Raw genomic sequence first — 56184 nt, forward strand, 5'->3', positions numbered from 1 at the left:
CGCCGCTCACCCGCGCCGCTCACCCGCGCCGCTCACCCGCGCCGCTCACCCGCGCGACTCAGCCGCGCGACTCACCCCGTGTGACTCAGCCGCGCGACTCACCCCGTGTGACTCACTCGTCCGGCTCGAAAATCTCCTCGATGCGGCGGTCGAACAGCCGGGCGATGCGGAACGCCAGCGGCAGCGAGGGGTCGTAGCGTCCCGTCTCCAGCGCGTTCACGGTCTGGCGGGACACGCCCAGGCGTTCGGCGAGCGCGCCCTGGGAGAGCGCGTGCTCCTGCCGGAGCTCCTTCAGCGCGTTCTTCATCGCAGGCGGATCGCCACGGTCGCGGCCAGCCAGGCGAGCATGCCGCCCGCGTACAGCCACCAGCCCAGGCCGGGGATGCTCAGCCCGGCGATGTCGAGGAACCCGGCGAGGACGGCGAGCAGCATGGTGACGACGAAGCCCACCGCGAGGCCCTTGAGCGCCTGCACGAACTCGAACTCGTCGGAGCCGAGGACGAAGCGGATGAGGATGACCGCGAGCCAGGCGATGGGGAGGACCGGCAGGACGGCCCAGGCGAAGCGGGACGGGTCCTCACCGTCGAGGCCGCCCCACACGACGGAGGCGATCACCGCGACGATGTAGGCGGCCATCGCGACGGAGAACTGGGCGGCGAAGCGGCGCGTCCTGCGCCTCTCGCTCGGACCGGCGGAGCGGGTGTCACTGTCGTTTGTCATGTGTAAAGAATGCTTGACACTCCGTCGGGTTGTCAAGGAAACATGACACATCGGTGTGCCGGGCGACGGGCCGCCGCGCGGAGGCGTCGTCCCCGGCGTCGGCCCGGCGCTCCGGCCTCAGTCTCCGGTGAGGCGGCCGATGAGCTCGCGGTACCGCTCCGCCGTGCGCTCCACGATCGCCGCGGGCAGCACGGGGGGCTCGCCCGTCCCGTCCCAGTGGGCCGACACCCAGTCGCGCACGATCTGCTTGTCGAAGCTGGCCATGCGCGCGGCCGATGTCGCCCCGTCCCTGTGCGCGGCGGCATCCCAGTACCGGGAGGAGTCGCTCGTCAGGACCTCGTCGCCGAGCGTGACCTCCCCCGTCGACCCGTGCCGGCCGAACTCGAACTTCGTGTCCGCGATGAGCAGCCCCCTCCCCTCGGCGATGGCGGCCGCGGCCGTGTAGATCCCCAGCGAGAGGCCCCGCAGAGCCTCGGCGTCCTCCGCCCCGACGAGCTCGACCATGCGATCGAAGTCGATGTTCTCGTCGTGCTGGCCGAGCGGTGCCTTGGAGGCGGGGGTGAAGATCGGCTCGGGAAGCCGGTCGCCGTTGGACAGCCCCGCGGGGAGGGCGACGCCGCACACCGTTCCGGTCTCCACATACTCGGCCCACCCCGAACCGGTCAGGTAGCCGCGCACGACGCACTCGATGGGGAACATCTCCAGCCGCGTCACGCGCATCGCCCTCGAGGCGACCGCCTCGGGCAGGCCCGCACCGGGGTCGGCGCCGTCGAGCAGGTGGTTGGGGACGTCGAGCCGGGTGAACCACCAGCGGCTGAGCCCGGTCAGCAGCGCGCCCTTGCCGGGGATGCCGGGCTCGAGCGCGTGGTCGAAGGCGCTGACGCGGTCGCTGGCGACGACGAGGACCTCGTCGGAGCGTTCGGGGTCGTCGCTGCGATAGAGGTCGCGGACCTTGCCCGAGTACTCGTGCGTCCAGCCGGGGATGTCGGTGGCAGTGCTCACCCGTCCATTATCGGGCATGTGGCGACCGCGTGGCGTCCGAGCCGTCGTGCCAGGGCTGTCGCGCGCGGATGTCGGAGGTGCGTGGAACAATGATCCAGCCGCGACTGCTCGCGGTCAGGGACCCGCGACGCCTCCAGGCCCCATCGTTTCCGTGAAAGGCACCGTGAGTACCTCCACCATCAAGCCATGGCCCGCGCTCTGGTCGCTCGTCATCGGCTTCTTCATGATCCTCATCGACACCACGATCGTCTCGGTCGCCAACCCCGCGATCATGCGGGGCCTCGACGCCGGCGTCGACCGCGTGCTCTGGGTGACGAGCGCCTACCTGCTCGCCTACGCGGTGCCGCTGCTGGTCACCGGGCGCCTCGGCGACCGGTTCGGGCCCAAGCGCGTGTACCTCATCGGCCTGGTCGTGTTCACCGTGGCCTCGGCGCTGTGCGGCTTCTCCGGAAGCATCGAGATGCTCATCGTCGCCCGCGTCCTCCAGGGGCTCGGTGCCTCGCTGATGACGCCGCAGACGATGGCCGTCATCACCAGGACCTTCCCGCCGGACCGCCGCGGTGCGGCCATGGGGCTGTGGGGGGCGACGGCCGGCGTGGCGACCCTGGTCGGACCGCTGCTCGGCGGCGTGCTCGTCGACGCCTTCGGCTGGGAGTGGATCTTCTTCGTCAACGTCCCCGTCGGGATCATCGGCTTCGTCCTCGCCGCCCGCTTCGTGCCCACCCTGCAGATCCAGAGCCACAGCTTCGACATCCTCGGCGTCGTGCTGAGCGCGGTCGGGCTGTTCCTGATCGTGTTCGGCATCCAGGAGGGCGCGAGCTACGACTGGGGTGTCATCGTCGGGCCGATCAGCGTGTGGGGTCTCATCATCGCCGGGGTCGTCGTGCTCGTCGGCTTCGTCGCGTGGCAGGCGATCAACCCCAAGGAGCCGCTCGTCCCGCTCAGCCTGTTCCGCGACCGCAACTTCAGCGTCGCCAACCTCGGCATCACGACGATGGGCTTCGCTGTGACGAGCATGAGCCTGCCGCTGATCTTCTTCTACCAGCAGGTGCTCGGCATGAGCCCGACCCAGTCGGCGCTGATGACGATGCCGATGGCGCTGGCCTCCGGGGGGCTCGCACCGCTCGTCGGACGGCTGACCGACCGGATGAACCCGCGCACCTTCGCCGCGACGGGGCTGGCCCTGTTCGCCACCGCGATGGTGCTGTTCTGGGTGCTCATCCACCCGGGGCAGAACATCGTGCTCCTGCTGCTGCCCAGCCTGCTGCTCGGCATCGCCAACTCGTGCATCTGGGGCCCGCTGTCCCAGAGCGCAACCCGCAACCTGCCGCCGGCGCAGGCCGGTGCCGGCTCGGGGGTCTACAACACGACCAGGCAGTTCGGCGCGGTGCTCGGCTCCGCCTCGATCGCGGCGCTCATGCAGTCCCGCATCACGGCGGAGCTGCCCGCGGGGGCGGGGGCGAGCGGTGCGGCGACGGAGCTGAGCGGTCAGGTGCTGCCCGCGTTCCTGCACGACGGCTTCGCCGCGGCGATGGGCCAGTCGATGCTGCTGCCGGGTGCGGTCGCGCTGCTCGGTGCGATCGTGGTCTCGTTCATGGAGCGCCCCACGCCGGTTGCCCGGCCGGCCGCGGCATCGACGCCGGCCGAGTAGCGTCCGCGGGGTCGCCAGGGTCGCTACCGGGGTCACCGGGGCCGCCGGGATCGCTCGGTCGCGGAGTCGCCCGGCCGCGCGGAGTCGCCCGGCCGCGCGGGGTCGCCCGGCCGCGCGGGGTCGCCCGGCCGCGCGGGGTCGCTCGGCCTAGCGGCCGCCGGCGACGCGGGCCGCGATGTCGGTGCGGTACTGCCCGCCCTCCAGCGTGATCGCGTCCAGCGCCTCGTAGGCGCGCGTCCGTGCAGCGGCGAAGTCATCGCCGACCGCCACCACGTTGAGCACCCGCCCGCCGGTGGCGATCAGCCTGGCGTCCTGCTCGGCCGTCGCCGCGTGGGCGAGGTGGACGCCCTCGACCGCCTCCGCGGCCGTCAACCCGAGCAGCTCCCTGCCGGTGACCGGCGCGTCAGGGTAGTTCTCGCTCGCCAGCACGACGGTCACCGCCGCCTGCTCGGAGAACACCGGCCGCGGCCTGCCGGCCAGTGCCCCCGTCGCGGCCGCGAAGAGCAGCTCGGACAGCGGCGTGACCAGACGCGGCAGGACGACCTGGGTCTCCGGGTCGCCGAAGCGGGCATTGAACTCGATCACCCTGATGCCGTTGTCCGCGTCGTGCTCGCGCGTGGAGGTGAGGATGAGGCCCGCGTAGAGCAGCCCGACGAAGGGCGTGCCCTCCGCGGCGAGCTGGGTGATCACCGGCTGGGCGATGGTCTCGACGACCTCGTCGACGAACGCGTCCTCGCTGCCGAAGCGGTCGGCCAGCCAGGGGAGGGGGGAGTAGGCGCCCATCCCCCCGGTGTTGGGGCCGGCGTCGCCGTCGAGCAGACGCTTGTAATCCTGCGCGGGGGAGAGCGGGGACACGGTGGTGCCGTCGCTGAGGAGGAACAGGGAGACCTCCTGGCCGTCCAAGAACTCCTCGACGAGAACCGCACCGTGGCCGAGCCAGTGCTCGGCGTGGTCGAGTGCCGCGCCCCTGTCCGCCGTCACGAGCACACCCTTGCCCGCCGCGAGCCCGTCCGCCTTGACGACGTAGGGGGCGCCGTACTCGTCGAGCGCGCTCCGGGCGTCGGCGAGGGTCTCCGCGCGGACGGCGCGACCGGTCGGAACAGCGGCGGCGTCCATGACGCGCTTGGCGAAGGTCTTGGAGCCCTCCAGCTCCGCGGCGGCCCTGTCCGGCCCGAACACGGCCACACCGGCGGCGCGCAGCGCGTCGGCGACACCGGCGACCAGCGGGGCCTCGGGGCCGATGACGACGAGGTCGAAGCCGTTCCCCGTCGCGTACTCGGTCACGAGGGCCGGGTCGCTGGCGTTGAGCGCGATGGTCTCGACGTCGCGGGCGATCCCGGCGTTCCCCGGGGCGGCGACGACGGTGTGACCGGCGTTCTCTGACACGAGGGCAAGGACGATGGCGTGCTCACGGGCGCCGGAGCCGAGGACGAGGATCTTCACGCCACTAGCCTAGAGGCATGGCTCGCGCGAAGATCCCCGACGACGACGGCCGTGCGGCGCTCGCCGCCGTGCGGGCGGGGGAGGGCGCCCGGCCGCAGCTGGCGACGGCCGTCCGCTACACCCTCCAGCGCCTCGCCGAGCAGGCGGAGGGCAACACCGTCGAGGTCCGTGTCCCGCCGTTCGGCGCCACCCAGTGCATCGCCGGTCCACGGCACACGCGCGGGACCCCGCCCAACGTGGTCGAGACGGACGCGGCGACCTGGCTCCAGCTCGTCGACGGCCGGTTGAGCTGGCGGCAGGCCGTGGCCGAGTCCCGGGTCTCCGCCTCGGGCCAGCGCGCCGACCTGGCCGCCGTCCTTCCGCTGGCCGGCCTCTGACCGACCGCAGCGGCGCGACCGGACGTCCCGCGTCGGCCGTGGCGGCCGGGCCGGCCGTCTCGTCGCGTCGACCGGCTCCGCTCGGAGCGTGGTCCGGCCCCGGGCGGCGATGGGGGACAATGGGGGCCATGAGCACTCCAGCCGAGCCCACCGGCGTCCACCGTGAGCAGGTCACCGTCCGTCGCGCTCCGCGACTGGTCAACTTCGGCCTGGTCGGAGTGATCCTCGGTATCGTCGCCGCCCTCGTGCTCACCTTCGCGTTCGAGCCGAACCAGGACTACACCCGGCTGCAGGTGTTCGGCTTCCTGCTGCTCATCTGCCTGACCGCGGGCATCGCGCTCATGATGGCCGTCGCCGTTCTGCTCGAGCGCCTGGTCGGCCGGCGGACGCTCACGGCGGTTGCGGATAGGATCGAGGTGAACGATGCCGCGCCGGCGAGCGCGCCCGAGGCGGGCGACGCAGACGACACGACCACGGCAGCCGATCCGACGCCCGAGGGGGAGCCGGCAGGCGACCGGGCCGCACGATCGCCGGGGGCGGCGGAACCCGACCGCTCCGTCGACAACTGAGGACCCTCCACGCATGAGTTCTTCGCCCAGTTCCTCCGCCAGCTACCGCGCCGCCGGCGTCGACACCGCCGCGGGGGACCGCGCCGTCGAGCTGATGAAGTCGGCCGTCTCAGCCACGCACGGCCCCGAGGTGGCCGGAGGGGTCGGCGGCTTCGCCGGACTGTTCGACGCCTCCGCGCTGCTCGGCTACCGTCGCCCGATGCTCGTCACCTCCACCGACGGCGTCGGGACGAAGGTGGCCATCGCGCAGGCCATCGACAAGCACGACACCATCGGCCAGGACCTGGTGGGCATGGTCGTCGACGACATCGTCGTGGTCGGAGCCCGGCCGCTGTTCATGACCGACTACATCGCCTGCGGCCGCGTCGTCCCGGAGCGCATCGCCGACATCGTCCGCGGCATCGCGCAGGCCTGCGCCGCGACCGGTACCGCCCTCGTGGGCGGGGAGACGGCCGAGCACCCCGGCCTGCTTGGCCCGGACGACTACGACGTCGCCGGGGCGGCGACCGGGGTGGTCGAGGCCGACCGCGTGCTCGGGGCCGAGCGGGTGCAGGACGGCGACGTCGTCCTCGCGCTGGCGTCGTCCGGGCTGCACTCGAACGGCTTCTCGCTGGTCAGGCACATCCTCGCCGAGCGCGGCATCGGCTTCACCGATCGCAGCGCTGAGCTCGGCGGCGTCGTCGGCGAGGTGCTGCTCGAGCCGACGAGGCTGTACACCCGCGAGCTCCTCGAACTGCTCGACGACGCGGAGCTCGGCGACGGGGTCCACGCGCTCAGCCACGTCACCGGCGGCGGCATCGCGGCGAACCTCGCCCGTGTCCTCCCCCGCGGCAGCCACGCCGAGGTCGACAGGGGCAGCTGGACGCCCCCGCAGGTGTTCCGCGCCCTCGCCGGGCTGAGCGGGGCGAGCCTGGAGTCGACCGAGGGCACCTGGAACCTCGGCATCGGCTTCGTCGCCGTCGTCGACGCGGCCCGCGCCGAGCAGATCGCCGGGTCGCTGACCGCGGCCGGTATCGACACGTGGCCCGTCGCGACCGTGAACACCGCGGCCGCCGACCTCGCCGGATTCGAGCAGGGCGCCAAGGGCGTCGACGGCGGCGCCGTGCGGCTCGTCGGCTCCTACCGCAGCTAACCTCCCACCCACCCATCGAACGGAGCCCGCGAAGCACATGTGCGGAATCGTCGGAATCGTCTCAACAGAGCCGGTCAATCAGCAGGTCTACGACTCGCTGCTGCTCCTGCAGCACCGCGGCCAGGACTCCACGGGCATCGCCACGGCAGATGGCAGTACCTTCCACATCTCGAAGGCGAAGGGGCAGGTGCGGGAGTCGTTCCGCACCCGCGACATGCGCACGCTGCTCGGCACGATGGGCCTCGGCCACGTCCGCTACGTGACCAGGGGCGACGCGGCCAACGAGCAGGAGGCGCAGCCGTTCTACGTGAACGCGCCCTACGGCATCATCCTCGTCCACAACGGCAACCTCACGAACACCCGCGAGCTCTCGGCCGCGCTGTTCAACATCGACCGCCGGCACGTCAACTCGACCAGCGACACCGAGATGCTGCTCAACGTGCTCGCCACCGAGCTGCAGGCCCAGATCCCCAGCCCCGAGCTCGACCCCGACCAGGTGTTCGCCGCCGTCTCGCAGGTGCACCGCCGGGTCGAGGGCTCCTACGCGGCCATCGCCATGATCGCCGGTCACGGCCTGCTCGCCTTCCGTGACCCCTTCGGCATCCGGCCGCTCATCCTCGGCCGCCGCACGGCGGACACCGGCAAGGACGAGTGGATCGTCGCCTCCGAGTCGCTCGTGCTCGAGGCCGGCGGCTACGAGGTCGTCCGCGACGTCGCCCCGGGCGAGGCCGTCTTCATCACGATGGGGGGCGAGCTGTTCTCCCGTCAGTGCGCCGTCGACCCGCGCCTGGTGCCGTGCTCCTTCGAGTACGTCTACCTGGCCAGGCCGGACTCGATCATGAACGGCATCTCCGTCTACGAGGCGCGGCTGCGGCTCGGCAACCGGCTGGCCGACACCGTGGCGCGGCACACGCCGCTCGGCGACATCGACGTGGTGATGCCGATCCCCGACTCCTCGCGTCCGGCGGCGATGCAGGTCGCCCAGAAGCTCGGCATCGAGTACCGCGAGGGCTTCTACAAGAACCGATACGTCGGCCGCACCTTCATCATGCCGGGGCAGGCGGAGCGCAAGAAGAGCGTCAGGCAGAAGCTCAACGCGATGTCGAGCGAGTTCCGCGGCAAGAACATCCTCATTGTCGACGACTCGATCGTGCGCGGCACCACCTCGAAGCAGATCGTCGAGATGGCGCGCGCCGCGGGGGCGAACAAGGTGACCTTCTCGTCGGCCGCGCCGCCGGTCCGCTACCCGCACGTCTACGGCATCAACATGCCGAGCCGGTCGGAGCTGATCGCCTCCGGCCGCAAGATCCCCGAGATCGGCAGGGAGCTCGGCGCGGACCACATGATCTACCAGGAGGTCGCCGACATGAAGGACGCCATCATCGAGGGCTCCTCCGTGACCGAGCTGGAGATGAGCTGCTTCACCGGCGAGTACGTGACCGGCACGGTGACGCCGGAGTACCTCGAGTGGGTAGAGCGTACTCAGCTGTCCTGACCGCGGTGCGGGCGTGCGGTGGTCACGCCCGCCGCACGACAACGAGTCAGGCGGCCGGACCCCTCGGGGCGGCCGCCTGACTCGTCAGCGCCGGTGTGTCGCGCGGTGCTCCGCGCTATCCGCGCGAGCCCTGCTCGGTTCCGGTGTCGTCGCCGGCGTACTCCGCCCATTTGGCGAGTTCGTCGTCGAGGTGCTCGTCGTGCGACGAACCCGCGAGCTCGCGCTCGAGAGCGTCGTAGTTGACGTCTGGACTGTAGGCCTTGAGCTCACGAGCGATCTTCGTGTGCTTCGCCTTCTGACGGCCGCGCCCCATGCGAGACCCCCTTACGATTCGGTGGCTGTACGAGCTGGACCTGACCGGCGTCTCGGTCAGGGCTGATCATAAAAGACTTGGGCAGTTTAGCAGACGGTCGCCCCGCCATCGCCGTGTCGCGCGTGCCCGACCGCGCGGTGTGCGACGGATGCGGATGGGGGCATCTAGCCTGGTCTCGAGGGGTCGAGGAGGCCGCATGGGAACACGGACGATCGCCATCGACGCGGCCACGGTCATGGCCGGGGGCATGGCCGGAACGCTGCTGCGCGAGGCCGTCGTGCTCGGCCTGCCCCGCTGGGAGGGGATCGGCCTGCCGCTGCTCGTGGTGAATGTGCTCGGCTCCGCCTGCCTCGGTCTGGTCGTGTCCGCGCTGCCCGCCGCGTGGCGACGGACGCGTCTGCTGCTGGGCACCGGGCTGATCGGCGGCTTCACCAGTTATAGCGCGTTCGCGCTCGACCTCGGCCATCTGCTGGCCGAGGGCCGCTGGCCGGCCATGATCGGCTACGCCGCGGTGAGCGTCCTCGGCGGGCTCGCCGCCGCGGCTGCCGGGATCGCGCTCGGCGCCCGGCCGAGCCGGGGCGACGGGGGCGCAGGCGACGGCCGACCGGCAGCAGGCTCAGACGGGGACCGCTCGTGACCCCGCTGCTCGCGCTCGTCATCGGGCTCGGCGGAGGGCTCGGCGCGGTCGCCCGGTGGGCGCTCGACCGGGCGATGGCGACGCTCGGCGGGTCCTTCCCCCTCGGCATCCTCGTCGTCAACCTCAGCGGCTCGCTGCTGATCGGTGTGCTGGACGGGGCGGCCCTCGCCGTGGGGGCGGCCGCCGACGCCGGCTGGGTGCTCGCGCTCGGAGGGGGAGTGATCGGCGGCTACACGACGTTCAGCACGGCCATGGTCGACACGGTCAGGCTCCTCGGGGAGCGTCGGGGCGGGGCGGCCCTGCTCAACGCGGCGGGAACGGTGGTCGGTGCCGTGCTTGCGGTGCTGCTCGGCGTCGTCGTCGGAGCGGCGATCGCGGGCTGAGCGGCGCCGTCCGGGTCAGGGTTCACGCATCGCCGTGTGCGAGAATCGTGCGCGGATGCCGCGAGTGGCGACGTCTCCCACAGCAAAGACCTCCGAAGGAGACGCGTGTTCAAGCTCGCCGTCCTCAGCATGAAGAACAGGGCGCTGATCGCCCTCGTCACCATCGTCGCCGCGGTGTTCGGCGGGCTCGCGATCACCGGTCTCAAGCAGGAGCTCATCCCGAGCGTCACCATCCCCCAGCTCGCGGTGATCAGCTCCTACCCCGGCGCGAGCCCCGACATCGTCAACGATGAGGTCTCCACGCCGATCGAGACCGCCGTGCAGGGCATCAGCGGGCTGTCCTCGACCAGCGCGACCTCGAGCAGCGGCCAGAGCGTGGTCAGCATCGGCTTCGACTACGGCACCGAGCTCACCTTCGCCGAACAGAAGGTCACCCAGGCGATCAACCGGATCTCCTCGACCCTGCCCGAGGACGTCGACCCGCAGGTGATCAGCGGGTCCCTCGACGACCTGCCGGTGATCCAGCTGGCCGTCTCCGGCGGGGACCAGGACCGCAACGCGCAGACGATCACCGACTCCGTCATCCCCGGCATCGAGGACCTCGACGGCGTCCGCGAGGCCTCCCTCAGCGGTGAGCGCGGCCAGCGCGTGACGATCACGCCGGACGAGGACGCGCTCGCGGAGCGCGGGCTCAGCGACGCCGACATCCGCACGGCGCTCGACAGCAACGGCACGCTCATCCCCGCGGGGGAGATCACCGAGGACGGCAAGACGCTCACCGTTCAGGCCGGGAGCCAGCTGGGTTCCGTCGACGACATCTCCGCGCTCCCGGTGCTCCCGTCCGCGGGACAGTCGGCCGCGTCCTCCGCTGCGGGGGCCGATGGCGCGACGTCCGAGGGCGCGACCGGGGCCGTGGACGGCGTGACCGACGGTGCCGTCCCCGGTGCGGCGGAGCAGCCGGCGGCCGAGCCGGAGGCCCCGGCGACGATCGGCGACGTGGCGGACGTCACGCGCGGGGACAACCCCGTCACGAGCATCTCCCGCGTCAACGGCGAACCGGCGCTGAGCATCGCCATCACCAAGCTGCCCGACGCGAACACGGTCGACGTCTCGACCGCCGTCAGCGGGCTCCTCGACGAGATCAGGACCACGCTCGGCGACGACAGCACCGTGTCGGTGGTCTTCGACCAGGCGCCCTACATCCAGCAGTCCATCGAGACGCTCGCGGTCGAGGGGCTGCTCGGGCTCGTCTTCGCCGTGCTCGTGATCCTCGTGTTCCTGCTCGACGTCAGGGCCACCATCGTCACGGCGATCTCCATCCCCACCTCGGTGCTGATCACGCTGATCGGGCTGCAGGCCGCCGACTACACGCTCAACATCCTCACCCTCGGCGCCCTGACGATCGCCATCGGACGCGTCGTCGACGACTCGATCGTCGTCATCGAGAACATCAAGGAGCACCTGGGCTCGCCCGACGCGGCCACGCCGCAGGGCCGTGCCCGCGCAGTCGTCCTCGGCGTACGCGAGGTGTCCGGCGCCATCACCGCCTCGACGATCACGACCGTGGCGGTGTTCCTGCCGCTCGCCTTCGTCGGCGACATGACCGGCGAGCTGTTCCGGCCGTTCGCCCTCACCGTGAGCATCGCGCTCCTGGCCTCGCTGCTGGTGTCGCTGACGATCGTCCCGGTGCTGGCCTACTGGTTCCTGCGCGCGAAGACGGACCGCGCGCCGCGACGGGCCGAGACGACGCGCGAGCACGCCGCGGGCAGGCCCGATCTGCTGCACCGGCTGTACCAGCCCGTCATCCACTGGACGCTGCGGCACTCGGCCGTGACCGTCCTCGCCGCCGTCGCGGTGCTCGTGGGCACGGTGATGCTCGCGCCGCTGATGAAGACCAACTTCCTCGGCGACTCCGGCCAGAACACCCTCACCGTCTCGCAGACCCTCGAGGAGGGCGCGAGCCTGGACGCCCAGGACGACGCCGTCTCGACGGTGGAGGACGCCCTCGCCGGCGTCGACGGGATCGAGACCGTCCAGGTGTCCTTCGGCAGCGGCGGCGGATCGTCGATGATGGCCGCCTTCGCCGGGGGAGGGGGCTCGGGCGCGATCAGCTACTCGATCACCACCGACGCGGACGCCGACCAGGTCGCCGTGCAGGACAGCGTGCGCAGCACCCTCGACGGGCTCGACGGCGTCGGCGACATCGAGATCAGCGCGGGAGACACCGGGGGCTTCGGCGGCAACGTGATCACGGTCGCGGTGACCGCCCCCACCGAGTCGACGCTGACGACGGCGACCGACGCGCTCGTCGACGCCTACGGCTCGGAGGACACCCTCGCCCAGGTCTCCAGCGACCTCAGCTCGACGCTGCCCTACGTCGCCGTGACCGTCGACAGGGAGGCCGCCGCCGAGGCCGGCTACAGCGAGGCGGCCCTCGGCGGGCTCGTCTCGCAGCGCATGCAGTCCAGCAGCGTCGGCACGGTCGACATCGACGAGGAACGGCTGAACGTCTACATCACCGGCGCCGACGTCCCGGCGACGCTCGATGAGATCGCCGACATCGAGGTCCCGACGGCGACGGGCACCGTTCCGCTCAGCGATCTGGCGACCGTCGAGGAGGCCACGGGCCCGGCGTCGATCAGCACGGAGAAGGGTGTGCGGACGGCGACGATCTCGATCACCCCCGCCGGCGACGACCTCACCTCGGCGACGGCGACCGTCACGCAGGTCCTCGACGACACCACGCTGCCGGACGGCGCGAGCGCGAGCGTCGGGGGCGTGTCCGCCGACCAGACCGAGGCCTTCGGCCAGCTGGGTCTCGCCCTGCTGGCGGCGATCCTCATCGTGTACGTCGTCATGGTCGCGGCGTTCCGCTCGCTGCTCCAGCCGCTCCTGCTGCTCGTGTCCGTGCCGTTCGCGGCGACCGGGGCGATCGTGCTGCAGGTGGTCACGGGTATCCCGCTCGGCATCGCCTCGCTCATCGGTGTGCTCATGCTCATCGGGATCGTGGTGACGAACGCCATCGTGCTGGTCGACCTGGTCAACCAGCACCGCCGCAAGGGCGAGGCCGTCGCCCAGGCCGTCGAGGCGGGGTCGCTGCGCCGCCTGCGGCCGATCCTCATGACGGCGCTCGCGACCATCTTCGCCCTCACGCCGATGGCGCTCGGCATCACCGGGCACGGCGGCTTCATCTCGCAGCCCCTGGCGATCGTGGTCATCGGCGGTCTCATCTCGTCGACCGTGCTCACGCTCGTGGTCCTGCCGACGCTGTACAACCTGGTCGAGGGCCCGCGCGAGCGCCGGGCCGCGGCCAGGGCGCAGAAGAAGGCGGCCAAGCGCGCGGACGCCGCCGGCGCGGCGCCCGCCCCCTCCGATGCGACGGCAGAGGCGGACGCGGGTCCCGAGGCCGGCGGCCGGGCCGAGGGCTAACCCGGCAGGCGTCGAGCCGACGGGCGCGGATGGGGCACGACGGTCGAGGCCCCATCCGCGTTCGCGTCTGAACGAGCCACCTCCCCGGCGGAAACCGGGGAGGTGGCTCGTGGCGTCGTGCGCGCCCGCACACCCCGGACCCGGTCGCGTTCTCCGCCGAGTGTTCCGGCTGGTTACGAAAGATCGCGTCGCTGAGGGACGTTGATCGTCACGCACCCACAGCGGCCTGAATCTCGTCCCTAAGCTCACGGACAACCCCCACGAGAGACAGCTCGTGCGGAACGAACACGGACGACGAGGGCGCCTCGTCGACCGTGCACCCGTGCGCACGGACCCGTGCACTCGGGGCCCTTTCGACGACACCCGCCCCCGCTTCAGGGACCTGCACAGAGGAAGCCACGATGTCTGATTTGCCCACATCTATCGAGAACGGAAAGCCGGTCAGGAAGAAGTGGCCGTGGTTCGTCGGCGGCGGCGTGCTCGCCGTCGCAGTGGCCGCGGCAGCGATCGTCGTGCCCACGCTCAGCGGCGACGGGGCACCCGCCGCCGAGGGCGGCGACGACGGCACTCCGGTCGCCGGGGGCACGCTCGAGTTCGCCCTCATCGACTATCAGCGCAGTCCCGACCCGCACTGGGGCACCAACTACGCCGAGTCGATCGTCGCGGACAACATCACCGACAAGCTGACCTGGCAGGACCCCGACACGGGGGAGATCACCCCGTGGCTGGCGACGTCGTGGGACGTCAACGACGAGCTGACCGAGTACACCTTCCACCTGCGCGACGACGTGACCTTCTCGGACGGCAGCCCGTTCAACGCGGAGGCGGTGAAGGCCAACTTTGACCAGTACGTCCACGGCGACGAGGCGCTCGGGATCAACCCCAACGGCGCCGTGCTGTTCCCCAACTACGAGGGGACGACGGTCGACGACGAGTACACCGCGACGGTGACGTTCTCCCAGCCCAGCGCCAGCTTCCTGCAGGCCTCCTCGTTCACCGCCAACGCCGGTCCGGGGTTCCTCTCCCTGGCGACGCTCGCGCTCAGCGCGGAGGAGCGCACCGACCCGACGGCGATCATCGGAACGGGACCGTTCGTCTACGAGGAGTGGACGGAGCAGGTGCGCACCGTCCTGGACAAGCGCGAGGGGTACGACTGGGCACCGCCCGCGCTCGAGCACGACGGCGAGGCGTACCTGGACAGGATCGTCTTCAACGTGATCCCCGAAGCAAGCGTGCGCACCGGCTCCCTGCAGTCCGGTGAGATCGATGCGACCCTCGACGTCGGAACGACCGACGAGGCGCCGCTGGAGGCCGCGGGGCTCACCGTGATCTCCCGCCAGGTGTCGGGGACGGCGATCTTCTTCAACTTCAACACCTCGCTCGCTCCGACGAACGACCTCGCCGTGCGGAAGGCGATCCAGCTCGGCTGGGACCGAGGGGCAGTCGAGAAGACGGTGCTCACGGACAACTACTCCGTCGCTGGCTCCATCCTGGCCGACACCGTGTCCGGCTATGCCGACTACAGCGACTCCGTGCTCCGTTACGATCCGGACGAGGCGGAGCGCCTGCTCGACGAGGCCGGCTGGACGCTCGGCTCGGACGGCATCAGGGAGAAGGACGGCGAGCGGCTGCAGGTGAAGCTGCTGGGAATCAGCAACCTCGTGGCCAACAAGCCGGCATACGAGTCCGTCCAACAGGACCTGGCCGCGATCGGGGTCGATCTGGAGCTCAACGTGCTCCCGCTGGCCGACTACGCGGCGGCCGTAGCGTCCGCCCCGACCGACTGGAACGTCGTCGCCGCCAACCGCTCGCGCAACGACCCCGCCGTGCTCAACCTGCAGTTCAGCCCGCTCATCGGGAACGGCTCGTACATCGCGGACGACTTCGAGGGCCGCGAGGACATCATCGAGCGCCTCGGCCGCCTGGAGCTCACCCTCGACCCGGAGGAGCGGGCCGGCTACGCGAAGGACGCGCAGGACCTGATCCTGGAGGACTACGCCCTGAGCAACCCCATCTACAACCCGTCCCAGGTGATCGCCCACCAGCCGTACGTGCACGGCATCATCTTCGACGCCCAGGCCCGCAACCACTTCGTCGACACCTGGAAGAGCGCCCAGTGACCGCCGCGCACCGGAGCGGGGTCGTGCAATGAGCCGGCGGCGCGAGCTGCACCTCAACGTCAACATCCTCAACGCGGGCATCTTCGGCGGCTCCTGGCGGGTGCCGGAGAACGACCCACTGTCCGCCTACACCCTGGAGCACTACGTCGGCGTGGCGAAGACGGCCGAGAAGGCCCGCCTCGACGCCGTCTTCCTCGCCGACGGGCCCGGGCTGGAGGCCGAGATCGCCCACCGGCCAGGCAACAGCTTCGAGCCGAGCGTCCTCCTGGCCCGGATCGCGGCGGAGACGGAGCGGATCGGGCTGATCGGCACCTTCTCCTCCAGCTACAACGATGCCGACGAGCTGGCCACCCGGCTGGCCGCGGTCGACGCGGTCTCCGATGGGCGTCTCGGGTGGAACGTGGTCACCACGGCCGGTGCCGCGGCGGCAGCGAACTTCGGCAGGGACGCGGAGCCGGAGCACACTGCGCGGTACGAGCGCGCCAGCGAGGTGACCGCCCGTGTGATCGCCACCTGGGCCGGGCAGGAGGGGACGCCCCTCGTGCCCGCCTCGCCGCAGGGTCGTCCGGTGCTGGTGCAGGCCGGTGCCTCCGCAGACGGCACCACGCTTGCGGGCGAGCACGCCGAGGTGATCTTCACCGCGGCGCAGACCGTGGAGGAGGCGCACGCGTTCCGCCGCGCCGTCGACGAGCACGCGATCGCCTTCGGTCGCCGCCCCGAGCACGTCGCGATCCTGCCCGGCCTCTCGACGGTGGTCGGCAGCACCGAGGCTGAGGCCGCCGAGCGCCGCAGGCTGCTCGACGAACTGGTGCCCGAACCGTACGCGCTGCGCCGGCTCAGCGGGCAGCTCGGTTTCGACCTCAGCGAGGTCGAGCTGGACGCGCCTGTCCCGCTCGACACACTGCCGGCGCCCGAACGGGCGGCCGGATCGCAGACCTTCTACCGGATGGTGCTTGGCATCATCGAACGCGACCGCCCCAGCTACCGTCAGCTGCTGCGCACACTCGGCGGCGGGGCCGGGCACCGCATCGTCGTCGGCACGCCGGAGCAGATCGCCGACCACATCGAGTCCTGGTTCCGTTCCGGCGCGGCAGACGGCTTCAACGTCATGCCCGATGCCTTGCCGAGCGGTTTCGACCACTTTGCCGAGCAGGTCGTCCCCGAGCTGCAGCGCCGCGGCCTGTTCCGGACCGAGTACTCCGGCCGCACGCTGCGCGACCACCTCGGCCTCCCCCTCCAGCCGCCGTTGCGGGCCGTCGCCCCCGTGCTCACCCCCAGCTGGTGAAGAAAGGCCACACCATGACCGATCGTCTTCCCGTCATCGTCCGGCTGCCGGCCGCCGTGCCCGGCAGCGCCCCCGACACGGTCGCCGTTGCCCGCGAGGCGCTGGCGATCTCCGCGCGACACCGCGTCGAGGCGGTGCTGATCCCGCACGAGGAGCCGCCGGCCCTCGACCCGAGCGTGCTCGGCGGGCTGCTCAGCTCCGCCGGTCTCGACGTGCCCGTGATCATCGAGGCGCACACCGGCAGGCACGCCCCGTTCAACCTGGCCCGCAGGGTGCAGACGCTGGCACGGATCACCGCAGGGCGCGCCGCGGTGTACCTGCGCGACAGCGGCGTTGACCCGGTCACCGCGGCAGGCCGTCCCGCGGCCGCCGCGGACGCCGAGGGCCTGATCGACGAGTACGCCCTGTTGCTGCGGCGGCTGTGGAACAGCTTCCCGGAGTCCGCGCTGCTCGGCGACCGCGAGGCGGCACGCTTCGTCGACGTCGCGCAGCTCGCCCCTGCCCAGCACGAGGGGCGGCGCTACGGCGTCGCCGGGGCGCTGAACGTCCCCATCGCGCCCGCGCAGCGTCCGGTTCTGCTGGCCGACGCCGGCTCGCTTGGCGAGGTCGGTGCCGTCGACGCGGTCGTCAGCGCCGCCCACGCCGTCCTCGGACCGCCCGCGTACCGGCCGATCACCTGGGCCGCCGACGCCGATGCGGAGTCCACGCGGCGCTCGCTCGCCGACGCCCTCGCCCAGCACGCCGGAGTGCTGCTGCGCATCGACGCGCCCGCGAGCGCCGCCGCCCGGCATCTCGAGGCCGCACTGAGCGCCATCACCGCGCTGGCCTCGGCCGAGTCCGAACCGCTCCGCCCCTCGCCGTGGCAGCGCCGCAGCCCCGGCCCGTCCGCCGCGTGAGCCTCACCACTGCATCGCACAGGAAGCACCGTCACGAATGAACCAGACCCCCGACGCGCCCCACGAACACCACTTCGGCTTTAGCACCGAGCAGGTCCATGCCGGGTACCTCGGCGAGGCCGGCCACGGCGCACGGATCACGCCGATCTACCTCAGCGCCGGCTTCGTCTTCGACGACTTCGAGCAGGCCAGGGCCCGCTTCGCCGGCACCGATCTCGGCTACGTCTACTCCCGCATCAACAACCCGAGCAACGCGGCCGTCGAGAAGGCACTGGCCGAGCTCGAGCACGGCGTCGGCGCCACCCTGACCGGCAGCGGCCAGGCCGCCGCGACCGTCGCACTGCTCAGCGTGCTGAAGGCGGGAGACCACATGCTCAGCGCCCCCAGCATCTATGAGGGCACCCGGGCGCTGTTCCGCGGCAACTTCGCCCGTTTCGGCATCGAGGTGGAGTTCGTCGAGCACCCCAACGACCCCGATGACTGGCACCGCCGGGTCCGCGAGAACACGCGGCTGTTCTTCGGCGAGGCGATCCCGAACCCCAAGAACGACCTCATCGACGTCGAGGCGATCGCCACCGCCGCGCACGAACACGGTCTGCCTTTCGCCATTGACGCGACCGTGGCCACGCCGTACCTGCTGCGGCCCATCGACTACGGCGCGGACATCGTCTTCCACTCCACGAGCAAGTTCCTGGCCGGGCACGGCAGTTCCATCGGCGGCGTCGTCATCGACGCGGGCCGCTTCGACTGGGCCGCCCACCCGGACAAGTTCCCTCACCTGCACCAGCCGATCGTCGACGACGCAGACGGCGACGGGGCCACCTGGATCGACAAGTTCGGCGCGAAAGCGAACTTCGCCTTCGCCCGCGCCGCCATCGCCGGCCGCTTCGGCACCAGCCTGTCGCCGTTCAATGCCTTCCTGCTGCAGCAGGGCATCGAGACGCTCTCGCTCCGCCTCGACCGGCACACCCGCAACGCCCTGGCGGTGGCGAGCTGGCTGGAGCAGCAGCCGGAGGTGTCGAACGTCGACTACGCCGGGTTGCCCTCGAATCCGTACCACGCCCTCGCGCAGAAGTACTACCCGACGGGCGCCGGATCCGTGTTCGCCTTCACCCTGAGCGGAGGCCAGGACGCAGCGAGAGTGTTCTACGACAGCGTCGAGGTCTTCACCCGGATGACCCACATCGGCGACGTGCGCTCGCTGATCCTGCACCCGCCGACGACCACGCACTCCAAGCTCTCCGCCGCCGAGCGCGACAGGGCCGGCATCCACCCCGGCCTGCTCCGGCTCTCCGTTGGCATCGAGGACGTCGACGACCTCATCGCCGACCTCGATCGCGCATTCCGCGTGCTCAGGGGCGAGAACCCGCCGCCGCTGCGCAGCACGGGCCCGGGCGGCGGCTTCACCCCGGCGGAGGGCCTGTGAGCGCGCCCGCGCCCGTCACGACGGGGGAGATCCGGGCCGCCGTCACGCCGATCCTTGACCGGCTCCGCCAGGAATCGGCCCGCAGGGATGCCGAGCGTGTGCACCCCTACGCGGAGATCCGTGCGCTCGCCGACGCCGGCATTCTGCGCTACCGGGTCCCCGCCGCCGACGGCGGTGCCGGGGCGAGCGTGCGCCAGCTGGCCGAGCTGATCGCCGACATCGCCGCCGCCGACTCCAACGTGGCCCAGGCGCTGCGGCCGGGCTTCCTCGTCGCCGAGTCGCTGGTCACCGGGACGGTCGCCGGTGTCGCACGGCAGCAGCTGCTCGACCGGGTGCTGCGCGGCGAGCTGTTCTCCGGCACCGCCAACGAGAACAGCGGTGCGGCCGGATCGGTGCGCACCACCCTGAGCCGCGATGCGGACGGGCTGCGCATCGACGGTGCGAAGTACTACAGCACCGGAGGGCTGCACGCCGATTGGTTCTCCGGGACCGCGCGCGACGAGCAGGGCCGGATCGTCGGCTTCACCGTCCCGACGGATCGCGACGGCGTGGAACGGCTCGACGACTTCGACGCGATCGGTCAGCGGCTCACCGCGAGCGGCAGCACCCTGCTGCATGGCGTCCGCGTGGAGCCCGCGGAGCTCAGCGAGCCCGACGCGCCCAAACAGCACCCGCACGTGGCCCTGGCGCACCTCATTCTGGCCGCCACCCTCAGCGGGATCGCCGCGGCGGCCAGAGACGACGCCGTGCGCGTCGTGCGCGAGGTCGCCAGGCCGATCAAGCACTCGACGGCGGTGCGCGCCGCGGACGACCCCTACGTGCGGCAGGTGGTCGGTCGGATCGGCACCGCGGCGTTCACCGCCAGGGCCCAGCTGATCGCCGCCGCCGAGGCGCTCGACCGCCACTGGGTCTCCGGGGACGAGCACAGCGCCGTCGAGGCCGTCGTCGCCGTCGCCGAAGCCTACATCGGCGCGGGGGAGCAGGCGCTGCGTGCCGCCGAGCTGCTGTTCGACGTGGGCGGCGGCACCCTGACCGGCCGGGACCTCGGGCTGGACCGGCACTGGCGCAACGCCCGCACCGTCGCCAATCACAACCCGCGCGGCTGGAAGGCCGCCGCGATCGGCGCCTGGCTGGTCAGCGGCGAGGCCCCGCCGGCGAACGGACTGTTCTGAGCATGACCCGCACGGTAAGGAGACACCCAGCAGTGAGCGACGAAACGACCACGATCCCGCATGACCGGCTTGGCCGCAGCGGTGTGCCGGTGAGCCGGCTCACCCTCGGCGCCATGAACGTCGGCGGGCCCACCAGCCGCGAGGACTCGATCGAGATCATCCACGCCGCCCTCGACGCGGGGATCACCGTGATCGATACCGCCGACGTGTACAACCAGGGCGCCAGCGAGGAGATCGTCGGGGAGGCGATCGTCGGCCGTCGTGACGAACTGATCCTCGCCACCAAGTTCCACGGCCAGATCGGGGACAACCCGCTGCACGGCGGCAACTCCCGGCGCTGGATCCAGCGCGCCGTCGAGGACAGCCTGCGTCGGCTCGGCACAGACCGCATCGACCTGTACCAGGCGCACCGCCCCGACCCGCACACCCCGCTGCTGGAGACCATCGAGGCGCTGAACGACCTGATCCACCAGGGCAAGATCCTCTACTACGGCACGAGTGTCTTCGGTGTGGACGAGGTTGTCGAGGCGCAGCTGGTGGCCAGGCAACACGGGCTCATCCCCCCGTTGACCGAGCAGGTGCCGTATTCGGCGCTCATCCGCCTGGCGGAGCGGACCATCCTCCCCGTGGCGCGACGCTACGGCCTGGGCGTGCTGACCTTCGGGCCGCTCGCCGCAGGCTGGCTCAACGGCTCGTACCGTGAGGGCGCCGCGCAGCCCGAGTCGGCGCGCGCGGCCCGCGTCTGGGCCGGACGCTTCGACGTGAACGACCCGAGCAACGCGGCCAAGCTGGCCGCCGCCGAGCGCATCGCGCGGCTGGCGGAGCAGCAGGGCCTGAGCGTGCCCGCCCTGGCCCTCGGCTTCGCGCTGAGCCACCCGGCCGTGTCATCGGTGATCATCGGCCCGCGCACCCGCGAGCACCTGGACTCCTACCTCGCGGCCGCGGCGACCGTGCTCGACGACACCGTGCTGGACGAGCTGGACCGGATCGTTCCGCCCGGCACCACCTTCCTCGAGCGCGACAACGGGCGCATCCCCGTGGAGCTGACCCCCGCCGGCCTGCGCCGTCCGCGCCCCATCGGCCGATAGCCGGCAGCAGACCCCCCACCCTCATCACGAAAGGCTTCACATGAACTACCTTCCCTCCGCCGACCGCTACGAGAAGCTGAACTGGCGCCGGGCCGGGACGACCGGCCTGGTCCTGCCCGAATTCGCCTTCGGGCTGTGGCAGAAGTTCGGCGACCGCACGCCGTACCAGACGCAGCGCGACATCGTCCTGGCCGCCGTCGACGCCGGGATCGTGCACTTCGACAACGCCAACCGGTACGGTCCTCCCCACCGTTCCGCGGAAAAGAACTTCGGCCGCATCCTGCGCGAAGACCTCGGGGCCTGGCGCGAGGAGCTCGTGCTGACCACCAAGGCGGGCAACCCGATCGGACCGAGCCCGTACCACCGCGGCGGCTCGCGCAAGAACCTGCTGCAGAGCCTCGACCACAGCCTGCGCGACCTGGGTACCGACTACGTCGACGTGTTCTACTTCCACCGCCCCGACCCGACCGTTCCGCTGGAGGAGACCGTCGGCGCCCTGGCCACCGCCGTGCAGTCGGGCAAGGCGCTCTACGTCGGCATCTCCAACTTCTACGATCGGGCCGAGGCACACCGCGCCGCCGTGCTGCTGAGGGAGACAGGGGTGCCGCTGGCGGTGCACCAGTCCCGCTACTCGATCTTTGACCGCCGGCTGGAGACCGACGAGCTGCTGGAGCAGTCCGCTGAGGACGGCGTCGGCCTGGTCACCTACTCACCGCTGGCACAGGGGTTGCTCACCGACAAGTACCTCGACGGTGTCCCCGACGGCGCCCGCGCACTCGACAGCGACTTCCTGTCGAGCGACGACATCACCGAGCAGTACCGGCAGCGCGCCCGCGCCCTCAACGAGCTCGCGGCGCAGCGCGGCCAGTCCCTGGCCCAGCTGGCGCTGCAGTGGGTGCTGCGCCGCCCCGAGGTCACCAGCGCGCTCATCGGGGCGAGCTCGGTCGAGCAGCTGCGGCACAACCTGCGGGCGCCCGGCTTCGCGCCGCTGACCGAGGAGGAGCTCGCGATCATCGACAGGCACGGCGTGCACGGCACGGGGCTGCGGAACGCATGACCTCCCCCGCCAGCGCCCCGACCCCCGCGCCCCGGCCCGAGCGTGCCGGCGCGCTGCTGGAGGGCAAACGCCTCGGCTTCCTGCTGCACCTGGACGCCGAGCAGGACCCGGCCAGCGCCTACGCCCACGCCGTCGAGCTGTTCCAGTACGCGGAGGCGCTCGGCTACGACTCCGGCTGGGTGATCCAACGGCACTTCCGTCAGGGCAACGAGCATGTCTCCGCCCCGCTGGTGCTGCTGGCGGCGATCGCGCAGCACACCAGCCGGATCCGGCTCGGCACCGGGGTTCTGGTGCTGCCGCTGGAGGACCCGCTGCGCGTCGCCGAGGACGCGGCGACGCTCGACCTGCTCTCCGGCGGCCGCCTGGAGCTCGGCCTCGGCTCCGGCCCCTTCCCCGGGGCGTGGGAGGCGTTCGGGCGCAGCGTGGACGACCGCGCGCGGTTGTGGGAGAGCAGTCTGTCGCGGCTGCACCGGCTGCACCGGGTGCTCGAGGGCGAGCCGCTGAACAGCCTCGGCGAGACGCTGCATCCCTCCGGGGCCGGCGTGCGGCGTCGGCTCTGGCAGGCGACGTCGAGCGCGCCCGCGGTTGCCGAGGCGCAGGCCCGTGCCGCCGGCGCCGCCGGGGACGGCCTCCAGCTGTCGCGCGCCACCGACTGGAACCGGCATCAGAGCCCCGAGGCGCAGGCCGCCCTCGTGCGTGCCTACCGTTCGGCACTGCCGTCAGGGGTGGAGTCGCGGGTGCTCGTCTCGCGCGCCGTGTACCCGGACGCGAGCAGGGAACAGGCGCTGGCCAAGCTCGTCGACGGCGCGGCCAGGTGGCAGAGCTGGTTCGGTGCGCTCGGCCGCAGCGAGGCCGCCGGCGTCAGCCCGGAGGAGTACCTCATCCGCGACCATTCCCGATTCGGCGTGGTGGAGGACATCGCGGCCGGGCTCGCCGCCGACGCCGGGGTGGCGGAGGCGAGTGAGCTGCTCCTGAGCTTCCCGCCGGCGTCCCCCTCGCTCACGGAGCACAAGCGGCTGCTCAGCGCGAGCGCCGAGCAGCTCGCCCCGCTGCTCGGCTGGATCCCCGGCGGGCAGCATGCGGGGGCGGACTCGTGAGCGCCTCGGCCGCTGGACGCTACCACCTCAACCTCTCGCTCATGCAGCCCGGACACTTCCGCACGGCATGGCGGCTTCCCGACCACGACCCGCGGGCGGTGCTGGACATCGGCCACGTCGCTCGGCTCAGCGAGCACGCCGAGCGCGCGAAGATCCACGCGGTCTTCCTCGGGGACGGGCCGGGTTCCACCGCCGCGATTGCCCGCGGCCCGGAGTCGGGTATCGACCCGACCATCCTGTTCGCCCACCTGTTCGCCCGGACCAGCCGGATCGGCGCGATCGCCACGAGCAGCACCACCTACAACGAGCCGTACAATCTGGCCAGGCGCTACTCCGCCCTCGACCACGTCTCCGGGGGGCGCGCCGCTCTCAACGCCGTGACCACGCTCAACCCGGCCGCGGCGGCGGCGTTCGGCTACGAGCAGGAGCTGCCCAAGGCCGAACGCTACGAGCGCGCCGAGGAGTTCCTCGAGGTCGTCACCGGGCTCTGGGGCGCCTGGCAGCCGGACGCCCTCGTGGCGGACCGGGAGTCGGGGCTCTACGCCGACCCCGATCGCATCCACCCCATCGATTACCGCGGCGCGCACTTCCGGGTGCGCGGCAGCCTCTCGCTCCCTGAGTCCGCGCAGGGCAGGCCGCTCATCGTGCAGGCGGGGGGCTCGGCCGGCGGCGTCCGGCTGGGGGCTCGCTTCGCCGACCTCGTGTTCACTGTGGCGCAGACGCAGGATCGGGCCAGGCGGTTCCGGCAGGAGCTGGCGGCGGCGGCGCTCGCGGTCGGGCGTCCGACACCGCCGCAGACATCGCTCGGTGTCGTCCTGCTCATCGGCTCGACGGAGGAGGAAGCCAGGCGTCGCGGCGAGGCACTGCTCGACTCCCTCGGCGAGGAGGCGGGCGAGCAGCTGCTGGCGCAGCTCGGCATCCCGGCCGGATCGATCGGCCCCGAGCAGCTGATCACCCGCGAGCTGATCGCTCCGGGCGTCGCGGGCAGGGGCTCCGACGGGTTCCAGGCCAGCACCCTGGCCCTGCTGGAGGAGCGCTCGTTCACCACCCGCGAGCTACTGCTGCGCTCGGCCGCGGGCAACGGGCACCGGCTCGTCCTCGGGACGCCGGAGCAGATCGCCGACGACCTCGACGCCTGGTTCGACGCCGGTACCGCCGACGGCTTCACCATCATGTCTGCCGACAATGCGGTGGACGCGCCCGCCTTCCTCGACGAGGTCGTGCCGATCCTGCAGGGGCGCGGCTCCTTCCGCACCGAGTACCGCGGGGCGACTCTGCGCGAGAACTACGGGATCCCCTTCCCTGAGCCCGCAGGGGTGGGCGCCACCGTTCCGGACAGGCCGGCCGCGTCAGCGGGATGAGTCGTCGCCGCCCCCGCACCCGCCGTGTCGTCATCATGTTTCGTCCCGCGGCGGCGGATGACCGCGGGCGGGACAGGCCATCCCCGCGGCCGTTATCGTCACACACCATCACCATCGCTACCGCCTGAAGAGGACCGCTGTGCTCCACTACGCCGCACTCAAGATCGGCCGTGCCCTGTTCGTCATCTGGGCCGCATTCACGATCACCTTCCTGCTGCTGTTCGTGCTGCCAGCCGAGCCGGTCGACCTGCTGTTCGACCCGGCAGAGCTCAACACGATCCCCGAGGACGTCCGGGCCCAGGTCGCCGCGAACTACGGCTTCGACAAGCCGCTCCTCCTGCAGTACCTGGACCGTCTCGGCCACGCGGCCGTCGGGGACTTCGGCACCTCCGTCCAGTCCGGCCGGCCCGTCACCCAGGCGCTGCTCGAGGTGCTGCCGAGCACCCTCATCCTGTCGGTCGGGGCGCTGCTGCTCGCCGTCGTGATCGGCTTTGCCATCGCCCTGCTCGCCACCGCCACGCGTCGGCCCTGGCTGCGCAACCTGCTCGAGTCGCTGCCCTCGGCGGCCGTGTCGGTCCCGGTGTTCATGTTCGGCATCGTGCTGCTGCAGGTGTTCTCGTTCGGACTGGGCTGGTTCCCGTCCTTCGGCGACGGTGGTTGGCAGAGCCTGGTGCTGCCGCTGGTGACGCTGGCGATCCCCGTGTCCGGCCCGATCGCGCAGCTGCTGGTGCGCAGCTTCACCGGCGAGATGGGGGCAGGCTACGTGGTGACCAGCTTCGCGAAGGGGGCCACGCGCGGTCAGGTGATCGTCGGCGACGTCTTCCGCAACGCCAGCCTGCCCGCCCTGACCATCGCGGGCATCACCTTCGGCAATCTGATCGCCGGCTCGGTGATCACCGAGACCGTGTTCGCCCGCCCCGGCGTCGGCCGGCTCACGCAGGGCGCCATCAACACACTCGACATCCCGGTCGTGCAGGGCATCGTGGTGTTCGTCGCCGCGAGCTTCGCCCTGATCAACCTGATCGTCGACCTGATCTATCCGCTGCTCGACCCGCGCCTGCGTGCCTCGCTCGCCGCCCGAACCTCCTGAGGACTGGCCATGACCGTCGACATCACCGATCCCCGTGCCGCCGAGGTCATCCCGGCCGCGCATGGACTACGCCCCCGCCGCCGGATCGGCATCGGTGCCCGGCTGACGGAGGCGCTGCGCCAGCCCGTGCTCGTGCTCGCCTGGTTGGTCGTGCTCACCGCCGCCGGTTGGGCGCTGTTCCCCTGGCTGTTCACCTCCGTCAGCCCCTACGAAGGCAACCCCGCGCTCAGCTTCTCCCCGCCGAGCTCCGAGCACATCTTCGGCACGGACCGCCTCGGCCGGGACCTGTTCGCCCGCTCCGTGTACGGCGCGGGCACGACGCTCACCGCCACCCTGCTGGCCGTGCTCATCGCCTTCGGCGCGGGAACGCTCGTCGGCCTCATCGCCGGATACCTCGGCGGCGCCGTCGACACCGTGATCATGCGCGTCATCGACGTGCTCCTGTCCATCCCCAGCCTGCTGCTGGCGATGGTCATCGTCTCGGTGCTGGGCTATTCCACGCACAACATCGCGATCGCGGTCGGTATCTCGGCGATCGCCTCCTTCGCACGCGTCATGCGTTCTGAGGTGATTGTCATCGTCAACCGGGACTACGTGCGCGCCGCCTACGGTCTCGGCGTCGGCCGCCTCGGGGTGGTGCTGCGGCACATCCTGCCCAACTCGCTGAGCTCCGTGGTCGCCCTGGCCGCCCTGGAGATCGGCACCTCCATTCTCGCGGTCGCGTCGCTCGGCTTCCTCGGCTACGGTGCCCCGCCGCCCGAACCGGAGTGGGGCCTGCTCGTCGCCGAGGGCCGCGACTACCTGGCCGTCTACCCGTGGATATCGATCCTGCCCGGCATCGCCCTCGCTCTCGTCGTGATCGCCACCCACCGCATCAGCACCTCATTCCGGAAGGAGCACCGCCGATGAGCGAGCAGCCCACCGCCCGCGCCGAGGGGGCCGCCGTCCCCGCCGAGGATGCAGCCGGGACGAAGCCGCTGCTGCAGATCGCCGAACTCCGGATCGACTACCGTGCTCAGGGGCGCAGCTGGTCACCCGCGGTGCGTGGCGTGAGCCTGCACGTCGACCCCGGCGAGACCGTGGCGCTGGTCGGGGAGTCCGGATCGGGCAAGACCACGCTCGTCCAGGGCTCGCTCGGGCTGCTTCCCGCCAGTGCGCGGGTCAGCGGCGGTTCGATTTCCTACTCCGGGGTCGACGTGACCGGGTGGCGCGACGCGCGCATGGCCAGGGTGCGCGGCAACTACGTCGGATTCATCCCGCAGGACCCGAACACCTCGCTCAACCCGGTCAAGAAGATCGGCCAGCAGGTCATCGAGGCCGTTGCCTTCAACGAGCGCACGGCGGCCAGCAGCCAGGAGCACATCGACGCCGCGCTGGAGAGCCTGCGCACCGCCGGGCTGGCCAACGCCGAGCGGGTGTTCCACCAGTACCCGCACGAGCTCTCCGGCGGGATGAAACAGCGTGCGCTCATCGCCATCGCGCTCGCAGGCAAACCCAAGATCATCGTCGCCGACGAGCCGACCAGCGCCCTCGACGTGACCGTGCAGCGCGTGATCCTCGACCACCTGGAGACACTGCGCACCGAGCTGGGCATCGGCATCCTCCTTATAACCCACGACCTGGGCGTCGCCCTGGACCGCGCCGACCGCATCGCCGTGATGCAGCGCGGCGAGATCGTCGAGCACGGCCCGGTGCGCGAGCTCATCGCCAACCCGAGCAGCGACTACACCCGGCGGCTGCTGGCCGCGGCACCGTCCCGGCACCAGGGGCGGCTGGCCCCGAGCCCCGGCCTGCAGCCGCGCACGCCGGGGGAGGGCATCGTCGTCCGGGCGGAGCAGCTGCGCAAGCAGTACACCCTCCGCTCCGCGGGCGGGCGGAGTCTGGTCAACGCACTCGACGGTGTCGACCTCGTCGTGCGAGCGGGCACGACCCACGCCATCGTAGGAGAGTCCGGCGCGGGCAAGTCGACATTGGCCAGCATCATCGCCGGCTTCGCCACCGCGGACTCGGGCACCGCCTGGGTGGGCGAGCGCGAGACCACCTCGCTGTCGCACCGAGAGCTGCGTGAGGTACGCCGCGATCTGCAGTTCGTTTTCCAGAATCCGTACACCTCGCTCGACCCGCGCTTCACCGTGGCGAAGCTGATCGCGGAGCCGCTGCGTGCCTTCCGGGTCGCCACCGGCCGGGCCGAGCTGATGACCAGGGTCAGAGAGCTACTTCGTGCCGTTGCCCTGGATGACAGCTATCTGCAGCGCACCACGGCGCAGCTCTCCGGAGGCCAGCGTCAGCGCATCGCGATCGCGCGGGCGCTCGCGCTCAATCCGCGGGTGATCGTGCTCGACGAGGCGGTCAGCGCGCTGGACGTGTCCGTCCAGGCGCAGATTCTCCAGCTACTGGTCGACCTGCAGACCGAGCTGGGGCTCAGCTACGTCTTCGTCACGCATGACCTCGGCGTGGTCCGGATGATCGCCGACGACGTCACCGTGATGAGGGACGGCGGCATCGTCGAGCACGGGACGGTGCAGGACGTGTTCCTTTCCCCGCAGAGCGATTACACCCGCGCGCTGCTTGGCGCGATCCCCGGCACCCGTTTCGCCACCGTCTGATCAGAGAAGGCCGTCATGACATCCTCACCACCGCTCCTGCTGTCCCTGTCCGGCAGGCTGCCGGCCCTGCTGCGCGAGCAGCACCCCGCGCTGATCGAGCAGCTGCGGCGGGTGGCCGGCACCGTCGGCGCCGTCGTCATCGGCGCGAAGGCGCGCCCGCTCTCGCTCGACCCGGTCGCCGTCGCGACCGCGCTGACGGTCAGGGCTCCCGGCCTCGGCCTGATCGTCGCCTGCGACGGCGTGCGTGACTCCCCCTACAACGCCGCGCGCCGTCTCCTCTCGCTCGACCACCTCTCCGATGCACGCAGCGGCGTGCTGTTCAGTTCGGCCCAGGCAAGCGCGGCGCAGACTGCGGAGCGGATCGGCGTCATCCGGGCGCTGTGGAACTCGTGGCCGAGGCGCTCGCTGCGGGCCGACCGCGAGCGCGGCGTGTACGCGAACACCGAGGATATCCGCCGAATCGACCACGTCGGCGAGCACTACCGCGTCGACGGCCCGCTCAACTCGCCGAGCAGCAGACAGGGCGAGCCGGTCTCGATCTGGCTGGTGTCCTCGGAGGCCGAGCTGCGTGCTGCACAGGGGCTGGTCGATCTGGTGCTCGTCGAGGACGAGCAGCTGATCGAGCGATGGCGCGAGGGCGATCCCGCGGGACGCCCGGCTCTGGCCACGGGGCTGGATGCCGCCGAGGCCGCGGTGCGCGTTCGCACCGTCGGCGGGCTCGACGAGCTCGTAGCGCTGTCCGACGCACTCGCCACGACTGACACCGATGCCGATGCCGATGCCGATGCCGATGCCGCCGACCGCGCGACCGCGCCGCGCACCCTGCGCGGCTCGCTCGAGCTGCCGGCCCGCAGCGTCGAGCTGTCCGGCAAACCCCTCGCCTTTGGAGCCGCACTGTGAGCACCCGCACCGACCAGCTGACCCTCAACGTCAACCTGCAGGCCTTCGGGCAGCGCCCCTCCGCCTGGCAGTTCGGCGACGACGCCGCCGACGCTCTGATCACCCCGGGGCACTGGATCGCCTCGGCGCAGGCGGCCGAGCGGGGTCTGCTCGACGCCGTGTTCTTCGCCGACCAGCCCGTCCTGCACAACCCCAACCCCCGGCCGGGCAGCCAGCTGGAGCCGATCGCCCTCGCGGCGTTCATCACCGCGGTGACCGAGCACATCGGTGTGATCGCCTCGGCGTCCTCGACCTACAACGATCCCGTCGAGCTCGCCGAACGGCTGCTCGGCACCGACGTCGTCAGCGGCGGCCGGCTCGGCTGGAACATCGTCACCACGTACAACTCCCGGGTGTCGGGCAACTTCGGGGGCGGGGAGACTCCTGCTCGCGCCGCCCGCTATCGCCGAGCCGGCGAGTTCGTGGAGGCGGTCAGAGCCGTGTGGGGCGCGGCAGCCGGCGACGGCCGGTTCCGATTCGACGGCGAGGACGTCCGTGTCAACGGACGCACCGCGCTCGGCCCCTCGGCCCAGGGCGCCCCCGTGCTGTTCCAGGCCGGCGGCAGCGAGCAGGGGCGCGAGCTCGCGGCTCGCCACGCCGAGGGCGTGTTCTCCGTGGAGCTCACCCTCCCTCGGGCGATCGAGAACTACGCGGCCCTCAAGCGCCGCGCGTCGGCCCTCGGTCGTTCCCGCGGTCTGCCCAGGATCACGCCGGGCCTGTCGCTCGTGATCGGAAGCACGGTGGAGGAGGCCAGGCGCCGCTTCGACGAGTTCGAGTCCCGCGTGCCCGACGGGTACGCGCTCGGCTCGCTGAGCAACGTCCTCGCCCACGACGCGGCAACACTCGAGCTGGACGCCCCGATCCCCGCAGAGATCCTGGACAAGCCGTGGGACCCCGACGAACACCCCACCTCGGCCGGGTACCGACTCACCTTCCTCGACTGGATCCAGGAGCGTCGGCTGCTGAGCGTGCGCGAGATCCTCCGCGACTTCGGCGGCTACGGCTCGCGCATCATCGTCGGAACGCCGGAGCAGATCGCGGACGACATGGAGCTGTGGTTCCACTCCGGTGCGGCCGACGGCTTCAATCTGATGATCGACCGCTTCCCTGAGGGGCTCGTGACGTTCGCCGACGAGGTGGTGCCCCTGCTGCAGGGCAAGGGCATCCACAAACGCGAGTACGGACACTCCACCCTGCGTCACACGCTCGGCGTCGCGGCGTTCCGCGCCGACTGAGCGGATCCGTCGGCCGCTGTCCGGTCGGGCTGCTGTCTGGTCGGGATGGCGCCGTCACTCGCCGGGCCGGAACGCGCGGTCGGCCGACGGGCGTCCGTCCTCGTCAAACGGGGCGAACGGGCTGGCGTAGAAGCGGCCGTTGACCAGGTAGTCGCCGAGCAGGCGCGGCTTGACCGCGACCGGGTTGTGCGAGGCGATGGTCCTGGCATTGCGCCAGTGCCGGTCCAGCGCCCGCTCCGTGCTGGCGAGGCTCGCGCCCGCGGCGTCGAAGAGCCGTGTGGTCGCCTGGAGCGCGGTCTCGATCACGGCGACCTGGCTCGCGAGGGTGTGCACGCTCAGCAGCTCGTATGGCACCCTGCTCCCCTCCGGGTCGGCGTGGGCGCGGGCGTTGGCCGCATCCAGCGTGTCGGCGGAGGCGTGCAGCAGCGCCTGGGCTGTGGCGTGGGAGATGTACAGCGAGCCGACGACGTCGAGGGCGTGGTCCCCGAACGCCTGTTTGCGCGGCGGCCGGACCACGTTCACGGTGATCGCATCGTCCACCACCTCGCGGACGATGCCGGTGAGGGTAGCCAGGTGGTACAGCTGTACGTAGCTTTGGTGCTGCGTGACCTCGGGGTCGATCGCCAGCACGCCGAGCGGGTGGACGACGGCGTCGTCGAAGGCCGTGCTTCCACTGGCCGAGGTCCGCTGCCCGAAACCGGTCCAGTCGGGATCGCGACGCACCGCCGCCTGATCCGTCGCGACGATGGCCCACATGGCCCGGCCCGACTCGTCCTCCGCGGAGGCGCGGATGTAGTCGGCGTAGAGCGAACCGCTGGAGTAGTACTTGTGGCCGCTGAGCCTCCACCCGCCGTCAGCGGCGCGGTGCACCCTGGTCGCCGGGGCGTTCGGCGCGGGGGTTTGCGCGTTGCCGATGATCCGCCCGGTGGCGATCTCGCCGATCCAGTGGTCGCGGACCTCCGGGGGGATGCCCGACTGCTGCCGGAGGATCTCGATGAAGCTGAAGTGCCCGCGCAGCGCGTTTGCGACGCCGGGGTCGGCGGCGCCGAGGTCGCTGAGCAGCGCGAACAGCTCGACGAGGGGGACGTCGATGCCGCCGTCGGCTGCGGGAACCCTCAGGCGGGTGAAGCCGGAGTCGACGAGAGCGCGCATGCCCTCGTTCTGGAGTCGACCGTCACGATCGTCAGCGACCGCGTCGGATCGGATTGTCGCGATGGCGGTGGCGAAGCGCTCCCTGAGTTCGTGGAGCAGGCCGGAGCCGCGCGCCTCCGTCAGCTCGTCCAACTCGACGCGCCGGCGGTGCGCCGCCGCAGAGGGCTCCGCTGCGTCTGCCGCTCGAGGCGTTGTGGCTGCTGCCGGCATGGGGTCCTCCCGCTGGTCGGAGCCGCGTCGTGGCGGACACCGCGGCGTTGGTGACACCGGCGGCCTCGCCCCGAACTCCGGAGGAGTGCGCCGCCGTTTCGCGTGCAGCCTATCCCCCGCGGTGGCCGCTCCGAGGCGGCGGGTACACACGCCGTAACCGGAGCGTTCCGGCCGCGGGCGCGGCCCGGGGGAGCGGCCGGGACCGGGTCAGCCCCGCCGTCCGCGCTCCAGCCACGGCCGCAGAGCAGCCGTCACGCGCGGGAGAACCAGGTAGGCCATCAGCGGGGTGAGGACCAGAGTCGTGATCAGGACCTTGAGGGGCACGGGGACGGCGTCCCAGCCCGGGACGAGGGCGCCGACGAGCAGGGTGAAGAGCAGGTTCAGCGGGAAGAAGCCCAGCCAGATGCTCACCGCCTGCTTCCAACGGGGCGGCGGGGGCGTGACGATCGGCGTCGAGCCCGTCATCGTCCCGTCCGAGGCGATCACCGGGGTGTGCGGCACGTCGAACCACCCTTCAATGCCTGTGCGCTTCTCGCTGCGGCGGTGGTGCACGAACTCCTCCCCGCTGCTCAGCCAGCGGCCGCGCTCGGCCGATTCCTCCCAATCGCGCAGGGTCTGCTCGTCCTCGAAGCGGTAGAGCATGTGCCAGGTCTCCGATTCCGGCCCGGTCCTCACCCACCCCGAGCCGAGGAAGCCGGGGTACTTGTTGGCGAGGTTGATGCCCGTCTGGACCCAGATGGTCGCCTCGGCGATGCGGTCGGGGTCGACCGTCCGCTCGATCGCGACCGTGATCGGTGTGTGTGCCATCAGACCAGGATGGCGCGCGTGCGTTTCGGTGAGGTAACCGGCCGAGGGCGAGGTGCGCCCGATCGGGGCGCGGCGCGGCGCCGAGGGTGACAGAAGCAGTGCGGCCGTGTATCGTGTGATGGTCGGCTCTAGACGTAGCGCATTTGCGCGATAGTGGGTTTTTGTCAGTCTGGTGGGCCGGTTTCGGCGCGAAAACGCGTACGAATTCACGTGATGTGAACGGTCCCGGCCACTGAAAGCCCGGGTATGAGCGAGGCGGTGTTCGCCGTGTGCTCAGTGCTGTTGCATACAGATCTAAAACCCGGAAAGAACCATGCCTAAGAACAAGAAGCCAGCCGGCGGGCGTCCCGCCAAGAACTTCGATCCCTCCTACGCCGACCGCCGTTCCGGCGGGAAGGGCGCGCAGCGTCCCGGCAGCAGGAGCCCCGGCCACCGTGGCCACCGTGCCGACGACGCCGCCCCGCGCAAGGCCAGGTGGAACGCCGACGAGCGTGCCGCTCGCGCCGCCGAGCGCAGCGGTGGCGGCCGGGACGAGCGGTCCGCCCGTCCCTCCGACCGTGACGAGCGTGGCCCCCGTCGGTCCTTCGATCGTGACGACCGTCCGCAGCGGTCGTTCAACCGTGATGACCGGGCGCAGCGGTCGTTTGATCGTGATGATCGGGCGCCGCGTCGCTCCTTCGATCGTGATGATCGTCCGCAGCGGTCGTTCAACCGTGATGACCGTCCGCAGCGGTCGTTCAACCGTGATGATCGGGCGCCGCGTCGCTCCTTCGATCGTGATGATCGTCCGCAGCGCTCGTTCAACCGTGATGACCGTCCGCAGCGCTCGTTCAACCGTGACGACCGTCCGCAGCGCCCCGCCGACCGCGGCGACCGCGCCCCCCGACGCGAGCAGGCTCCGCGCAGCAGCAACTTCTACCCGTCTGCGAACACCTCCGCCGGGTTCACCGCGGACGACGACGTCGTCCTCGAGCGGCTCGAGGCTCAGGCGACCGTCGCGGCCGACGTCGAGGGCGTGACCTTCGGCTCGCTCGGCCTCGGCGGCAACATCGAGCGGGCTCTCGCCGAGCTCGGCGCTCCGACCGCGTTCCCCATCCAGGCCGCCACGATCCCCGACGTGCTCGCCGGGCGCGACGTCCTCGGCCGAGGACGCACCGGCTCGGGCAAGACCATCGCCTTCGGCGCGCCCCTGGTCGAGAAGCTGATGGAGAACGGCGGCGGCAAGAAGCGCCAGATGGGCCGTAAGCCCCGTGCGCTCATCCTCGCCCCGACGCGTGAGCTCGCTCTGCAGATCGACCGCACCGTGCAGCCGATCGCCCGCAGCGTCGGCCTGTTCACCACCCAGATCTACGGCGGCGTCCCCCAGCACCGCCAGGTGGGTGCGCTGCAGCGCGGCGTCGACATCATCGTCGGTACGCCCGGCCGCATCGAGGACCTCATCGAGCAGGGGCGCCTCGACCTGTCCGAGGTGACGGTCACCGTCCTCGACGAGGCCGACCACATGTGCGACCTCGGCTTCCTCGAGCCGGTGCAGCGCATCATCCGCCAGACGGCGCCCGGCGGACAGAAGCTGCTGTTCTCGGCGACCCTGGACAAGGGTGTCGCCGCACTGGTCAACGAGTTCCTGACCGAGCCGAGCATCCACGAGGTCGCGGGGGAGGACCAGGCGTCCTCCACGATCGACCACAGGGTCCTCGTCGTCGAGCACCGCAACAAGGACATGCTCATCGAGCAGCTGGCCGACCGCGACGGGAAGACGCTGATCTTCTCGCGGACCCGTGCCTACGCGGAGCGGCTCACCGACCAGCTCGAGGACGCGGGCATCCGTGCCGTCGCGCTGCACGGTGACCTCAACCAGTCCCGGCGCACCCGCAACCTGCAGCAGCTCACCTCGGGGCGCGTCAGCGTCCTCGTCGCCACGGACGTCGCGGCCCGCGGCATCCACGTGGACGACATCGACCTGGTCGTCCAGGCCGATGCGCCCGACGAGTACAAGACCTACCTGCACCGTGCCGGCCGGACCGGCCGCGCGGGCAAGGAGGGGCGTGTCGTCACGCTGATCCCGCGTTCGCGTCGTCGGCGCATGGCGGATCTGCTCAGCCGTGCCGAGATCGAGGCCAACTTCGTCGAGGCCGCACCCGGCGATGACGTCGTCCTGGAGATCGCCGGTGAGCCCACGGTCGAGGATCTCACCGACTGACCTCGCGGCGGTCTGACCACGTCCGCGATGACGTGGCCGGACACCGTGACGCCGGTAGTGTCTCAGGAATGAGCGCACCGTCGACGCCTCCCGGCCCCGGCCGTCCCCTCCACCGCTCCGTGCGGGAGGGGGCGACCGGGGCTTCGTCGTCCCCCTCATCGTGGTCGTCCTCCTCGTCGCCCCGCCCCGCGCGGCTCTGCGTCGTCGGGTCGCTCAACGCCGACATCACGGTCGTGGCCGACCGCTTTCCCGCGCCAGGCGAGACGGTCGGCGGCGGTCCGCTCACGATCGTCCCCGGCGGCAAGGGTGCGAACCAGGCGGTCGCCGCCGCGCGGCTCGGCGCCGAGGTGTTCATGATCGGACTGATCGGCGACGACGCCAACGGCGCGATGCTTCGTCGTACGCTCCGGGCGGAGGGCGTCGACGATTCCGGCGTCGCACTCGCGGGCGACGTGTCGAGCGGATCCGCGGTGATCACGGTCGACCCGGCGGGGGAGAACACCATCGTGGTGTCGCCAGGCGCGAATGGCGCCGTCGACGCCGAGGCCGTCCGGCGGCATGCCGCGGTGATCCGGGCGTCCGACTGCCTCTGTGTCGGCTTCGAGGTGCCGGACTCCGCGGTGACCGAGGCGGCCCGGCTCGCCGCGGACGCCGGGGTCCCCGTGCTCCTTAACCCGTCCCCGTGGCGGGCTGTCTCCCCCGAGCTGATCCGTTTGACGGATGTGCTGCTGGTCAACGAGCACGAGCTCGCTCTGCTTCGTGCGGCGCACGGCGTCGGCGGAAGGCTGGGACCCGCCGACGGAGACGACTGCGTGGACGGCGACGCCGTGGCCGACGCCCTCGCCGGCTGTGGCATCCGGGCGGCTGTGGTCACCCGGGGTTCCCGCGGCTGTCTCGTGGTGGAGCGGGGCCGGCTCGTCGCGGAGTTCCCCGGCGCCGACATCGTCGCGGTGGACAGTACCGGTGCCGGGGACGCGGTGACGGGCGCGGTCGCGACGGTGCTCGGCGAGGGCGGCTCTCTCGTCGACGCTGCACGCCTGGCGATGGGGGTCGCCGCGGCGTCGGTCACCGTTGCCGGGGCGCAGGCCTCGTATCCGCGACGCGCGGACCTGCAGGCGGCATCGCTGCCGAGCCGGTAAGGCACCGCCGTCCGCTTCTGTCAGGGCCCGGGCGCGGCGGATCAGAACAGGGCGGTCGGACGCTCGTCCGGCGTGCGTGCCGGCCCGGCCACCGACCCCGCCATCGATACTCCCCGGCGGGCGGCGCCCCTCGACCGTGACCCTTCGACGCCGTCGAACCCGTCGAAGCGGACCCGCCGTCTGGCCCCGTCGCCGAACCTCTGGGTCGGCCCCGCCCGGCCGTCGCCGAGGCCGTGTCTGTCGAGCAGGCGCTGCATCCGCGCCCGCAGATCCGCGGCGTACGCGGCGGGAAGGTAGGGTCCGTCGGCGTACAGCTCCCGGTAGAGGCCGACGAGCTGCGGATGGTTACGCTCGAGCCAGTGCATGTACCAGGGCTTCACGCCCGGCTTGAGGTGCAGCGCGCCGAACTGCACGGCGGTCGCGCCGGCCGCGGCCAGGCGTGCGACGGCGTCCTCCAGCATCTCGTCACTATCGGTGAGGCCGGGCAGGAGCGGCATGAGGAACACGGTGCAGTCCAGCCCCGCGTCCCTCACTGCGGACACGGTGGCCAGGCGCGCCGCGGTCGACGGAGTGCCCGGCTCGACCGAGCGCTGCAGCTCCTCGTCGAAGACCGCGATCGAGAGTCCGATGTCGACGGGGACGCGGTCCGCCGCCGCGGCGAGAGCGGGCAGATCGCGGCGCAGCAGCGTTCCCTTGGTCAGGATGGAGAACGGCGTGCCGCTGCGGACGAAGGCGTCGATGATCCCCGGCATGAGGCGGTACTTGCCCTCTGCCCTCTGGTACGGGTCCGTGTTTGTGCCCAGGGCGACGTGCTCCCGACCCCACGACGGTTTGAGCAGCTCGCGTTCGAGGACCTCGGCGACGTTGACCTTGACCACGATCTGCGAGTCGAAGCCCGCCCCGGCGTCGAGCTCGAGGTAACTGTGCGTCGGCCGGGCGAAGCAGTACACGCAGGCGTGGGTGCAGCCGCGGTAGGGGTTCACGGTCCAGGCGAACGGCATCTCCGATCCGCCGGGGACGCGGTTCAGCGCCGAACGGGCGAGCACCTCGTGGAAGGTGACGCCGGCGAAATCGGGTGCCTGGACGCTGCGAACCAGGTCGCGTTCGCGCTCGAGACCGGGGAGGGCGTTCGGCGACGCCTGGAGGCCGGTCCTGTTGTTCCATCGCATGAGACGATTAGAACATAGATTCGAATATCTGATCTCCGTTGGGGAGAGTCTGTCAGGCTGCGGCCATGGTGAGGCCGCCACCCCGCGGTCGCGTCGTCCGCGATCCCACGACGGGTCCCTGCAGGCCTCCGGCGGCGCCCGTCCTGTCTATGCCACTCGCGATCACGCGGCCCAGCCAGGTCATCAGGATCGGCGCTCCCACCCATATGGCGATGTAGATCGTCTCGGCCAACGGTGCGAAGTGGCTGATCCCGAGCGCGATCAGCACGACCGCTCCCATCACGACGCCCGCGATCGCCGCGGCCAGGTAGAACACCCAGGTGCGCCAGTACCGGTACCGCGCCAGCGCGAAGGGCAGCTCCTGGAGTGCACCGATCAGCAGGGCCGTCCCGATGTGGCGCCAGATGTTGATCGGGTTGAACGCGGCGGCGGTGAGCCCGGCCATCAGGCTCGTCAGCAACGCCACACCCCCGCGGCGAAGCAGTGACTGCGCGATCACCCCCGGCAGGAAGTAGAGCCCGATCATGGCGCCGTAGATGATCGGGAGGGTCGCCGCCACGACGCCGTGCAGGTAGCCGGTGACGGTGAACGGGATTCCCGCGCCGACGCCGATCGCCGCGCAGGTGAGCAGGAGTCGTGTGCTCGTCGATCTCATGGGTTCTCCGTCCGGGGTGACACCCCTAATTTAGTGCAGGCTAAACCCGGGCGCCAGGCGGGGAGGCCGGGCGCGCGCTCGCGCGTGGGGCCGGCGTCGCCGGCCCTGCACAGCCGCCTCGCCGTGCGTCTGCCCACGGCTGGGGGCCCGCTCGCGGCGCGTCCGTGGCTGGCAGTACGGTGGGGTGATGACCGCAGCCCAGGACGTCCTCGAGACGGTGTTCGGCTACCCCAGCTTCCGCGGCCAGCAGGAGCAGATCGTCGATCGGCTCATCGCGGGCGGGGACGCGGTCGTCCTCATGCCGACCGGAGGGGGCAAGAGCCTGTGCTACCAGATCCCGGCCCTGGTCAGGCCGGGAACGGGCATCGTCGTGTCTCCGCTGATCGCGCTCATGCACGACCAGGTCCAGGCGCTCCGGCTCGCGGGCGTGCGGGCCGAGTACCTCAACTCCACGCAGTCGTCGGAGGAGCGCGATCGTGTCGCGTCGGACTATCGGGCCGGCCTGGTCGACCTGCTCTACGTCGCCCCCGAGCGGCTCGCGCTCGACTCGACCCGGTCGCTGCTGAGCTCGGCACCGGTGTCCCTCATCGCGATCGACGAGGCGCACTGCGTGTCCCAGTGGGGGCACGACTTCCGGCCGGATTACCTCGCCCTCGGCGAGCTCGGCCGCATCTGGCCTGACGTCCCCCGCGTCGCGCTCACGGCCACGGCGACCAGGGCGACGCACGCAGACATCACCGAGCGACTCGGGCTCCAGGGCGCCGAGCATTTCGTCGCCGACTTCGATCGGCCGAACATCCAGTACCGCATCGCGCCGAAGAACGAGGTGCGCTCGCAGCTGAAGGAGCTGATCGAGGCGCAGCGATCCCCGACGGGGGAGCCGGTGGCGGGAATCGTCTACGCGCTCAGTCGCAAGCGGGTCGAGCAGACGGCGGAGTACCTCAACGCCAACGGCATCACGGCCTTGCCCTATCACGCCGGCCTCGACGCCGCCGTGCGCGAGAACACCCAGTCGCGGTTCCTGCGGGAGGAGGGCATCGTCGTCGTCGCGACCATCGCCTTCGGGATGGGGATCGACAAGCCCGACGTGCGGTTCGTGGCCCACATCGATCTGCCCAAGTCGGTCGAGAGCTACTACCAGGAGACCGGCCGGGCGGGCCGCGACGGGCAGCCGGCGCTCGCGTGGTTGGCGTACGGGCTCAACGACGTCGTCCAGCAGCGCAGGATGATCGAGCAGTCCGAGGGCAGCGAGGCGCATCGCCGCGCCCAGTCGATGCACCTGGACGCGATGCTGGCCCTCTGTGAGTCGGTGACCTGTCGTCGTCAGCAGATCCTGCGCTACTTCGGCCAGGAGTCCGGCCCGTGCGGCAACTGCGATGTGTGCCTGAACCCGCCCGAGACCTGGGACGGCACGGTCGCCGCGCAGAAGCTGCTCTCCACTGTCGTGCGCCTCGACAGGGAGCGGGGGCAGGCCTTCGGCGCGGGGCATCTGATCGACATCCTGCGCGGCGCCGAGACCGAGCGCATCCGGTCGCAGCGGCACGACGAGCTGGCGACGTACGGCATCGGCGCTGACCTCACGGCCGTCCAATGGCGTGGCGTCGTGAGGCAGCTCCTCGCCGCAGGACTCATCGCCAGCAGGGGGGAGTACGGGGTCCTCGGCCTGTCCCCCCTGAGTGCGGAGGTGCTCTCCGGAGACCGTGTCGTCCTGCTCCGCAAGGACACGATGGAGGCGGCCCCCCGCGCGCGCAAGGCCGCCGCAGCGGTCGCTGATCTGGCCGAGCACGACCGCCCGCTCTTCGAGTCGCTGCGCCAGTGGCGAGCCGGCCAGGCCAAGGAGCAGGGCATCCCCGCGTACATGGTCTTCACCGATGCGACTCTGCGCGAGCTCTCGTCCCGTCGGCCCGCGACCCTCGACGCCCTCGACGGTGTCAGCGGGATCGGCGCGAGCAAGCGCGAACGCTACGGCCAGGAGCTCCTCGCCGTCGTGGCGGGAGCGGCATCAGAGCGGAACGCCCCCGAGCGCGGATGAGCCCCGCCGAGCCGTGTCGGGTCCGGGCGCTTGTGCCAACCGTGACGCGTCGGACGAGCGGTGCCCGCGCCCCTTTGGCGATCACGAACGAGGTTCGGGGGGCCCGCCGCAGCGGCGTTTAGCGTGGCACCACGTCGGCGAGGACCGCCGACGACGGACACAGGGGTCCAGGCGGGCCCCGAGGAAGCCACTGGGAGGCGGTTGCGGTGACAACGGAGCACGCGACGGGCGACGAGCCACGGATCGACACGGAGGAGCTGGGCCGTCTGCTCCTGGGGAGCTGGCCGGAGCAGCGGCTGTCCTCGCGCAGGCTCGCCGGCACCGAGGCGATGCAGCGCATCGAGGGGCTCGGAATGGACGAGCACAGGGAGCGGGTGCTCTCCCAACTGCACCTGCTGGTCGAGGACGGCCAGGTCCACCGGGCGTTCCCGACGCGTCTCGGCGGGCAGGACGACCACGGCGGCAACATCGCCGCGTTCGAGGAGCTCGTGCTCGCCGACCCCTCCGTCCAGATCAAGTCCGGGGTGCAGTGGGGGCTGTTCGGTGCCGCCATCCTGCACCTGGGGACCGAGTACCACCACGACACCTTCCTGCCGGACGCGATGTCGCTCGCCGTCCCCGGCGCCTTCGCGATGACGGAGACGGGCCACGGCTCGGACGTGTCCTCGATCGCCACGACGGCGACCTTCGATCCCGACACGAACGAGTTCGTCATCCACACGCCGTTCCGTGCGGCGTGGAAGGACTACCTCGGCAACGCCGCGGTGCACGGAACGGCGGCCACCGTGTTCGCCCAGCTGATCACGCGGGGCGTCAACCACGGTGTGCACTGCTTCTATGTGCCCATCCGCGGCGCCGACGGTGCATTCCTGCCGGGCATCGGCGGCGAGGACGACGGCTTGAAGGGAGGGCTGAACGGCATCGACAACGGCCGCCTGCACTTCGACTCGGTGCGCGTTCCGCGCCGGAACCTGCTCAACCGCTACGGCGATGTCGACGCGGATGGTGTCTACAGCTCGCCGATCGCGAGCCCGGGACGCCGGTTCTTCACGATGCTCGGCACCCTGGTTCAGGGCCGTGTCTCGCTGGACGGGGCGGCGACCGCGGCCTCCGCACTGGCGCTGCAGATCGCCATCACCTACGGCTCGCAGCGCAGGCAGTTCACGACGGCCTCACCCGACCGCGAGGAGGTGATCCTCGACTACGGCAGGCACCAGCGTCGGCTCGTTCCCCGACTGGCGACGGCGTACGCGCAGTTCTTCGCCCACGACCGGCTGCTCACCGCGTTCGACAGCGTCTTCAGCGGCGAGGGCGACACGGAGGACGGCAGGCAGAACCTGGAGACGCTCGCGGCGGCCTTCAAGCCGCTCTCCACCTGGCAGGCGCTCGACACCCTGCAGGAGGCCCGCGAGGCCTGCGGCGGCGCGGGCTTCCTCACGGAGAACCGGCTCACCTCGCTCCGTGCGGACCTGGACGTCTACGTGACCTTCGAGGGGGACAACAACGTCCTCCTCCAGCTGGTCGGCAAGCGGCTCCTCGGCGATTTCGCGCGGCAGTTCTCCGGAGCCGACGCGGGGACGCTCGCCCGCTTCGCTGCTGAGCAGTTCGCGGACAGGGCGGTCACGAGCAGCGGCCTCCGATCGCTGGCGCAGACGGTCGTCGACTTCGGGTCGACGGCGCGCTCGGTCGGGCGGCTGCGTGACGAGGAGTCGCAGCGTCAGCTGCTCACGGACAGGGTCGAGGCGATGGTCGCCGAGGTCGCCGGACAGCTGCGTCCGGCGAGCAAGCAGGGGCCGGAGGAGGCCGCGGCGGCGTTCAACCGGAACCAGAACGAGCTGATCGAGGCGGCGAGGGCGCACGCGGAGCTGCTGCAGTGGGAGTCCTTCACCGCGGGACTGGCCACGATCGTCGACCCGGACACGCGCAGGGTGCTCACCTGGGTGCGCGACCTCTTCGGCCTCGGTCTCGTGGAGAAGCACCTCGCCTGGTACCTGGCGAACGGGCGGCTGGCACCGCAGCGGGCGCATGCCGTCACGGCCTACGTCGATCGGCTGATCGGCCGGTTGCGGCCGCACCTGCTCGACCTGGTCGAGGCGTTCGGCTACGGCCCCGAGCACGTCAGGGCGCCGATCGCGTCGGGCGCCGAGGCGGAACGCCAGGAGGAGGCTGCGGAGTATCAGCGTCGCCTGAGGGAGTCCGGCCTCGCGCCCGTTCCCGAGAAGAAGGTCGCCGCCGAGGCGCGTGCGCGGGGCGTGGCTGCCGCGAACGGCTGAGTCCCGTCCTGTCGCCGGCAGGCGGTTCGGTCGTCCGGTGTCGACGGCCCGGTATCGACGGAGCGGTGTCGCCGGAGCGGTGCCGCCGCGTCGTCGGCACCGGGCCGGTCGGGCTAGCGGTGCGAGGACAGGGACGCGATCTGGTCGATCTGGTCGAGCGTGCGGCGCAGCGCCGTTGACGAGGTCGCCACGGTGTAGGGGAAGTACTCGACGGAGACCCCCACCTCGGCGAACTCGTGTTCCAGCCGGGTTCCCCGCTCGGTTCCCCTCCAGTCGTCGCCCTTGAAGAAGTGGGTGAAGCGGAGCTGTCTCCAGGTGTCGAGCTTGTCGGGCAGGACCTCGGCGACGGCCTGGTCGACGTACCGGACGCTCTGCACGATCTCGAGTCGTTCCGCGAGGGGGATGACCGGGGTGATGCCCTTGTTCTGCTGGAGCATCTCGTCGGAGACGACGCCGGCGATGAGGTAGTCACAGCGCTCTTTGGCGTGCCGCAGGATGTTGAGGTGGCCGATGTGGAACAGGTCGAATGCCCCCGCCGCGTAGCCGATTCGTATAGCCATGGTCCCCCTTTGTGAGCTATGCTCATAAAGCATATGCGAGTAATGCTCACGATGGAATCCGTCGGTGGTCGGGTCTGTGCGGGGGAGCGTCGGGTGGATCGCGCCGGGCGGCTCGGGTGCTTCCCTGGCCGTGGCATCACGGGATGATCGACGTCACGACGGACGACTCGGAACGAGCCGCGGTGGTGTGAGTCGCGGTGGTGCGAGTCGCCGCAGCACGAGTCGCCGCGGGGTGGTTCCGGACCGGCGAGTCGCCGCGGTGCGAGTCACGGGCGGACGTCTCGCGGCGCCAACGATCGGATGAGGATGGACATGACCGGCACTGACCCGTCGACACGACGCAGCATCGCAGCCTCCTACCGGGCGCTGGGCTCCGCGCGCAAAGGCGTCGCCGCGGGCGCGCCCGCGTACTCCGTGTTCGTGAACCGGCCGCTCGGCCGTGTCTTCGCCGCCATCCTGCACCGCTTCGGATGGGCGCCGAACGCGGTGACGGCGCTGAGCGCGCTGTTCACGGCTGCCGGCATCGGGCTCATCGCGGCCGGGCCACTGCAGCCGTGGGTGGGGCCGGTGGTGTGGGTGCTCCTCGCCATCGGGTACGCCCTCGACTCGGCCGATGGGCAGGTCGCCCGTCTCCGTGGCGGTGGCTCGCTGTCCGGGGAGTGGCTCGACCACGTCATCGACGCCACGAAGATCCCGGCCATCCACCTGGCGGTCCTCGTGTACCTCTGGCGCGGGCCCGTCGACGATGCGGCTGTGCTGCTTGTGCCGCTTGTGTACAGCGTCGTCGCGTCCACGACCTTCTTTGCGATGATCCTCAACGACCAGCTCAAGCGCTCCGCGGGGGTGGCTGAGGCGGTGTCGGCCTCCGGGGCCTCCACGCTTCGCTCGCTCGTGCTTCTCCCCACCGACTACGGGGTGTTCTGCGCGGTGTTCATTGTGCTGGGAGCCCCCGTGTTGTTCCTGCCCGTCTACATCCTGTTCTTCGTCGTCAACGCCCTGTTCCTGGTTCTGGCACTCGTGCGTTGGTTCCGGATGATGGGCGCCGTGGACGCCAAACGATCGGAGTCGAACCATGCATGATGACCACGCAGACCACGCAGACCACGCAGACCACGCAGACCACGCAGACCACGCAGACCAGGCAGCCGGGGCGGTTCCGGTCCAGCGACCGGGGCGGTCGAGGCGGGCCCGCTTCTTGACCGGAGGGGCTGTCGCCCTGGTGGTCATCGGTGCGACAGCCGTCGCCGTGGGCGCCGTCCGGTCGGAGGGTTCCGGTGATGCCGAGGCGCAGGCGCTCGCCACGTCGTCGGCGACGCCGTCGAGCAGCGCGAGCGACGAGCCCGATGCGGAGCCCTCGCCGTCGGGCACGGCCGTCCCGGAGAGTGGGCGGGCCGGTGGCGATGATGCCGCCGCAGCGGAGTCTGCGCGCGATGCGGAACCGAGCAGAGGGCCGGACAACCCGTTCCCCGAGCGTCCCTCCGTCGAGGTCGGCGCGACGACCGACCTCGGCGACGGGCTCACCGTGGCGGTCACCTCGATCGACAGGATCGAGGGCGAGGCGCAGGGCATCGGCGAGATCGGCGGTCCCGCGGTGCGTGCGACCGTCGAGGTGGTCAACTCCGGTCCCCAGGCCCAGTCGCTGGCGGGCTTCGCCGTGAACGCCTTCCTTGGAACGGAGCGTGTTCCCGCAGGTGAGCTGACCGGCTCGGGCGCGCAGGCGCTGCCGGCCGAGGTCGGTGCGGGAAAGACCGTCACCGGCCGGTACGTCTTCAGCGTCCCGGACGACAGCCCCGCCCCGGTCGTGATCAGTGTCGACACCGACCCCTCGTCCCCCCTCGTCATCGTCCCGATGAGCTGAGCGGTGCCCGCGGGCCGGAGGGATCACGGCACGCGGACGAGCATGACCCTCGAGCCGGCCGTCGTGGCCGACCCCGCAGCCCCCGAGACCGAACCCACTCAGGAAGTCACCGATGGCAGTGCCACACGTCGCCCGCGCGACCCCCACAGAACCCGACCGCCCCTCCGGACGCGCCAGCGGCGCCCGTCCCCGACGACCTCGGGCGGTGACCGGACCGGTAGGGCCGCGGGGGGACGCGTCGGCCGCCCGCCCGAGCGGGCAGGGTGGTCGCCGTGTCTGGCAGCCCCTCGCTGTCGCCGGTCTCCTCCTCGTCCTGTCCGGCATCCCCGGATCGCCCGCGGTCGCCGACACCGCGCCCCCATCCGAGGGGACGCCCGCGACAGTCGGTGCGCAGTCGCTGCCGACGACGCAGATCGACGGGGTCGCCTGGACCCAGGCCGTCGTCGGCGACATCGTCTTCGTCGGCGGCGAGTTCAGCTCGGCGCGACCGGCTGGTGCCGAGCAGGGCACGAACGAGTCGCCCCGATCCAACCTTCTGGCCTACCGGCTCTCCACGGGGGAGCTCATCGATGGCTTCGCGCCACAGGTCAACGGTGCCGTCCGCACCCTCGAGGTGTCGCCCGAGGGCGACCGACTCTACGTCGGAGGCAACTTCACCAGCATCGACGGGGCCAACCGCTACCGCTTCGCCGTCTACAACACGGCGACGATGAAGCCGGTCACCTCGGTCCAGCCGACCATCAACTCGCGTGTCGACGACATCGCCGTCACCGCCGACCGGGTGTACCTGGTCGGGCGCTTCACCTCCATGAACAGGCAGGCACGGTCGGGGGTCGCCGTGATGGACCGCAGCAGCGGCGAGCTTCTGCCCTGGGCCCCCGTTCCGGTGAACGGCATCGCCTCGTCCGTCGCGGTGTCGCCCGACGGTGCGACGGTCGCACTCGCGGGCAACTTCTACTCGATCAACCGCAGGGCCAACACCGCAGGCTTCGCCGGGGTCTCCTCCGCCGACAGCACCGAACTCCGGTCCTGGCCGATCAACCGCGTCGTCACCAACCGGGGACGGAACGCACTCGTGAGCAACCTGTCCAGCGACGGCGGATCCCTCTACGGAACCGCCTCGTCCTACGGAGTCCGTTCGGCGCTCGAGGGGACGTTCCGACTCGACTGGGCCTCAGGGCGGACCGAGTGGATCGCCGACTGCCACGGCGACGCCTACGGCATCGCCGCACTCGACGGGGCCGTGTACGTCGCGGGTCACAGCTACTACTGCGGCAACATCGGCGGAATGCCGAAGTCCTCGCCGATCAACTATCGCAGGGGGATCGCACTCTCTGAGCAGGCGACGGGCGTGGCAACGGCCGACCCCTACGGATACCTCAACGTCGCGGGGCAGCCCTCGCCGACGCAGCTCGTCTGGTATCCGGACTTCGCACCCGGGTCGGTGACCTCGCTCAAGCAGGGACCGTGGTCGGTCGCCACGGGGTCCGGCTACGTCGTGTACGCGGGTGAGTTCCCCACGGTGAGCGGCGTCCCGCAGCAGGGGCTTGCGCGTTTCACCTCCGCCGGCACGGAGGGCAGCACCACCGCTCCAGCGGTGTCCAAGGGCCGGTTCGTCCCCACGGCCAGAGCTGAGGGCTTCGGCAGGGTCCGGCTCGACTGGACCGCCAACTACGACCTGGACAGCGAGCGACTGCGCTACGACGTGATCAGGGACGGCAATCGGAATGCCCCCGTCTTCACGACCGAGATGTCGTCGACGTTCTGGGACCGGCCGGGCATGAAGGTCACCGACACGGGGGTGAGCGCGGGGGAGCACCGCTACCGGCTGCGCGTCACCGACCCCGACGGCAACGTCGTCTGGGGCGATACGGTCACCGTCATGGTCTGGTAGCCCGCCGCATCGAGTCACGGCCGGCGCCGTCCGAGACTCGATGCGGATGGTCACACGGATGCCGCCCGGTCGCCGCCGACCGGGCGGCATCACGGCTGCGGCATCACGGCAGTGGCATCACGGCTGCGGCATCACGGCTGTGGCATCACGGCAGTGGCGGCACCTGCCCGGCAGACGCCGCCCGGTCGACGGCGCGGGCATCACGCCAGGCCCGCATCCACGTGAGCAGGCGGCGGGGGTCGCGCACGAACTGACGGCGTCCACCGCGCAGCATGATCTCGCGCACCACCTGGCCGGTATGCGCCGCCCAGTCGGCACGCTGCGTGGCCGAGAGGTTCTTCAGGGCGAACAGCGAGCGATTACGCGCGTTGCAGCGGTAGTACAGTGCCGACTTGCCCGATGCCTGCTGGGTCGCCCCCACCAGATGCACCGCCGTGATGTCCTCCGCGACCCGGAGCTCCGCGCCGAGTCCACGCGCACGCCAACTCAGGTCGACGTCCTCCCAGTACAGGAAGTAGTCCTCGTCGAAGCCGCCGAGCCTGCCCCACAGGGCGTCGTCCACCGCGAGGCAGGCGCCACTCAGCCACGGTGCCACGACCGCGCCCGGGGTCGTGCGGTGACGCGAGCCCACCCGGCCGTCGGCCAGATCCAGGACGGAGCCGTCGAACCAGACGCGGCCGTCGTCCCTCACGATCCGCGGTGACAGGAGCAGGGAGTCGGCCTCGCGCACGCGTCCCAGCAGCCGTGCGCAATCGTCGGGATCGAGCCGGGCATCGGGATTGAGGATGAGGAACTCGCATGCCCCGAGTTCGCGGGCTCGGGCGACGCCCCTGTTGACGCCAGCCCCGAAGCCGCGGTTGTCCGGCAGCGCGACGACCTCCCAGCCGTGTCGGTGACCCAGTGCCGTCACCGCGGAGCGCTCGGCCGATCCGCTGTCGTTGTCGACCACGACCACCAGGCCGTCGAAGCCCTCGCCGAGCGGGGCGAGCATGGACTTCAGTAGAGCGGAGGACCCGTAGTTGACGACCACGACCGCCCCCGCGGCGGGCTGGCGATCCGTCAGGGGAGCCCGCGTGGCCGTGGGGGCCCACTCCGCCGCGGCGCTCGTCACCTCGGGTCGTGAACGACCCGGACCGGCTGGGTCGCTGCGAGAGGTGGCGTCGTTCGTCATCGTGCTCCGTGTTCTTGGTCGTGGCCCGGTTCTTGGTCGTGGCCCGGTTCTCTGCCCAGGCTCGTCCGCTCGGTCGCCATCCCCCGACCCCGACCCCTCCCGCTGAGGAAGACGAGCCGGACGACCGTCACGAGTTCGCTCAGGTCGCGACGGACGACCGGGACGATGGCTGCGACGAGGTAGACCACCGCGGTGGACAGCGCGGCGGCGGGGATCTGAAGCCAGGCGCTCGCGTCGGCGAGGGCGATCGTCGCCCCCCACGCGGCCGCGCCCGCCGCCACGGCGATCGCACCGAGGCGCCCTGCTCCCGCGGTCAACCGCGCCACAGGGGTCGGCGCGGAGCGCGACAGCCACCAGATGGCCAGCGGCCAGGACAGCAGCGGCTCGACCGCGTAGCCCGCCGCGACCCCGACGATTCCCCACGGCAGGCCGGCGAGCACGCAGACGATCTTCAGCGCGGCGGTCACCAGGGTGAAGCGCAGCAGCGGCCCGGTCAGGCCCTGTGTGACGAAGGCCCAGTAGGCGACGTACGCCAGGGTGGAGAACGCCCCCGCGATCGCGAAGAACGTGAGGACAGGCGCCGATTCCAGCCAGGCAGCGCCGAGGAGGACGGTCACGAGCGGCACCGATGCCCCTCCGACGAAAGCCAGCGCGGGGACGATCGTGTACCCCATCACGATCTGCGCGCGGACGAGATAGTCGTCGAAGCGCGCGCGGTCGTCCTGCAGCCGGGAGAGCACGGGGATGGCCACCCGCGAGAACGGCGCACGCACCTGCTGCAACGGGTTCATCAGCAGTTGGAACGCGCGCGAGTACAGGCCCAGCTGTGCCGGCCCGAGACGGATGCCGATGACGATGTTGTCGGCGTTCTTGGCGACGTAGTTGATCAGCTGCGTGGCGACGAGGTTCCAGCCGAAGCGGTAGAACCCCCCGAGGGGGACCCCGCGCCGCGGCCGCCCGGGAAGCCACCCACCGACGGGGACGACCAGGACCAGTCCCGCCGCCGCGACGGCGACCGTCTGCGCGACGAGCGCCCAGGCGCCCCCGCCGGCCAGGGCGACGACGATCGCGACGACGATCCCGACGAGCGGTGCCGCGACGTCGATCACGGTGAGCGCGGTGAAGCGCAGCTCGCGGTTGAGGTTGGCCCTGTGCTGCGTCTGCGCGCCGTTCAGGGCGAAGGTTGCGGCGACGCCCACCACGAGCGGTGCCAGCTCCGGGCGGCCGAAGACGAGCGCGACGAGGGGGGCTGACGCGACCGCGAGCGCCGCGAGCGCCGTTCCGAGCGCGGTGTTGACCCAGAAGAGCTGGTCGCGCTGCGCCGTGCTCAGCTCGCGCGCCTGGATCGCCGCGTTCGAGAGGCCGAAGTCCCTGACGATCTCCGAGACGCCGACGACGGCCATCACCATCGTGAACAGGCCGAACTCGGCCGGGGCGATCAGCCGGGCGAGGACGACGACGGAGCCGAACTGCAGGACGATCCGGGCGAGCTGCCCCGTCATCGTGACCGCCGCCCCCCGGGCGGCGGTGCGCCCCAGCGGTTCCGTGCGGCGGCCCGCTGACGGTTCGGATGGCACGATGACGCTCGATTCGACGGGGAGAAAAAGTGATGAAGGCTCAGATAAGATTAGCGGACGCGGGCCGCATGGTGCGGCCCGTCGTCGCGCCCGCCTCATCGTTGCGGGTGCCAGGGGGCGGGGGGACCGCGCTCCGACCGTCGTGAGGGGAAGCAGAACTATGAAGGATGCCGTCGTCGCCGTGCTCACCTATCGCAGGCCGCGGGAGATCTCCGCGATCCTGCCCGCGCTCGTCGCGCAGCTGGGGACCGTCCCCGAGGGCTGGGGGGCGCGGGTCCTCGTGATCGACAACGACCCGGACGGCGGGGCGGAGGAGACCGTCGACGCGGTGAGGCGGCGACTGGTCGGGGGCGAGGACATCGGCTACCGGCACGAGCCGACGCCGGGGATCGCCGCGGCGCGCAACCGCGCACTCGACACGGCGCTGGCGGAGGACGCCGACGTCCTGATCTTCATCGACGACGACGAGCGGCCGCAGGAGGGCTGGCTGGCCGCGCTGCTCGCCGCGCACGAGCGCTACCGCGGGGCGGGTGTCGCGGGGCCGGTCGAGTCGACCTTCGAGGCGGAGCCGGACGCCTGGGTGAGGGCCGGCCGGTTCTTCGAGCGCCGTCGCCCCGTCTCAGGGACCCTCCTCGGACTGGCCGCGACGAACAACCTGCTTCTCGACCTGCCGACCCTGCGTCGCACGGGACTCCGCTTCGACAATGCGTTCGGGCTCGTCGGCGGCTCCGACACGCTGTTCACCCGGTCGCTGGTCGGTGCAGGGGGACAGCTCCGGTGGTGTGCGGAGGCGGTCGTCACCGATGTCGTCCCCGCCGCGCGGGTGACCAGGGGGTGGGTGATCCGGCGCGCGTACTCGAGCGGCAACTACTGGGCGTTCACCTCCCCCCTCGTCACGCGTGGGACGGTGACGAAGCTGGTCGTCAGGGTCAGGGACGCCGGACGGGGCTTGGTGCGGATCGCCGGTGGCGCGTTCCGAGCGGTGACCGGTCTGCTGGTCGGCTCGCTTGGCCGTCGGGCGCGCGGCGTGCGGACGATGGCGCGCGGCGCGGGCATGGTTGTCGGCGCGCTCGGGATCCGCTACCAGCAGTACCGGCGGCCGGCCGCGAACTGATCGGAGGCGGCGCTCGCCGCGGTGTCCGCGGCTGAGGTCGCGCCCGCGGCTCCCGCCGTCGCCGTGCCCGCGACCGGGATCGCTGCTGTTACCGCGCGGTGTCGTGGGCGCTGCCGCCGGAGGGGACGGCCGGGGGCGCCGTGGCGGCACTGCGCCGGGATCGCGCCCGCCGGCCCGAACGGTGCGAGGAGTCCCCTCGCAGCCGGAGCGCCTCGCGGTACGCCTCGCGGTGCTCCTGCCCTGCGCGGCCCCACTCCCTGGCGTCGAGGCTCGGCCTGCCGCCGTGGGTGCGGCGTACCTGCGCGAGCGCCGTGGTGACGGCGGCCGCGGTCAGCGGGCCCCGGAACAGGGACACCCAGTCGCGCCCGACCTCCTCGGCGAGCGCCCGCGTCACGGGGTTGTCCGGCACGAGCACGGGGCGGTCGAGGGAGAGCGCCGCGAGCGCGCCGCCCGAGTTGAGCATCGCCGGGTAGGGCAGCACGATCAGCTCGGACTCGCCGATCCGCGCGGCGAATTCGTCGTCGCTGAGGAACCCGGGCGACAGCAGCACCCGCGGGTCGTCGCCCGCGGCCCGCCGCAGTCCGGCCATCACCGTCTCGTTCAGCGGCTTTCCGGCGACGACGAGGCTGATCGACGGCTCGGCGGCGTCGACCACCGCGGCGACGAGGGTGTCGATGCCCTTGTACGGTCTGATCATCCCGATGCAGCCCAGTCGTCCGGGCACCGCGCGCGGGTGCGGGGAGGCGCGGTACCAGTCGCGGTAGTGCCCGTGCAGGATCGTGCGCTGCGGCCGGTCGCCGAGCGCGGGGGTCCTGCCGTTCAGGTCGATGGTGAGCCGGGTCGCGGTGTCGATGGCGTCGAGCAGCCGACGGGTGGCCCCTGTGCTTCCCTCGTGACTGGCGATGTTGTGCTGCGTTCGCACCACCGGAGTCCCGGTCAACCGCCATCGTGCCACGAGCGCGGCCGTCGTGACGTGCCGCAGGAGCGTCTTGAGCGGGGACGTCCCGCGGGGAAGGATCTCGGGCCAGTGCACGTGGAAGACGTCGTACCGGCCGAACAGCGCCCGGCGCCAGGTGAAGGTGCGGACGCTGACGCCCTCGGTCCGATCCAGGGCGTCGCGGAGCATCACGATGTACGGGTTCGTCGTCGCACGCGGCTCGGGGAACGACTGCAGGACGCGGACGGGGTCGGACACGGTTCCTCCTGGTGTGCGGCGGCGGGGCGGTTCGAACAGCACCCGCAGGCGGGTGTTGCGCACGGCGGTGTCGAGGACGACGCCGATCGTGATCGCGACGGCCGCGAGCACCGGTGGCAGCAGCATCGCGAGGACCGGCCGTGGCCCGACGGCGAGCACCGGTGTCAGCGCGGCGACGAAGACGATGATGAGCGGTGTGTGGGTGACGTAGATCGGCAGCGTGCGGGCGCCGAGGAAGGGCAGCAGCCGGACCCCGCTGAGCGCGCGGGCGATGACCAGTCCGGCCGCGACGCCCGCGAGCGCGGTCAGCAGGGCGACACCGGGGATCGCGCGTGCTCCGCCGAGGACGCTGACCAGGCTGAGCCCGAGCCATCCCACGAGGACCACCGCCCCCCGCAGTGGTGTGACCGCGTCCACCGCGGCGACGAGGCGGCGCCGGAACAGCAGGCCGGAGAGGAAGAAGACGAAGTACTTGGCCATGCCCGCCCAGCCCACGTTGACGGCCGCCCACCCGCCGTCACCGGTGAGGGCCTCCCAGTCGGTCAGGGCGGCGGCGGACACCACTGCTGCCGCGGCGAGCAGGACGGGCGGGGGCACGCGCCTGGTCAGCTTGGCGATGATGAAGAACAGTCCGAGCGCCCAGATGAACCAGAGCTCGAGTCTCGGCTGCAGCGGCGAGAGCAGGTAGTCCCTCAGCGAGCCGAGCGGGTTGACGGCGTCGCCCCTCGCCGCGAGGCCGAGGAGTTGGGCCGCCGTGCCGATGGCGCCCCAGAGGACGAACATCCAGGCGAACAGCACGATCTTGGACCGGACCAGCTGCCCCCAGCTGGCGTGAAGCCACTTCGCGGCGAACAGCCCCGAGAGCGTGAAGAACAGCGGCATCCTCAGGGTGGCGACGACCTCGTTCGCCGTGGTCCAGCCGTGCTCGGGCAGGCCGGCGCCGCTCAGCCAGTTGGTGGAGTGGAACAGGGCGACGAGGACGATCGCCAGGCCGCGCCCGGTGTCGACCCAGAGGATGCGCCCGGGGGGAGGCGGCCCCTGATGCCGGCTCACGCGAGGACCACGCCGCGGTCGGTCGGCTGCTGGCTGGCGGGGCGGACGAGGTGCCGGCCGAAGCGAGCGCGGCCCGGTTCGGAGACGTGGGGGAGGGCGATGGTGAGGAACAGGATGGTGAGCAGCTCGGAGGAGGCCAGCGGGCTGAAGAACAGGTTCCAGAGCATGCGGATGCCGAGGAAGATGAGCAGCGCGCTCGCCAGGTTGAAGCGGATGCGCCTGACCACGCTGCTAACGGTGATGACCACGAGCGCCACGGCGAGTGCCAGCCCGACGAGGCCGTAGCGCAGCCAGAGGTCGCCGATCACGGAGTGCACCTCGTAGCCGGCGCCGAACATGTAGTTCTCGACGTAGCCGTTGTCGGGGTCGTAACCGAGCGAGGCCATGCCCGCCTTCGCGATGGCGACGTCGACGGGGGTGGCGAGTGTGCCGGAGCCGAAGCCGGCGGGCCGTTCGCCGAAGAGGGCCAGGCTCGCACCGAGCTCGGGGCGGCCGCCGAGCAGGACGGATCCGGCGGTGTCGATCTGCGCCTGGGTGCGCAGCCGGGTCAGCTCGCCGAACACTCCCCCGGCGATCAGGGACATCGCGGTGCTGTACACCACGGCGACGGTCACCCCGATGGTGACCACGACGCGCAGGGTGCTCCGGCCCCCGTCGCGGCGGGGCAGCGGAACCAGCTGCCAGAGCACGACGATGGCCGTGATCATGAGGATCGCCGTCCCGGAGCGGGCGTCGTTGACCAGAGAGACGGCGGCGAGGGCGAGTAGCGCCGTCAGCTCGAGCGGGCGGTTCCGTGCCTGGGTGGCGACGGCGAGCGCGAACACGGCGATGGGGATGGACAGGGTGAAGCGCCAGAGGTTGCCGTCGGCGACGCCGTGGAGCGGGATCGAGGCGAGCATCCCGACGGCGATGAGCAGTGCGACCCTCGGGGCGCCGAGGAGGTGCCGCGACCAGAGCAGCACGCCGACGGTGAGGGCGATGTTGGCCACGAGCGCCGAGTTCTCGGTCAGCAGGAACGGGCTCACTCCGTGGTCGGATGAGCGCAGGCCGGTGAGCACCAGTCCGGAGACGAGTGCGCCCAGGCACAGGACGAAAAGGGTCCGCGCACCGAGGTGGTTGCGCAGAAGGGGGAGCCAGACCGGGCAGAGCGCGATGGAGGCGATCGCGGCGGCGGTGACACCAACCGGCAGGGCCAGCTGCAGTCCGGTGAGGACGGCAACTGACCCTGCGACGAGCGCGTCAGCCCTGAACGGTCGTGGTGTCACCAGGCTCCCGAGTGCTGTGTTCCCGCGGGCACGTCGAGCAGCGAGGCGACCGAGGGGTCGAGCTTGCTCGGCGTGACCTTGCTGGCTGCGGTCGCCCCGGCGGAGGCGAGGGTCGCATCCGTGCTGAGGACCGCGGGGCCCTCCGCGAGGAACGACTTGCGGTCGTTGCCCGTCGCCGAGCTGAACTGCTGGATCGTCGCGAAGGTCTGTGGCTTCTTGGAGCCCTGCGCCCAGCGCACGCTGGAGGACGGCGCGTCCGTGTCGAAGCGGTGGTAGACGTTCGAGTCGATCGCGAAGGACATCTGCGAGGCGGTGCGCTTCTTCGTCAGGTCGTCGACGCAGAGCAGGCAGCTGCCGCCCGCTCCGGAGACGACGTTGTTCTTGACGGTGATGTCCTGCAGCACCCAGGGGACCTCGCTCGCCTTCTGTCCGATCTTGTCTGCCTTGGCCTGGGTGTTGGTGCGGGCGTCGTCGGTGAACTGGACGGCGGCGAGCGTGTTGCCGCCGATGGAGTTGTTCCAGATGTCGACGTCACCGGTGCTTCCGACCCAGAGCCCGTACCGGCCGCTGCCGGTGATGACGTTGCCCGCGACGGTGATGTCCTGCGAGATCTCGAGGATCACGCCCGTCGAGCCGTTGTCGACGACGCGGTTCGCGGTGACCGTGGCCTGATGCACGGACTCGTCGAGCCAGAGGCCGTTGGTGATGTTGTCGGACAGGTCGTTGCCGTCGAGCGTGACTCCCGTGGTCCTGGTGACCTTGAGCCCGCCGGAGACGGGCTTGCGGGTGAATCGCTCGGTGTTGTTGCCGGTGAAGCTGGACTCGACCACGGAGAGGTCGTGCGCGCCGTTCGCGCCCATCCCCATCATTCCGTTGCGGGTGCTCGTGACGCTGCGCACCGAGGCGTTGTCGCCCCAGGCGTAGAGGCCGATCGTGGCGTTGTCGCTGATGAGCACGTTCTCCAGAGAGATGTCGTCCGCCTCGACCGTCACGGCGCCCATCTGCCACACCGAGTTGGCGTAGCGCGTCACGCCGATGCCGCGCACGGTGCTGCCCGCGCCCTTGATGGACAGTGCCTTCTGGCGGTCGCTCGCGCGCACCGTCGCGCCGGACGGGTCGCTGCCGATGACGAGGCGCTTGCCCGCGGCGTCGGCGAAGAAGGTGCCCTCGGTGACGGCGTCGAGCGAGCCGACCTGACGCAGCGACGTGCTGCCGATCCAGACCTGCTCCGGGTGGGCGGCGAGCGGGTAGTCCTTCTCGAGGAATCCGGTGTGCTCGTTGTCGTTGTCCGCGGCACCCTTGGCGAAGGTGGGCGAGTTGTCGAAGGAGTGGTCCCAGCCGGTGCTGACCCAGCGGGACCCGGACGCCGTCCAGTTGTCGAGCGTGGTGCTGCCGTCGAGCCAGACCTTCTCTCCGGGCGCCGACTGGAGGGTCAGCTTCTTCTTCGACGCGGGGATCTCGACGCTCTCGTGGTAGCTGCCGGCGCGGACCACGACGGTGCCCCCTGCCGACGCGTGCGAGACCGCGTCGGAGATGCGGCCGAACGGCCGTGCGCTGCTGCCGTCGCCACCGCTGGCACCGGCCTTCACCCACACGGCGTCGGCCGGGGCCTTGTAGTAGGCCTCGCCGACGGGGAGACTGCCGGCGTTCTCGCCCGCCGCACCCCCGGCGGAGGCGCCCCCGGCGCCGCCGGTGCCCTGGCCGCTCGGCTCGGATGCTTCACCGGCGTCGGTATCGGCATCGTTCGAGCCGGTGTCGTCCTGTTCGCCGCCACCCGTCGTGCCGTCCGTGTCTGCTGCAGTGTCGGCGCCGGGCTCGGTGTCCTGCTGCTCGTCGTCCGCCTGGGCGCCCGACGCTCCCGGGGTCGGTTCCGCGTCCGGGGCCTCGTTCGCCGCCGCCTCGTCGCTGCTGCGGACGGTGAGGTCGTCGAAGCGCGCCTGCGTCACCGACCCGGCGGGAGAGCCGGAGGAGAGGTAGGCCCACAGGCCGACGGAGCCCGGCTCGTCGAGCCGGTCGCCGCTGTCGTCGGTGGTGGCGACCGACCAGTCCTTCGGCGCGGTCTCGCCGGTCCACGCGCGCGATCGCAGCTCGACCGAGTCCGAGCCGCTGGCGCTGGTCTCCAGGGTGACGGTGTCGCCGGGGGCGACGTCTCGCGCGATGACGACGTCGCGGTTGAGCTTCTTCTGATTGCTCGTGCTGCCGTTGATCCGCGACTGCGACAGGGTCACGGTTCCCCCCGGTGTGAAGCGGACGGTGCTCTGGTAGTAGCCGTCGGCGGTGGCGCGGAGCTGGACGCCCGTGTACACGCCGTTGCCCGACTCGGGCAGCGGCGGCGCG

General features: G+C 71.4%; 45 protein-coding genes. 30 read left to right on the forward strand and 15 right to left on the reverse strand.

Annotated elements, in window-relative coordinates:
• Positions 1 to 112 precede the first annotated feature (112 nt).
• The 3 genes from FM119_RS01430 to FM119_RS01440 form a co-directional block, all read right to left on the reverse strand.
• Complete coding sequence (locus FM119_RS01430) at positions 113 to 307, reverse strand: helix-turn-helix transcriptional regulator (RefSeq protein ID WP_087135916.1); 195 nt, start codon at positions 305 to 307, stop codon at positions 113 to 115.
• Complete coding sequence (locus FM119_RS01435; RefSeq protein ID WP_087135917.1) at positions 304 to 720, reverse strand: hypothetical protein; 417 nt, start codon at positions 718 to 720, stop codon at positions 304 to 306. The genes FM119_RS01430 and FM119_RS01435 overlap by 4 nt, the downstream gene beginning before the upstream one ends.
• Before the next feature lie 117 nt (positions 721 to 837).
• Positions 838 to 1740, reverse strand: coding sequence for a phosphoribosylaminoimidazolesuccinocarboxamide synthase (locus tag FM119_RS01440; RefSeq protein ID WP_087135918.1), 903 nt, complete (start codon positions 1738 to 1740; stop codon positions 838 to 840).
• Positions 1741 to 1945: 205 nt separating this feature from the next.
• Here FM119_RS01440 and FM119_RS01445 point away from each other — a divergent pair, with 205 nt between their 5' ends.
• Complete coding sequence (locus FM119_RS01445) at positions 1946 to 3373, forward strand: DHA2 family efflux MFS transporter permease subunit (RefSeq protein WP_245827179.1); 1428 nt, start codon at positions 1946 to 1948, stop codon at positions 3371 to 3373.
• A gap of 147 nt (positions 3374 to 3520) precedes the next feature.
• Here the strand turns inward: FM119_RS01445 and purD are convergent, their stop codons facing one another.
• A complete protein-coding gene (gene purD / locus FM119_RS01455; RefSeq protein ID WP_087135920.1) occupies positions 3521 to 4816 on the reverse strand; it encodes a phosphoribosylamine--glycine ligase in 1296 nt (431 codons plus the stop codon).
• Between the two features lie 17 nt (positions 4817 to 4833).
• On the opposite strand from purD, the gene FM119_RS01460 reads away from it, so the two are divergent.
• The 4 genes from FM119_RS01460 to purF all read left to right on the forward strand — a co-directional run bounded on the left by FM119_RS01460 (position 4834) and on the right by purF (position 8389).
• Complete coding sequence (locus FM119_RS01460; protein WP_087135921.1) at positions 4834 to 5193, forward strand: sterol carrier family protein; 360 nt, start codon at positions 4834 to 4836, stop codon at positions 5191 to 5193.
• 128 nt (positions 5194 to 5321) lie between these two features.
• Positions 5322 to 5762 carry a hypothetical protein gene (locus tag FM119_RS01465; RefSeq protein ID WP_087135922.1) on the forward strand — a complete coding sequence of 147 codons (441 nt, stop codon included), beginning with the start codon at positions 5322 to 5324 and terminating at the stop codon, positions 5760 to 5762.
• A gap of 13 nt (positions 5763 to 5775) precedes the next feature.
• Positions 5776 to 6894: a phosphoribosylformylglycinamidine cyclo-ligase gene (purM, locus tag FM119_RS01470; protein ID WP_087135923.1), complete on the forward strand. Its 1119-nt coding sequence runs from the start codon at positions 5776 to 5778 to the stop codon at positions 6892 to 6894.
• A 37-nt stretch (positions 6895 to 6931) separates the two neighbouring features.
• Positions 6932 to 8389 (forward strand): amidophosphoribosyltransferase, encoded by a 1458-nt coding sequence (purF, locus tag FM119_RS01475; protein WP_087135924.1) that lies wholly within the window; start codon positions 6932 to 6934, stop codon positions 8387 to 8389.
• Between the two features lie 115 nt (positions 8390 to 8504).
• Here the strand turns inward: purF and FM119_RS01480 are convergent, their stop codons facing one another.
• On the reverse strand, positions 8505 to 8702 hold the full coding sequence (locus tag FM119_RS01480) for a DUF3073 domain-containing protein (protein ID WP_087135925.1): 198 nt from the start codon (positions 8700 to 8702) through the stop codon (positions 8505 to 8507).
• A gap of 196 nt (positions 8703 to 8898) precedes the next feature.
• Here FM119_RS01480 and FM119_RS01485 point away from each other — a divergent pair, with 196 nt between their 5' ends.
• From FM119_RS01485 to FM119_RS01565, 17 genes are all read left to right on the forward strand, one after another.
• Positions 8899 to 9339, forward strand: coding sequence for a fluoride efflux transporter FluC (locus tag FM119_RS01485; protein ID WP_087135926.1), 441 nt, complete (start codon positions 8899 to 8901; stop codon positions 9337 to 9339).
• Positions 9336 to 9722: a fluoride efflux transporter CrcB gene (gene crcB / locus FM119_RS01490; RefSeq protein WP_087135927.1), complete on the forward strand. Its 387-nt coding sequence runs from the start codon at positions 9336 to 9338 to the stop codon at positions 9720 to 9722. The genes FM119_RS01485 and crcB overlap by 4 nt, the downstream gene beginning before the upstream one ends.
• A gap of 105 nt (positions 9723 to 9827) precedes the next feature.
• A complete protein-coding gene (locus FM119_RS01495; protein WP_087135928.1) occupies positions 9828 to 13151 on the forward strand; it encodes an efflux RND transporter permease subunit in 3324 nt (1107 codons plus the stop codon).
• A gap of 401 nt (positions 13152 to 13552) precedes the next feature.
• On the forward strand, positions 13553 to 15271 hold the full coding sequence (locus tag FM119_RS01500; RefSeq protein ID WP_087135929.1) for an ABC transporter substrate-binding protein: 1719 nt from the start codon (positions 13553 to 13555) through the stop codon (positions 15269 to 15271).
• Between the two features lie 28 nt (positions 15272 to 15299).
• Complete coding sequence (locus tag FM119_RS01505; RefSeq protein WP_087135930.1) at positions 15300 to 16556, forward strand: LLM class flavin-dependent oxidoreductase; 1257 nt, start codon at positions 15300 to 15302, stop codon at positions 16554 to 16556.
• Positions 16557 to 16570: 14 nt separating this feature from the next.
• Positions 16571 to 17452, forward strand: a complete 882-nt coding sequence (locus FM119_RS01510; RefSeq protein WP_087135931.1) for an LLM class oxidoreductase — start codon at positions 16571 to 16573, stop codon at positions 17450 to 17452.
• A 37-nt stretch (positions 17453 to 17489) separates the two neighbouring features.
• Complete coding sequence (locus FM119_RS01515) at positions 17490 to 18878, forward strand: O-acetylhomoserine aminocarboxypropyltransferase/cysteine synthase family protein (RefSeq protein ID WP_087135932.1); 1389 nt, start codon at positions 17490 to 17492, stop codon at positions 18876 to 18878.
• Positions 18875 to 20050 (forward strand): acyl-CoA dehydrogenase family protein, encoded by a 1176-nt coding sequence (locus FM119_RS01520; RefSeq protein WP_087135933.1) that lies wholly within the window; start codon positions 18875 to 18877, stop codon positions 20048 to 20050. Before FM119_RS01515 ends, FM119_RS01520 begins: the two co-directional genes overlap by 4 nt.
• Before the next feature lie 32 nt (positions 20051 to 20082).
• Complete coding sequence (locus tag FM119_RS01525) at positions 20083 to 21138, forward strand: aldo/keto reductase (RefSeq protein WP_245827175.1); 1056 nt, start codon at positions 20083 to 20085, stop codon at positions 21136 to 21138.
• Positions 21139 to 21178: 40 nt separating this feature from the next.
• Positions 21179 to 22195 carry an aldo/keto reductase gene (locus FM119_RS01530; protein WP_087135935.1) on the forward strand — a complete coding sequence of 339 codons (1017 nt, stop codon included), beginning with the start codon at positions 21179 to 21181 and terminating at the stop codon, positions 22193 to 22195.
• Complete coding sequence (locus tag FM119_RS01535) at positions 22192 to 23292, forward strand: LLM class flavin-dependent oxidoreductase (protein ID WP_087135936.1); 1101 nt, start codon at positions 22192 to 22194, stop codon at positions 23290 to 23292. The genes FM119_RS01530 and FM119_RS01535 overlap by 4 nt, the downstream gene beginning before the upstream one ends.
• On the forward strand, positions 23289 to 24653 hold the full coding sequence (locus FM119_RS01540) for an NtaA/DmoA family FMN-dependent monooxygenase (RefSeq protein ID WP_218778705.1): 1365 nt from the start codon (positions 23289 to 23291) through the stop codon (positions 24651 to 24653). The genes FM119_RS01535 and FM119_RS01540 overlap by 4 nt, the downstream gene beginning before the upstream one ends.
• A 139-nt stretch (positions 24654 to 24792) precedes the next feature.
• Positions 24793 to 25743, forward strand: coding sequence for an ABC transporter permease (locus FM119_RS01545; protein ID WP_087135937.1), 951 nt, complete (start codon positions 24793 to 24795; stop codon positions 25741 to 25743).
• A 9-nt stretch (positions 25744 to 25752) separates the two neighbouring features.
• Positions 25753 to 26652, forward strand: coding sequence for an ABC transporter permease (locus FM119_RS01550; protein WP_087135938.1), 900 nt, complete (start codon positions 25753 to 25755; stop codon positions 26650 to 26652).
• Positions 26649 to 28349: a dipeptide ABC transporter ATP-binding protein gene (locus tag FM119_RS01555; protein ID WP_087135939.1), complete on the forward strand. Its 1701-nt coding sequence runs from the start codon at positions 26649 to 26651 to the stop codon at positions 28347 to 28349. Before FM119_RS01550 ends, FM119_RS01555 begins: the two co-directional genes overlap by 4 nt.
• Positions 28350 to 28364: 15 nt before the next feature.
• Entirely contained in the window at positions 28365 to 29249 is an 885-nt protein-coding gene (locus FM119_RS01560) for an LLM class oxidoreductase (RefSeq protein WP_087135940.1), read from the forward strand.
• Positions 29246 to 30523: an NtaA/DmoA family FMN-dependent monooxygenase gene (locus FM119_RS01565; protein WP_087135941.1), complete on the forward strand. Its 1278-nt coding sequence runs from the start codon at positions 29246 to 29248 to the stop codon at positions 30521 to 30523. Before FM119_RS01560 ends, FM119_RS01565 begins: the two co-directional genes overlap by 4 nt.
• 54 nt (positions 30524 to 30577) lie before the next feature.
• Here the strand turns inward: FM119_RS01565 and FM119_RS01570 are convergent, their stop codons facing one another.
• The gene (locus tag FM119_RS01570; protein ID WP_087135942.1) at positions 30578 to 31885 is read right to left on the reverse strand and encodes an acyl-CoA dehydrogenase family protein; all 1308 of its coding nucleotides are present in this window, start codon (positions 31883 to 31885) and stop codon (positions 30578 to 30580) included.
• 207 nt (positions 31886 to 32092) lie between these two features.
• A complete protein-coding gene (locus FM119_RS01575) occupies positions 32093 to 32692 on the reverse strand; it encodes an antibiotic biosynthesis monooxygenase (protein WP_087135943.1) in 600 nt (199 codons plus the stop codon).
• Between the two features lie 313 nt (positions 32693 to 33005).
• Here FM119_RS01575 and FM119_RS01580 point away from each other — a divergent pair, with 313 nt between their 5' ends.
• Complete coding sequence (locus FM119_RS01580; protein ID WP_087135944.1) at positions 33006 to 34892, forward strand: DEAD/DEAH box helicase; 1887 nt, start codon at positions 33006 to 33008, stop codon at positions 34890 to 34892.
• 68 nt (positions 34893 to 34960) lie between these two features.
• A complete protein-coding gene (locus FM119_RS01585) occupies positions 34961 to 36031 on the forward strand; it encodes a ribokinase (RefSeq protein ID WP_087135945.1) in 1071 nt (356 codons plus the stop codon).
• A 41-nt stretch (positions 36032 to 36072) separates the two neighbouring features.
• Here the strand turns inward: FM119_RS01585 and FM119_RS01590 are convergent, their stop codons facing one another.
• Both FM119_RS01590 and FM119_RS01595 read right to left on the reverse strand, forming a co-directional pair.
• Positions 36073 to 37200 (reverse strand): Rv2578c family radical SAM protein, encoded by a 1128-nt coding sequence (locus FM119_RS01590; protein WP_087135946.1) that lies wholly within the window; start codon positions 37198 to 37200, stop codon positions 36073 to 36075.
• A gap of 52 nt (positions 37201 to 37252) precedes the next feature.
• Complete coding sequence (locus tag FM119_RS01595; RefSeq protein ID WP_087135947.1) at positions 37253 to 37855, reverse strand: ECF transporter S component; 603 nt, start codon at positions 37853 to 37855, stop codon at positions 37253 to 37255.
• 187 nt (positions 37856 to 38042) lie between these two features.
• On the opposite strand from FM119_RS01595, the gene recQ reads away from it, so the two are divergent.
• Both recQ and FM119_RS01605 read left to right on the forward strand, forming a co-directional pair.
• Positions 38043 to 39887 (forward strand): DNA helicase RecQ, encoded by a 1845-nt coding sequence (gene recQ / locus FM119_RS01600; RefSeq protein WP_087135948.1) that lies wholly within the window; start codon positions 38043 to 38045, stop codon positions 39885 to 39887.
• Between the two features lie 206 nt (positions 39888 to 40093).
• Entirely contained in the window at positions 40094 to 42160 is a 2067-nt protein-coding gene (locus tag FM119_RS01605) for an acyl-CoA dehydrogenase family protein (RefSeq protein ID WP_087135949.1), read from the forward strand.
• Between the two features lie 113 nt (positions 42161 to 42273).
• On the opposite strand, the gene FM119_RS01610 is transcribed toward FM119_RS01605, so the two are convergent.
• On the reverse strand, positions 42274 to 42720 hold the full coding sequence (locus FM119_RS01610; RefSeq protein ID WP_087135950.1) for an FAD synthase family protein: 447 nt from the start codon (positions 42718 to 42720) through the stop codon (positions 42274 to 42276).
• A 312-nt stretch (positions 42721 to 43032) separates the two neighbouring features.
• Here FM119_RS01610 and FM119_RS01615 point away from each other — a divergent pair, with 312 nt between their 5' ends.
• The 3 genes from FM119_RS01615 to FM119_RS01625 all read left to right on the forward strand — a co-directional run bounded on the left by FM119_RS01615 (position 43033) and on the right by FM119_RS01625 (position 46472).
• Positions 43033 to 43800: a CDP-alcohol phosphatidyltransferase family protein gene (locus tag FM119_RS01615; protein ID WP_087135960.1), complete on the forward strand. Its 768-nt coding sequence runs from the start codon at positions 43033 to 43035 to the stop codon at positions 43798 to 43800.
• Between the two features lie 115 nt (positions 43801 to 43915).
• On the forward strand, positions 43916 to 44578 hold the full coding sequence (locus FM119_RS01620) for a DUF4352 domain-containing protein (RefSeq protein WP_143822591.1): 663 nt from the start codon (positions 43916 to 43918) through the stop codon (positions 44576 to 44578).
• A gap of 205 nt (positions 44579 to 44783) precedes the next feature.
• On the forward strand, positions 44784 to 46472 hold the full coding sequence (locus tag FM119_RS01625; RefSeq protein WP_087135952.1) for a YncE family protein: 1689 nt from the start codon (positions 44784 to 44786) through the stop codon (positions 46470 to 46472).
• A gap of 145 nt (positions 46473 to 46617) precedes the next feature.
• On the opposite strand, the gene FM119_RS01630 is transcribed toward FM119_RS01625, so the two are convergent.
• Together FM119_RS01630 and FM119_RS01635 are read right to left on the reverse strand one after the other, a co-directional pair.
• A complete protein-coding gene (locus FM119_RS01630; protein ID WP_087135953.1) occupies positions 46618 to 47643 on the reverse strand; it encodes a glycosyltransferase family 2 protein in 1026 nt (341 codons plus the stop codon).
• Positions 47640 to 49220 (reverse strand): lipopolysaccharide biosynthesis protein, encoded by a 1581-nt coding sequence (locus tag FM119_RS01635; protein ID WP_276327850.1) that lies wholly within the window; start codon positions 49218 to 49220, stop codon positions 47640 to 47642. The genes FM119_RS01630 and FM119_RS01635 overlap by 4 nt, the downstream gene beginning before the upstream one ends.
• Positions 49221 to 49380: 160 nt before the next feature.
• On the opposite strand from FM119_RS01635, the gene FM119_RS01640 reads away from it, so the two are divergent.
• Entirely contained in the window at positions 49381 to 50334 is a 954-nt protein-coding gene (locus FM119_RS01640; protein WP_087135955.1) for a glycosyltransferase family 2 protein, read from the forward strand.
• Between the two features lie 88 nt (positions 50335 to 50422).
• Here FM119_RS01640 and FM119_RS01645 read toward each other — a convergent pair whose 3' ends face one another.
• The 3 genes from FM119_RS01645 to FM119_RS01655 all read right to left on the reverse strand — a co-directional run.
• Positions 50423 to 52582, reverse strand: a complete 2160-nt coding sequence (locus FM119_RS01645) for an acyltransferase family protein (protein WP_087135956.1) — start codon at positions 52580 to 52582, stop codon at positions 50423 to 50425.
• On the reverse strand, positions 52579 to 53847 hold the full coding sequence (locus FM119_RS01650) for a hypothetical protein (RefSeq protein WP_087135957.1): 1269 nt from the start codon (positions 53845 to 53847) through the stop codon (positions 52579 to 52581). The genes FM119_RS01645 and FM119_RS01650 overlap by 4 nt, the downstream gene beginning before the upstream one ends.
• Positions 53844 to 56184, reverse strand: a 2341-nt coding sequence (locus FM119_RS01655; protein ID WP_143822592.1) for a right-handed parallel beta-helix repeat-containing protein, incomplete at its 5' end; no start/stop codon positions are given. The genes FM119_RS01650 and FM119_RS01655, both read right to left, overlap by 4 nt.

Source organism: Mycetocola reblochoni REB411 (assembly GCF_900163835.1).
Lineage (GTDB): Bacteria > Actinomycetota > Actinomycetes > Actinomycetales > Microbacteriaceae > Mycetocola_B > Mycetocola_B reblochoni.

Coding starts and splice junctions, on each gene's coding strand:
- FM119_RS01430 (WP_087135916.1), bottom strand. CDS start 307: ATGAAGAACGCGCTGAAGGAGCTCCGGCAGGAGCACGCGCTCTCCCAG.
- FM119_RS01435 (WP_087135917.1), bottom strand. CDS start 720: ATGACAAACGACAGTGACACCCGCTCCGCCGGTCCGAGCGAGAGGCGC.
- FM119_RS01440 (WP_087135918.1), bottom strand. CDS start 1,740: ATGCCCGATAATGGACGGGTGAGCACTGCCACCGACATCCCCGGCTGG.
- FM119_RS01445 (WP_245827179.1), top strand. CDS start 1,946: ATGATCCTCATCGACACCACGATCGTCTCGGTCGCCAACCCCGCGATC.
- FM119_RS01460 (WP_087135921.1), top strand. CDS start 4,834: ATGGCTCGCGCGAAGATCCCCGACGACGACGGCCGTGCGGCGCTCGCC.
- FM119_RS01465 (WP_087135922.1), top strand. CDS start 5,322: ATGAGCACTCCAGCCGAGCCCACCGGCGTCCACCGTGAGCAGGTCACC.
- purM (WP_087135923.1), top strand. CDS start 5,776: ATGAGTTCTTCGCCCAGTTCCTCCGCCAGCTACCGCGCCGCCGGCGTC.
- purF (WP_087135924.1), top strand. CDS start 6,932: ATGTGCGGAATCGTCGGAATCGTCTCAACAGAGCCGGTCAATCAGCAG.
- FM119_RS01480 (WP_087135925.1), bottom strand. CDS start 8,702: ATGGGGCGCGGCCGTCAGAAGGCGAAGCACACGAAGATCGCTCGTGAG.
- FM119_RS01485 (WP_087135926.1), top strand. CDS start 8,899: ATGGGAACACGGACGATCGCCATCGACGCGGCCACGGTCATGGCCGGG.
- FM119_RS01500 (WP_087135929.1), top strand. CDS start 13,553: ATGTCTGATTTGCCCACATCTATCGAGAACGGAAAGCCGGTCAGGAAG.
- FM119_RS01505 (WP_087135930.1), top strand. CDS start 15,300: ATGAGCCGGCGGCGCGAGCTGCACCTCAACGTCAACATCCTCAACGCG.
- FM119_RS01510 (WP_087135931.1), top strand. CDS start 16,571: ATGACCGATCGTCTTCCCGTCATCGTCCGGCTGCCGGCCGCCGTGCCC.
- FM119_RS01515 (WP_087135932.1), top strand. CDS start 17,490: ATGAACCAGACCCCCGACGCGCCCCACGAACACCACTTCGGCTTTAGC.
- FM119_RS01530 (WP_087135935.1), top strand. CDS start 21,179: ATGAACTACCTTCCCTCCGCCGACCGCTACGAGAAGCTGAACTGGCGC.
- FM119_RS01535 (WP_087135936.1), top strand. CDS start 22,192: ATGACCTCCCCCGCCAGCGCCCCGACCCCCGCGCCCCGGCCCGAGCGT.
- FM119_RS01550 (WP_087135938.1), top strand. CDS start 25,753: ATGACCGTCGACATCACCGATCCCCGTGCCGCCGAGGTCATCCCGGCC.
- FM119_RS01555 (WP_087135939.1), top strand. CDS start 26,649: ATGAGCGAGCAGCCCACCGCCCGCGCCGAGGGGGCCGCCGTCCCCGCC.
- FM119_RS01560 (WP_087135940.1), top strand. CDS start 28,365: ATGACATCCTCACCACCGCTCCTGCTGTCCCTGTCCGGCAGGCTGCCG.
- FM119_RS01570 (WP_087135942.1), bottom strand. CDS start 31,885: ATGCCGGCAGCAGCCACAACGCCTCGAGCGGCAGACGCAGCGGAGCCC.
- FM119_RS01575 (WP_087135943.1), bottom strand. CDS start 32,692: ATGGCACACACACCGATCACGGTCGCGATCGAGCGGACGGTCGACCCC.
- FM119_RS01580 (WP_087135944.1), top strand. CDS start 33,006: ATGCCTAAGAACAAGAAGCCAGCCGGCGGGCGTCCCGCCAAGAACTTC.
- FM119_RS01585 (WP_087135945.1), top strand. CDS start 34,961: ATGAGCGCACCGTCGACGCCTCCCGGCCCCGGCCGTCCCCTCCACCGC.
- FM119_RS01590 (WP_087135946.1), bottom strand. CDS start 37,200: ATGCGATGGAACAACAGGACCGGCCTCCAGGCGTCGCCGAACGCCCTC.
- FM119_RS01595 (WP_087135947.1), bottom strand. CDS start 37,855: ATGAGATCGACGAGCACACGACTCCTGCTCACCTGCGCGGCGATCGGC.
- recQ (WP_087135948.1), top strand. CDS start 38,043: ATGACCGCAGCCCAGGACGTCCTCGAGACGGTGTTCGGCTACCCCAGC.
- FM119_RS01610 (WP_087135950.1), bottom strand. CDS start 42,720: ATGGCTATACGAATCGGCTACGCGGCGGGGGCATTCGACCTGTTCCAC.
- FM119_RS01615 (WP_087135960.1), top strand. CDS start 43,033: ATGACCGGCACTGACCCGTCGACACGACGCAGCATCGCAGCCTCCTAC.
- FM119_RS01630 (WP_087135953.1), bottom strand. CDS start 47,643: ATGACGAACGACGCCACCTCTCGCAGCGACCCAGCCGGTCCGGGTCGT.
- FM119_RS01640 (WP_087135955.1), top strand. CDS start 49,381: ATGAAGGATGCCGTCGTCGCCGTGCTCACCTATCGCAGGCCGCGGGAG.